At 44.2% G+C, this 57,671-nt stretch carries 52 protein-coding genes and 1 pseudogene (2 of these 53 only partly in view); 12 read left to right on the top strand and 41 right to left on the bottom strand.

Annotation, left to right across the window (positions count from 1 at the left end; translation table 11 throughout):
- The 9 genes from murD to KJ365_RS06370 all read right to left on the bottom strand — a co-directional run.
- On the bottom strand, positions 1–330 hold the beginning of the coding sequence (murD, locus tag KJ365_RS06410; protein WP_214450794.1) for a UDP-N-acetylmuramoyl-L-alanine--D-glutamate ligase. It extends 1,041 nt beyond the left edge of the window; the window shows 330 of its 1,371 coding nt (coding positions 1–330); the start codon lies at positions 328–330; the stop codon falls past the left edge of the window.
- A 5-nt stretch (positions 331–335) separates the two neighbouring features.
- Positions 336–1,418, bottom strand: coding sequence for a phospho-N-acetylmuramoyl-pentapeptide-transferase (mraY, locus tag KJ365_RS06405; protein ID WP_214450793.1), 1,083 nt, complete (start codon positions 1,416–1,418; stop codon positions 336–338).
- On the bottom strand, positions 1,412–2,827 hold the full coding sequence (locus tag KJ365_RS06400; RefSeq protein WP_214450792.1) for a UDP-N-acetylmuramoyl-tripeptide--D-alanyl-D-alanine ligase: 1,416 nt from the start codon (positions 2,825–2,827) through the stop codon (positions 1,412–1,414). The genes mraY and KJ365_RS06400 overlap by 7 nt, the downstream gene beginning before the upstream one ends.
- Positions 2,824–4,362: a UDP-N-acetylmuramoyl-L-alanyl-D-glutamate--2,6-diaminopimelate ligase gene (locus tag KJ365_RS06395; RefSeq protein WP_214450791.1), complete on the bottom strand. Its 1,539-nt coding sequence runs from the start codon at positions 4,360–4,362 to the stop codon at positions 2,824–2,826. The genes KJ365_RS06400 and KJ365_RS06395 overlap by 4 nt, the downstream gene beginning before the upstream one ends.
- A complete protein-coding gene (locus tag KJ365_RS06390; RefSeq protein ID WP_214450790.1) occupies positions 4,349–6,151 on the bottom strand; it encodes a penicillin-binding transpeptidase domain-containing protein in 1,803 nt (600 codons plus the stop codon). The genes KJ365_RS06395 and KJ365_RS06390 overlap by 14 nt, the downstream gene beginning before the upstream one ends.
- The gene (gene ftsL / locus KJ365_RS06385) at positions 6,148–6,474 is read right to left on the bottom strand and encodes a cell division protein FtsL (protein ID WP_214450789.1); all 327 of its coding nucleotides are present in this window, start codon (positions 6,472–6,474) and stop codon (positions 6,148–6,150) included. The genes KJ365_RS06390 and ftsL overlap by 4 nt, the downstream gene beginning before the upstream one ends.
- Positions 6,471–7,409 carry a 16S rRNA (cytosine(1402)-N(4))-methyltransferase RsmH gene (gene rsmH / locus KJ365_RS06380; RefSeq protein ID WP_214450788.1) on the bottom strand — a complete coding sequence of 313 codons (939 nt, stop codon included), beginning with the start codon at positions 7,407–7,409 and terminating at the stop codon, positions 6,471–6,473. The genes ftsL and rsmH overlap by 4 nt, the downstream gene beginning before the upstream one ends.
- Complete coding sequence (mraZ, locus tag KJ365_RS06375) at positions 7,406–7,864, bottom strand: division/cell wall cluster transcriptional repressor MraZ (protein ID WP_214450787.1); 459 nt, start codon at positions 7,862–7,864, stop codon at positions 7,406–7,408. The genes rsmH and mraZ overlap by 4 nt, the downstream gene beginning before the upstream one ends.
- Positions 7,865–8,118: 254 nt before the next feature.
- Positions 8,119–8,904, bottom strand: coding sequence for a SapC family protein (locus tag KJ365_RS06370; protein WP_214450786.1), 786 nt, complete (start codon positions 8,902–8,904; stop codon positions 8,119–8,121).
- A gap of 343 nt (positions 8,905–9,247) precedes the next feature.
- Here KJ365_RS06370 and KJ365_RS06365 point away from each other — a divergent pair, with 343 nt between their 5' ends.
- A complete protein-coding gene (locus KJ365_RS06365) occupies positions 9,248–10,456 on the top strand; it encodes a dipeptidase (protein ID WP_250884055.1) in 1,209 nt (402 codons plus the stop codon).
- 5 nt (positions 10,457–10,461) lie between these two features.
- Here the strand turns inward: KJ365_RS06365 and KJ365_RS06360 are convergent, their stop codons facing one another.
- Positions 10,462–11,574, bottom strand: a complete 1,113-nt coding sequence (locus tag KJ365_RS06360; RefSeq protein ID WP_214450785.1) for an alpha/beta hydrolase — start codon at positions 11,572–11,574, stop codon at positions 10,462–10,464.
- Positions 11,575–11,605: 31 nt separating this feature from the next.
- A pseudogene (locus KJ365_RS06355) lies at positions 11,606–12,349 on the bottom strand (glutathione peroxidase).
- A gap of 169 nt (positions 12,350–12,518) precedes the next feature.
- Here KJ365_RS06355 and KJ365_RS06350 point away from each other — a divergent pair.
- Positions 12,519–13,214, top strand: a complete 696-nt coding sequence (locus KJ365_RS06350; protein ID WP_214450784.1) for an AAA family ATPase — start codon at positions 12,519–12,521, stop codon at positions 13,212–13,214.
- The gene (locus KJ365_RS06345; protein WP_214450783.1) at positions 13,174–13,479 is read left to right on the top strand and encodes a ribbon-helix-helix domain-containing protein; all 306 of its coding nucleotides are present in this window, start codon (positions 13,174–13,176) and stop codon (positions 13,477–13,479) included. The genes KJ365_RS06350 and KJ365_RS06345 overlap by 41 nt, the downstream gene beginning before the upstream one ends.
- 16 nt (positions 13,480–13,495) lie before the next feature.
- Here the strand turns inward: KJ365_RS06345 and prsR are convergent, their stop codons facing one another.
- The 12 genes from prsR to KJ365_RS06285 all read right to left on the bottom strand — a co-directional run bounded on the left by prsR (position 13,496) and on the right by KJ365_RS06285 (position 27,621).
- Positions 13,496–14,851 carry a PEP-CTERM-box response regulator transcription factor gene (gene prsR / locus KJ365_RS06340; RefSeq protein ID WP_214450782.1) on the bottom strand — a complete coding sequence of 452 codons (1,356 nt, stop codon included), beginning with the start codon at positions 14,849–14,851 and terminating at the stop codon, positions 13,496–13,498.
- A gap of 5 nt (positions 14,852–14,856) precedes the next feature.
- The gene (prsK, locus tag KJ365_RS06335; RefSeq protein WP_214450781.1) at positions 14,857–16,893 is read right to left on the bottom strand and encodes an XrtA/PEP-CTERM system histidine kinase PrsK; all 2,037 of its coding nucleotides are present in this window, start codon (positions 16,891–16,893) and stop codon (positions 14,857–14,859) included.
- A 6-nt stretch (positions 16,894–16,899) separates the two neighbouring features.
- Positions 16,900–18,024, bottom strand: coding sequence for a beta-ketoacyl-ACP synthase III (locus tag KJ365_RS06330; protein WP_214450780.1), 1,125 nt, complete (start codon positions 18,022–18,024; stop codon positions 16,900–16,902).
- Between the two features lie 88 nt (positions 18,025–18,112).
- Positions 18,113–19,024 carry a hydrogen peroxide-inducible genes activator gene (locus KJ365_RS06325; RefSeq protein ID WP_214450779.1) on the bottom strand — a complete coding sequence of 304 codons (912 nt, stop codon included), beginning with the start codon at positions 19,022–19,024 and terminating at the stop codon, positions 18,113–18,115.
- A 201-nt stretch (positions 19,025–19,225) separates the two neighbouring features.
- Entirely contained in the window at positions 19,226–19,654 is a 429-nt protein-coding gene (locus tag KJ365_RS06320; protein WP_214450778.1) for a group I truncated hemoglobin, read from the bottom strand.
- Positions 19,651–20,493: a DUF3034 family protein gene (locus KJ365_RS06315; protein WP_214450777.1), complete on the bottom strand. Its 843-nt coding sequence runs from the start codon at positions 20,491–20,493 to the stop codon at positions 19,651–19,653. Before KJ365_RS06315 ends, KJ365_RS06320 begins: the two co-directional genes overlap by 4 nt.
- Entirely contained in the window at positions 20,490–22,823 is a 2,334-nt protein-coding gene (locus tag KJ365_RS06310) for a bifunctional diguanylate cyclase/phosphodiesterase (protein ID WP_214450776.1), read from the bottom strand. The genes KJ365_RS06315 and KJ365_RS06310 overlap by 4 nt, the downstream gene beginning before the upstream one ends.
- On the bottom strand, positions 22,823–23,479 hold the full coding sequence (locus KJ365_RS06305; protein ID WP_214450775.1) for a cupredoxin domain-containing protein: 657 nt from the start codon (positions 23,477–23,479) through the stop codon (positions 22,823–22,825). The genes KJ365_RS06310 and KJ365_RS06305 overlap by 1 nt, the downstream gene beginning before the upstream one ends.
- A 109-nt stretch (positions 23,480–23,588) precedes the next feature.
- The gene (locus tag KJ365_RS06300; protein ID WP_214450774.1) at positions 23,589–24,869 is read right to left on the bottom strand and encodes a TRAP transporter large permease; all 1,281 of its coding nucleotides are present in this window, start codon (positions 24,867–24,869) and stop codon (positions 23,589–23,591) included.
- Entirely contained in the window at positions 24,869–25,354 is a 486-nt protein-coding gene (locus KJ365_RS06295) for a TRAP transporter small permease (protein ID WP_214450773.1), read from the bottom strand. The genes KJ365_RS06300 and KJ365_RS06295 overlap by 1 nt, the downstream gene beginning before the upstream one ends.
- Positions 25,351–26,376 (bottom strand): C4-dicarboxylate TRAP transporter substrate-binding protein, encoded by a 1,026-nt coding sequence (locus KJ365_RS06290; protein WP_214450772.1) that lies wholly within the window; start codon positions 26,374–26,376, stop codon positions 25,351–25,353. Before KJ365_RS06290 ends, KJ365_RS06295 begins: the two co-directional genes overlap by 4 nt.
- A gap of 84 nt (positions 26,377–26,460) precedes the next feature.
- Entirely contained in the window at positions 26,461–27,621 is a 1,161-nt protein-coding gene (locus KJ365_RS06285) for a tetratricopeptide repeat protein (protein WP_214450771.1), read from the bottom strand.
- 366 nt (positions 27,622–27,987) lie between these two features.
- On the opposite strand from KJ365_RS06285, the gene KJ365_RS06280 reads away from it, so the two are divergent.
- Positions 27,988–28,173 (top strand): YgaP family membrane protein, encoded by a 186-nt coding sequence (locus tag KJ365_RS06280; protein ID WP_214450770.1) that lies wholly within the window; start codon positions 27,988–27,990, stop codon positions 28,171–28,173.
- A gap of 114 nt (positions 28,174–28,287) precedes the next feature.
- On the opposite strand, the gene arsB is transcribed toward KJ365_RS06280, so the two are convergent.
- From arsB to KJ365_RS06255, 5 genes are all read right to left on the bottom strand, one after another.
- The gene (gene arsB, locus KJ365_RS06275) at positions 28,288–29,304 is read right to left on the bottom strand and encodes an ACR3 family arsenite efflux transporter (RefSeq protein WP_214450769.1); all 1,017 of its coding nucleotides are present in this window, start codon (positions 29,302–29,304) and stop codon (positions 28,288–28,290) included.
- 9 nt (positions 29,305–29,313) lie between these two features.
- Positions 29,314–30,033, bottom strand: a complete 720-nt coding sequence (arsH, locus tag KJ365_RS06270; protein WP_214450768.1) for an arsenical resistance protein ArsH — start codon at positions 30,031–30,033, stop codon at positions 29,314–29,316.
- Complete coding sequence (locus tag KJ365_RS06265) at positions 30,033–30,503, bottom strand: arsenate reductase ArsC (protein ID WP_214450767.1); 471 nt, start codon at positions 30,501–30,503, stop codon at positions 30,033–30,035. The genes arsH and KJ365_RS06265 overlap by 1 nt, the downstream gene beginning before the upstream one ends.
- Positions 30,504–30,517: 14 nt before the next feature.
- On the bottom strand, positions 30,518–30,853 hold the full coding sequence (locus KJ365_RS06260; RefSeq protein WP_214450766.1) for a metalloregulator ArsR/SmtB family transcription factor: 336 nt from the start codon (positions 30,851–30,853) through the stop codon (positions 30,518–30,520).
- A 225-nt stretch (positions 30,854–31,078) separates the two neighbouring features.
- Positions 31,079–34,063 carry a TonB-dependent receptor plug domain-containing protein gene (locus KJ365_RS06255; protein WP_214450765.1) on the bottom strand — a complete coding sequence of 995 codons (2,985 nt, stop codon included), beginning with the start codon at positions 34,061–34,063 and terminating at the stop codon, positions 31,079–31,081.
- Between the two features lie 447 nt (positions 34,064–34,510).
- On the opposite strand from KJ365_RS06255, the gene KJ365_RS06250 reads away from it, so the two are divergent.
- Complete coding sequence (locus KJ365_RS06250; RefSeq protein ID WP_214450764.1) at positions 34,511–35,671, top strand: tetratricopeptide repeat protein; 1,161 nt, start codon at positions 34,511–34,513, stop codon at positions 35,669–35,671.
- 75 nt (positions 35,672–35,746) lie between these two features.
- Here KJ365_RS06250 and KJ365_RS06245 read toward each other — a convergent pair whose 3' ends face one another.
- A complete protein-coding gene (locus tag KJ365_RS06245; RefSeq protein ID WP_214450763.1) occupies positions 35,747–36,322 on the bottom strand; it encodes a hypothetical protein in 576 nt (191 codons plus the stop codon).
- Positions 36,323–36,788: 466 nt separating this feature from the next.
- Positions 36,789–37,349 carry a Slp family lipoprotein gene (locus tag KJ365_RS06240; protein WP_214450762.1) on the bottom strand — a complete coding sequence of 187 codons (561 nt, stop codon included), beginning with the start codon at positions 37,347–37,349 and terminating at the stop codon, positions 36,789–36,791.
- Between the two features lie 195 nt (positions 37,350–37,544).
- Between KJ365_RS06240 and KJ365_RS06235 the strand changes: the two genes are divergently transcribed.
- Positions 37,545–38,435: a hypothetical protein gene (locus KJ365_RS06235; protein WP_214450761.1), complete on the top strand. Its 891-nt coding sequence runs from the start codon at positions 37,545–37,547 to the stop codon at positions 38,433–38,435.
- On the opposite strand, the gene KJ365_RS06230 is transcribed toward KJ365_RS06235, so the two are convergent.
- From KJ365_RS06230 to KJ365_RS06205, 6 genes are all read right to left on the bottom strand, one after another.
- Positions 38,424–38,966 carry a hypothetical protein gene (locus KJ365_RS06230; RefSeq protein WP_214450760.1) on the bottom strand — a complete coding sequence of 181 codons (543 nt, stop codon included), beginning with the start codon at positions 38,964–38,966 and terminating at the stop codon, positions 38,424–38,426. The two genes, KJ365_RS06235 and KJ365_RS06230, sit on opposite strands and share 12 nt — an antisense overlap.
- Before the next feature lie 90 nt (positions 38,967–39,056).
- Complete coding sequence (locus KJ365_RS06225; RefSeq protein ID WP_214450759.1) at positions 39,057–40,358, bottom strand: inorganic phosphate transporter; 1,302 nt, start codon at positions 40,356–40,358, stop codon at positions 39,057–39,059.
- A gap of 146 nt (positions 40,359–40,504) precedes the next feature.
- A complete protein-coding gene (gene phoU / locus KJ365_RS06220; protein WP_214451306.1) occupies positions 40,505–41,218 on the bottom strand; it encodes a phosphate signaling complex protein PhoU in 714 nt (237 codons plus the stop codon).
- Between the two features lie 16 nt (positions 41,219–41,234).
- Positions 41,235–42,041 carry a phosphate ABC transporter ATP-binding protein PstB gene (gene pstB, locus KJ365_RS06215; RefSeq protein WP_214450758.1) on the bottom strand — a complete coding sequence of 269 codons (807 nt, stop codon included), beginning with the start codon at positions 42,039–42,041 and terminating at the stop codon, positions 41,235–41,237.
- 30 nt (positions 42,042–42,071) lie between these two features.
- Positions 42,072–43,610 (bottom strand): phosphate ABC transporter permease PstA, encoded by a 1,539-nt coding sequence (gene pstA, locus KJ365_RS06210; RefSeq protein WP_214450757.1) that lies wholly within the window; start codon positions 43,608–43,610, stop codon positions 42,072–42,074.
- Entirely contained in the window at positions 43,603–45,753 is a 2,151-nt protein-coding gene (locus KJ365_RS06205; protein WP_214450756.1) for an ABC transporter permease subunit, read from the bottom strand. Before KJ365_RS06205 ends, pstA begins: the two co-directional genes overlap by 8 nt.
- A gap of 65 nt (positions 45,754–45,818) precedes the next feature.
- Between KJ365_RS06205 and KJ365_RS06200 the strand changes: the two genes are divergently transcribed.
- The 5 genes from KJ365_RS06200 to KJ365_RS16900 all read left to right on the top strand — a co-directional run bounded on the left by KJ365_RS06200 (position 45,819) and on the right by KJ365_RS16900 (position 51,711).
- A complete protein-coding gene (locus KJ365_RS06200) occupies positions 45,819–46,346 on the top strand; it encodes a glycine cleavage system transcriptional repressor (RefSeq protein ID WP_250884054.1) in 528 nt (175 codons plus the stop codon).
- Positions 46,347–48,416, top strand: coding sequence for a polyphosphate kinase 1 (gene ppk1, locus KJ365_RS06195; protein ID WP_214450755.1), 2,070 nt, complete (start codon positions 46,347–46,349; stop codon positions 48,414–48,416).
- Positions 48,417–49,943, top strand: a complete 1,527-nt coding sequence (locus KJ365_RS06190) for a Ppx/GppA phosphatase family protein (protein WP_214450754.1) — start codon at positions 48,417–48,419, stop codon at positions 49,941–49,943.
- A 33-nt stretch (positions 49,944–49,976) separates the two neighbouring features.
- Complete coding sequence (locus tag KJ365_RS06185) at positions 49,977–50,414, top strand: nucleoside deaminase (protein WP_214450753.1); 438 nt, start codon at positions 49,977–49,979, stop codon at positions 50,412–50,414.
- Between the two features lie 199 nt (positions 50,415–50,613).
- Positions 50,614–51,711, top strand: coding sequence for a methyl-accepting chemotaxis protein (locus KJ365_RS16900; RefSeq protein ID WP_284731254.1), 1,098 nt, complete (start codon positions 50,614–50,616; stop codon positions 51,709–51,711).
- Positions 51,712–51,997: 286 nt separating this feature from the next.
- Here KJ365_RS16900 and KJ365_RS06175 read toward each other — a convergent pair whose 3' ends face one another.
- The 3 genes from KJ365_RS06175 to KJ365_RS06165 form a co-directional block, all read right to left on the bottom strand.
- Positions 51,998–52,261 (bottom strand): hypothetical protein, encoded by a 264-nt coding sequence (locus tag KJ365_RS06175; RefSeq protein ID WP_214450751.1) that lies wholly within the window; start codon positions 52,259–52,261, stop codon positions 51,998–52,000.
- 295 nt (positions 52,262–52,556) lie between these two features.
- Entirely contained in the window at positions 52,557–53,729 is a 1,173-nt protein-coding gene (locus tag KJ365_RS06170; RefSeq protein WP_214450750.1) for a pyridoxal phosphate-dependent aminotransferase, read from the bottom strand.
- A 20-nt stretch (positions 53,730–53,749) separates the two neighbouring features.
- A complete protein-coding gene (locus KJ365_RS06165; protein WP_214450749.1) occupies positions 53,750–54,574 on the bottom strand; it encodes a sulfite exporter TauE/SafE family protein in 825 nt (274 codons plus the stop codon).
- 555 nt (positions 54,575–55,129) lie between these two features.
- Here KJ365_RS06165 and KJ365_RS06160 point away from each other — a divergent pair.
- Positions 55,130–56,080 carry a LysR family transcriptional regulator gene (locus tag KJ365_RS06160; RefSeq protein WP_214450748.1) on the top strand — a complete coding sequence of 317 codons (951 nt, stop codon included), beginning with the start codon at positions 55,130–55,132 and terminating at the stop codon, positions 56,078–56,080.
- Between the two features lie 138 nt (positions 56,081–56,218).
- On the opposite strand, the gene KJ365_RS16895 is transcribed toward KJ365_RS06160, so the two are convergent.
- Both KJ365_RS16895 and KJ365_RS06150 read right to left on the bottom strand, forming a co-directional pair.
- Entirely contained in the window at positions 56,219–56,740 is a 522-nt protein-coding gene (locus KJ365_RS16895; RefSeq protein WP_214450747.1) for a prepilin-type N-terminal cleavage/methylation domain-containing protein, read from the bottom strand.
- Between the two features lie 154 nt (positions 56,741–56,894).
- On the bottom strand, positions 56,895–57,671 hold the 3' portion of the coding sequence (locus KJ365_RS06150; RefSeq protein WP_214450746.1) for a fructose bisphosphate aldolase. It continues 123 nt past the right edge of the window; the window shows 777 of its 900 coding nt (coding positions 124–900); its start codon lies beyond the right edge, outside the window; the stop codon is at positions 56,895–56,897.

Here is a 57,671-nt window from a genome sequence, read left to right as displayed (position 1 = left end):
CAGGTCAAGGTCGCTAATTAGTTTTACCTGCCCAATCAGCGGGGCAATTGCTTCATGTGAAGGATTGACGCCTGGGCTTAAAATCACTAGTTCAAATTCATCAAAAACACTGCTGTTTTCTAAGCGAGACAGGTTAAACGATGATGTATCTTCATAAGCAATTTGGGCCAACACGTCTTTACGCTCTATCGCGGCTCGGTCAAAGCCGGTTACCCTTGCGCCATTGTCGAGTAAAAACTTTAAGCAAGCTCGCCCAGTTACGCCCAAACCAATCACCGCAACAGGCATGTTGCGGTATTGTTGATAGCGGGGAGAGGTTGCGCGACTCATTACGTTTATCTCAATTTAAGGGTTGCTAAGCCCACCAACACGAGTATCAAAGAGATGATCCAAAATCTCACGATAACGCGAGGCTCAGGCCAGCCTTTTAATTCATAGTGATGATGGATGGGCGCCATGCGGAATATACGTTTGCCTCGCATTTTGAAACTGCCCACCTGTAAAATGACCGATAGTGTTTCGGCAACGAAAATGCCCCCCATAATAATCAGGACAATCTCTTGTCGCACTAATACGGCTAGCACTCCTAAGGTGGCGCCTAATGCGAGCGAGCCAACATCACCCATAAACACTTGTGCGGGGTAGGTGTTAAACCACAAAAAGCCTAATCCAGCACCGACAATCGCGGTACACACAATCACCAGTTCGCCAGTAAGCGGGATAAAAGGAATATTGAGGTAGTCTGAAAAGTTTGCGTTACCCGTCACATACGCGAAAATCGCAAATGCACCGGCAACCAATATGGTCGGTACAATGGCCAGTCCATCTAGGCCATCGGTAAGGTTAACCGCGTTGCTAGTGCCAACAATCGCAAAATATGCCAAGACAATATAGAAGATGCCTAACTGCGGCAGCACGTCTTTAAAAAATGGCACAATCAAAGAGGTTTCTTGAGGCAACGTAGCGGTGCTGTATAAGTAAAACGCTACAACGATGGCAATGGCCGATTGCCAAAAGTACTTCCAGCGAGCAATCAAACCTTTAGGGTCCTTTCGGACGACTTTTCGATAGTCATCTACAAAACCCAAAATACCAAAGGTGACCACGACAAATAGCGTAACCTGTACATAGCGATTTGCTAAATCTGCCCACAATAAGCAACTTGTTAGAATTGCCGCTAGGATCAGAACCCCGCCCATGGTGGGAGTACCTGATTTTGATAGGTGGGTCTGCGGGCCGTCGTTTCTAACGGTCTGACCGATTTGCATGCGCTGTAACCACGCTATCATTCTCGGTCCGATGAGGATCGCAATCAACAAAGCCGTCAAGGTGCTTAAAATCGCACGAAGTGTCAAATATGAAAAAACGTTAAATGCACTTTCATATTGCTCAAGCCATTGCGCTAACCAAATTAACATTGTCCTGACTCCTGCGTGCTTTGGTGTGAATAATGATGTTCAATTGCTGCAACGACGCGTTCCATTTTTGCGCTACGCGAACCTTTTACTAACACGGTAACAGGCACCCTATTCGCTTGTACTGCGGCATCAATCAAACTGGATACCTGGTTCATTGCATCTTCTACATCAACACAGTGTTTGCCCGTTTCAGCCATTACCGCACTTGCCGCCTCGCTGAATTGGCCGAGAGTTAACATCGCATCAACGCCTTTTTCCTTGGCGTATTGGCCTATTTGTTGATGATAATCTAAGGTCTGATCGCCTAACTCGCCCATATCACCAAACACAAAGATTCTTGGCCCGCTAAAGTTAACCAACAAATCAATCGCCGCTTTAACTGAAGCGACATTGGCATTGTAGGTATCATCAATCACCTGCAAGTTTCGATTGATAGATTTTTGATTCAGTCGCCCTGCAACATTGCGCATTGCAAAAAGGCCTTTTTGCACATCTTCTTGGCTGGCACCAACCTGCATAGATAAAGCGGCTGCAAGCACCGCATTGCCGATGTTATGTTCACCTGGCACACGTAATCGAATAGCTACTTTTGATTCTGGCGTGACCAACTCAAATTCGCCGCAACCTTCTGCGTTTAGACTTTTGTTGATAGCGTGATAGTCGCCCGTTTCGGCAACCGGAGCATAACTAAAAACCTTGTGCGAGCCCGTTTTGCCCTGCCAAAATTCATAAAACTGACTGTCGGCATTTAAAATAGCCACGCCAGCATCGTCTAATCCTTTAAAAATTTCACTTTTTGCACGCGCCACGCCAAACAAGCTACCAAATCCCTGCAGATGAGACGGTGCGGCATTGACGATGGTGGCTACATCTGGCTTGGCCAACATAGTGGTATAATCAATCTCGCCCTGATGATTAGCCCCCATTTCTATCACCGCATATTCATGGCTTTCGTTCAAGGCCAGCAGGGTAAGCGGCACGCCAATATCGTTGTTAAAATTGCCTTGGGTCGCCAGCACTTTCCCTTTTTGGGACAGTATCGACGCCACCATTTCTTTGACCGTGGTTTTACCACTACTACCGGTAATGCCGATAGTTTTAGGATTGACTTTGTCTCGCACTGCACCACCGAGCATTCCTAATGCCTGACGTGTGTCTTTCACTTTTATGGTGGGCAATGGACAATCAACCAACTGACTCACAATTACAGCACTTGCACCTTTTTCTAGTGCTTTGAGAATGTACTCATGACCGTTGAAGTTTTCGCCCGTCAGGGCAATAAAAAGGTCGCCAGGTTTGAGGGTGCGCGTATCGGTGCTCACTGAGTTTATCGTCATGTCTTGTACACTTTGCGTACTTAACGTGCCGTTCACCGCGTTTGCCACCCACGCTAATGAGACCTTGATCATATGGCCTCCTGCATGCATAAATGCTGTGCATAATCACGCTCGCTGTATGCGATGCGCTGTTGTTTTATTTCAAGATAATCTTCATGCCCTTTGCCCGCTAGCAAAATCAGATCATCGGCTTTAGAGGTTTTATACGCCCAATTAATGGCCTGCTTACGGTCAAATTCAACATGGACAGAAGCGTCTTTTGACAATCCGGTTTTGATATCGGCAATGATGGATTCAGGCGCTTCGTCTCGACTGTTGTCTTGCGTAAGCACGATCATGTCGCTAAAGCTCTCTGCTGCAGCGCCCATCAGTGCGCGCTTGCTTTTGTCGCGATTTCCGCCACAACCAAATACGCAGTATAAATTGCCAACGGTATGAATTCGCGCGGCCTGCAGGGCCTGGGCTAAGGCATCTGGCGTATGAGCATAATCCACTATTAAACTGCCTTTTTGTGAGCGAGATACGAATAGCTCCATGCGTCCGGCAACGCCTTTTAACTTTGGCGTAACACTCATCAATTTAGCAAACGCTACGCCCCGCATGAGTTGTGCAGTCAACGCAGCTAAATAATTTGCGACATTAAATCTTCCTAATAAAGGAAGTTGTACAGTGCTTTGTCCCCATGAGCAGTGAAGCTCAAAGAGCATACCTTTCGCGGTCGCTTGAATACTAGATGCATAAGCAAAATGCTTAGCACTTTCAGGTATCGTAGCTTGATTAAGTGAGTAAAACGCCACTTGAGCGTGCTCACTTGCATTGCTAGACCAATGCTTGGATTCTGGGTCGTCGGCATTAAGCACCACATATTTGACTTCATGAAGGTGCAATAATCCCCGCTTCGCCTCACCATAGCGACTCATATCACCATGATAATCCAAATGGTCTTGACTCAGATTAGTGAAAATAGCGCAGTCTATTGGCATACCGGCTAAGCGCTGCTGCTCAATACCGTGAGAGGATGCTTCTAAACAGTAATCCTGAATGTTTTGCTCGCCTAACAAACGCAAAATTTTAAACTGGCTGATAATATCTGGCGTTGTGTTAATGCTTTGCTGAGTCACGTGCAATTCAATACTGTCATTACTGGCAACCGCTTGTGTTAACCCTAATGTGCCAAGACTTGCACTTTTAGGTGCATGGGCAAGGGCTAACTGCGAATACAGGTAGGCGACAGATGTTTTTCCGTTTGTACCGGTAACCGCAGCGATATGTTTGGGAGAACTTTGGCCAACGTATAAAGACGTTAATAGCTGTGGCAATCGGTCTTTTAGCGCTGGCTCTTCAATCACCGCCGCATTGACCCGTGCAACTTCTTTGCGTTCACACAAAACAAGTTTACATCCGCGCGAAATAGCATCGCCTACATAGTCATTACCATCGGCCTCACTGCCTTTTAGGGCAACAAACATGGTTGATGCATTGGCCGCGCGACTGTCTAGCGTAATATCAGAAATACCCCGCACACTTGCCAAGTTGCATTGCATGCCAGCGCCCTTAAGGGCATTAAAGAGCTGCTCATCAGTAAAGCGAACATTAGCGAGCTGCATGCAACCCACCTTCCGCATCTAGCGGCACCACGTCAGCAGCATTGATTGCATCAGGAGCGATGTTTAGCATTTGCAACGAACCTGAAACAATCGCAGAAAAAGTAGGAGCGGCAGTATCCCCTGCGTAGTATTTGTCGCCGCCAGGCTCATTAATTAGCACCACGACGGCAATTTGAGGATTGGAAACCGGCGCGATGCCTGCAAAAATATTCACATACTCTTCACCGTATCCGCCTGCGACTGCTTTACGGCTTGTACCGGTTTTACCCGCAACACGATAGCCCGGCACTGCCGCCTTAACACCAGAGCCGCCCTCTTGCGTGACCGTTTCCATCATCTCTAACACCGCGTATGCGTTTTCTTCAGCCAGCACGCGCTCAGGTTGCTCAAAGCTTTCCATTCCTTTAATGATGGTTAAAGGCATTTTTACACCACCGTTACCAATAGTGGCGTACATTCTTGCTAGCTGCGCGGTGGTCACTGATATGCCGTATCCAAAGGATAATGTTGATAACTCAAAATTCGACCAGCGCTGACGCTCATGAAATATCCCGCTCGATTCACCTATCATGTTGCTGCCGGTATCAGACATCAGCCCCATGTTGTAATAAATATCCATTAAAAACTCTCTGCGGACCGACAGTGCGAGTTTTGACGTGCCCATATTGGATGAACGCTGAATAATTTCAGTCAGGGAGATTTCGCCAAAATTTCGGGGATCTTCAATGCGACTTCCGCCCATGCGCATCCAGCCTGGAGAAGTATCAATTAAGCTATCGGCTTCAACTGAGCCAAATTCTAATGCCGCAAGCACCGCTAGAGGTTTCACCGCAGAGCCTGGTTCAAATGCGTCAGTCACCGCACGGTTACGAACGCGGAAACTTTTAACCGTTTCACGATTGTTTGGGTTGTATGAGGGCGTATTGGCCATGGCTAATACTTCGCCGGAATGAACGTCTACAACAATCACCGAAGCAGAAGTCGCTTTGTAAAGTAAAGTTGCTTCTTTTATCTCTTTAAATGCCAACGCTTGAATGCGTTGGTCAATCGTCAACACCAAATCTTCCGCTTGTTTTCCTTGCTCTTGTTCGATGATCTCAATTTGGCGGCCTTGGGCGTCGCGACGGATTTTTCGTTTATCTGGCGTAGATGTTAACCAGTCGTTGTAGAGGCGTTCAATACCTTCTAGACCATTGTCATCAACGTCGGTAAAGCCAACAATATGCGCCGAAACCTCACCAGACGGATAGTAGCGCTTAGACTCTTCACGCAAATATACACCGGGAATGTTGAGTTTCTTCACGAAGGTTGCCATGGCAGGTGTAATCTGCCGCTGCAGGTAAACAAAGCGCTGAGCGGGATTATCAACGCGGTCAATTAGCCTGTTCACGTCGGTATCTAACACTTCCGCAAGGGCTCTCCAGCGCGGCATATCTGATAGCGCCGATTTATCATTGATGACTTTTGGATCAGCATAGATGGCTTGGGCTGGCACAGAAACCGCTAGCTGTTGCCCATGTCTATCGGTGATCAGGCCTCGATAGCTGGCATTGTCACGTACTCGAATCGTGCGGTTATCGCCCTGTTCAATCAAAAGGTCGGGCTTAATCACCTGAATATACGCGGCTCTTAAGGCCAAACAGGCAAACACCAACACCACGCCGCTCATTACCACCCAAAAACGCCATTGCACCATACCCGGCATAGCTTTGGTTTTTGCACTAGCAGACTTACGTCTGTTTTGTTTAGGCGTTTTACGCGGCTTTTGTAATGTCGCTGCAAGGGTCATTGTGGATTCACCCTTACTAATTTCTCATCTGCTTGTGTTGGACGGCGCATGTTAAGTTTATCTGCTACTAAGCGCTCGATACGATTGTGCTCCGTAAGTGCAGTTTGTTCGATAATTAAGTGGCGCCACTCAATATCTAAAGCGTCTTTTTCTTGAATAAGCTGCTCGTGCGTAATCAGCAATTGTCGATTATTGTGGCTACTTAACACAACCGCCAGCGCGCTACCTAGCACACTTAAATACAGAACGATTATAAACAAATGACGACCTAAATCGGTCGCTATTATTATCAACAAGTTAAAGTTCGCTGTTGGCTTTGTCATAACTTTTGCGCCACCCTCAACACCGAGCTCCGTGAGCGTTTGTTTGCACTTATCTCTTTATCACTAGGTTTAATTGCCCTGCCTATAGGTTCGAGTACTTTTCCTTTATCCAGTTCACTCTGCAACACAGGTAACTTGCTAGGGTAGACCTTCCCGCTGCTTTGCTGTTTAATAAAACGCTTTACCATTCTGTCTTCAAGAGAATGAAAACTGATAACCGCCAACCGGCCGCCTGGCTTTAAGACCTCGGTAGCCCCTTGAAGTCCCTCTTCAAGCTGATCGAGCTCACCGTTAATAAAAATTCTAACTCCTTGAAAGCTGCGAGTAGCAGGGTGCTTGTACTTGTCCTTTACCGGAACCGCTTGGTCGATTAATTTGGCGAACTCTGCCGTAGTCGCCAGTGGTTTGTCTTCACGATATTCAACGACAGCATGCGCAATACGCTTGCCAAACTTCTCTTCACCGTAGCGTTTTAGTACAAAAGTAATGTCGTCAAGGGATGCGGTATTCAGCCACTGCGCAGCACTTTGACCACTGGTGGTATCCATGCGCATGTCAAGCGGGCCGTCTTGCTGAAAGCTAAAACCACGCTCGGCTTCGTCAATCTGGGGAGACGAAACACCGATATCCATGAGTATTCCGTCGATATGCCCTTCTAAGCCTAATCGTTTCATCAGCGATGCAAGCTCAGCAAACGGACGGTGATGAATACTAAAGCGTTTATCAGCAAGCAGCGACTGGGCCGCTTCAATGGCAGCAGTGTCTCTGTCTAAGGCGATGAGTCGCCCTTGATTACCTAGGCACTGAAGAATTGCGCGACTGTGACCGCCTCGACCAAACGTCGCGTCCACATAAATACCGTTAGGTTTGATATCTAATGCATCAATACTTTCTTTGAGGAGAACCGAAGTGTGAGGAGATAAAAACGCATTCATAAAGAAAATTCCTGAAGACGCTCAGTGAGTTCAAACTCACCCTGTTTTTCAATAGCGATATCTTCAGAAATTTGTTGATTCCAAGCTTGGTCACTCCAAATTTCGAATTTGTTTAATTGGCCCACTAGCATGATCTGCTTGTCGAGTGCAGCGTGCTGACGCAGAGTTGGGGCTAGTAAAATTCGACCGCTCTTATCCATTTCACCTTCGCTGGCATAACCTAGAAGCAGACGAAGTAAACGACGTTCGTGTGGGTTGGTAGAAGAGAGTTTGCGGAGTTTAAGTTCAATTTCTTCCCATTCGGGAAGTGGGTAAAGCAGCAAGCAGTTTTGTGAAATATCAATGGTGCAGACCAGTTGTCCCTGGCAATCAAGCATGAGCGCATCTCGATACTTCGTCGGTATCGTTAGTCTGCCTTTACTGTCAAGATTGATTGCGTTAGCGCCGCGGAACATATTCCCCTAGCCTATTTTTCTTGTTAGTAGCTTATTGTTTTTTTTATTAGCTGGTTACACCTGATAAAAACCCTTTTTCGCCACTTTTACCCACTTTTTGACAGTTTAGGTAGCTTATACCCCACCTGTCAAGCTTTTATACAAATAAAAGCCATGTTTTTAAGCCAGTAAATTCAAGGCCTGTACGCTTATACAGGCATAAAAAAAGCTGCACCGAAAGCATCCGGTGCAGCTTTATATTTTAATTCAATCAGTTAGGCAGAAGGTTGTGCTTCTGCTTGTTGTCCTGATGCTTGCTGTGCTGATGCTTGTGAAATCTGCATAGACTGAATCGGGTTCTTCGTTTTGTTAGATAGTTCAACCAAACGATTCAGTTGTCCTAGAGACAGCATCATAGAGTAAATAGCGCCAAGGTAGCCAGCTTTGTGTAGCGCAAGCACTTTGTCGTCGTCTAAGTCTAGTAGCTTCTTCTCATTGATAGACAGCATACCCGTCACGTTACGCGAAGCACCGTCTTTATAGTTCACACGCAACTCAATATCTTCTAATAACTCAAGCTCTTGAAGCTGCTTGATGAAACGCTGGTTTTGCACTTCGCTATTAGCAAGCTCAACAAGGAACTGCTGACGACGTTGTAAAAACTCGGTGGGTTCACCTTTATCGTTAAATAATGCTTCACCCTCACCCTCTTTGACAAAATGCTCGCTTTCGTCATCAATGAATACACCTAGTTTTTCGCCATCTGGACGAATATCGAAAGGGTAACGCTGAATATTTAATGGCACGTGCGGTGCTTGCCATTTGTTATCAGAAAAATATAAGTTAACACCTTGCTCAAGTCCTAACATTGCCACGCTGTGAATGTTCTTAGTGTTAGGGTCTTGGATGAATACTAAAGGCATAGAGCCTGCAAGTTGTGCGAACTCTCTGATAGTAGCTGCCGCCAAATGCGTATTTGCTGCATAAGAAAAATCGCTACCCATAGCGAATTTTAAATCACGGTGCTTTTCGTTATTTAACGGAACGTAGTTTATTGCCATTGATTACTTCTCTTTTTATATTTGTATTGAGTTGCCATGCTCATCGGATGACGGATTTAATGAGCGCAAAGCGCTATATGGTTGACTTATGTCTCTAGCATACCATTGTAAAAAAACGCGCTTATTATGTCGGAATTTGCACACATTGTCACCCGTTTACCTCCCATTTCGGGGTGATACAGCGCTTTATTTTTATGCGTTAACGCAGACAATTTCTTAACACTGTCGTATAGTGATAAATTACAGATACTTAGCAGACGAATGTATACGATACGGCTCACAACATCTCATATCCTATACCACCATCGTAACGATTCACTGCGCTTAATAAAAAGGAAACACTATGTCTTTTAAGCACCCAAAGATGATTGCACTTATCATCCTCTCAGTCATCGCATCTCATGCTAGCGCAGAGCAAAACGCTGAACCTTATGAGCAAGCGGCAAAACGCATTGTAAAAGAGAATATTATCGTAGACGGTCATATCGATGTGCCATATCGCGTCGAAAGCAACTGGGTCGATGTCACCGTTGCCACACAAGGGGGTGACTTTGACTACCCTCGTGCGGTTGAGGGCGGTCTGGATGCACCCTTTATGTCAATATACATTCCTGCAAGTTTTGATAACTCCGACGCATCCACCAAACTCGCGCATCGTTTAATTGACTCCGTGGAAGCGATTGTGGGGCGTGCCCCGGATAAATTTGCGCTTGCTTATAGCGTGGAAGATGTTGAAAGAAATTTCCAAAATGGGCTTATTTCGTTACCCATGGGGATGGAAAATGGCTCTCCCGTGCAAGGTAGTTTAGATACTCTAAGAATATTTTACGAGCGCGGCATTCGCTACATTACCTTAGCGCATTCTCAATCTAATCATATTAGCGACTCATCTTACGATCTGCGCCGACAATGGAACGGCTTAAGCCCCTTCGGTAAAGAAATGGTCGCTGAAATGAACAAACTTGGAATTATCGTAGATATTTCTCATGTATCAGATGCGGCGTTTTACCAAACCGTTGCGTTAAGCCAAGCGCCAGTGATTGCGTCTCACTCATCATTGAGACGTTTTACCCCAGGTTTTGAGCGCAATATGAGTGACGATATGATCAAAAAGCTGGCTGAAAACGAAGGCGTGATCATGATTAACTTCGGTTCAGGTTTTGTTAGCCCTGTGGCCAGAACTTGGCGCGACCGTCTTGGTGAGCAACGCCAAGCATTGATAGACGCTCACGGGAGCGATAGTGAGCAAGTGCGTAACTTCAATGCCAAATATATTGAGCAAAACCCCTACCCCTTTGCCGACCTTGACTTAGTACTAGACCATATCGATTATGTAAGAGACTTAGTCGGCATCGACTATATTGGAATAGGCTCAGACTATGACGGCGTTGGGGATTCATTGCCTACTGGCTTAAAAGACGTTTCTACCTTTCCAAATCTAGTGCAAGGTTTGCTACAAAGAGGTTATTCAGAAGCAGACGTGAAGAAAATTCTAAATGAAAACGTGTTGCGAGTATGGCGTAAAGTTGAGGAGGTGGCGGCTAAAAGCTAGCCGCTCTAGTTAAGCGACGATGCCCCTGTCAGTTGTTTGGGGCTATCACTCACTTTGGTATGCTCATTTATGAAGTGAACCAGAACTTGCATCATGCTGCGATGCAAAGGATTAGGCTCCGGTGTTTTACACTTTTCTTTTGGGTTCACTCGCGACTTATCAAACTCCATGCTAATCAACTGTGCAGCGCTCAAGGTGATGTCGCCATGACACACCTCAAAGCTCTCATCAATCTTAAATTCTGTATGGTCGCCAGGCACTTTTGACAAAAGGTCTGCCACACCTTCATACAGGGTTGTTTTATCAGACATCGAGTGTGCCGCAAATATGGGTTTTGAGACTTCGTTATCCACCAGGCGTTCTCTCACATCTTCTATCACCTTAATCAACTGTAGAGCTGAATAGCTAGCGACTGAGGGATATTTATATGGATTTGGACCATCGGTTTCATACTCTCCGTCTAACCAAGCCGCCACAGTTTCAATACCCCAAATATTGGCCATCGACTCTGCGGTAGAAGAAAGCTGAAAAGCACCTGAAAACAGCAGCAATCCTTGCACCTTCTCTGGGTTTAACAGCATATATCGGGTGGCAAACGTGCCGCCAGTGGAAAATCCACCCACAAAAACCTGTTCATGGCTTTGATGCGCTAAGGCCATTACAGACTCTACATGCTGATACCAGCGCGCTTGCAGGGTTGGGTCTTGCATATCGGCGTCGGCTTCTCGTTTTCCATGACCCGGTGTGAGGGGCACAATAACGATATAACCTTGACGATACAGTTCATCAGCGATAGACCTCAGATAAAACGGTGAGTCACTCAAACCATGAAACAATACTACCGTCGCTTTTGGCGACTGCGGCACATAAATATAAGGTGCGTTGCCCTCATTCCTTAATGTTTGAGAGCAGACCTTTACTTCGTGTTCTAGCTGTGTTTGACACGGCACAACGCTACCGAGTTCATTCTGGTAGATATTCGCAAACGGGGCTCGAAGGTCAGTTGCGGACATTGATTGAGCATGCACCACACTTGTAATGCATAGCGCCAAACCAACACCAAAAGCACCTATCCATCTATTTATATGATGTAACTTCAAGCGCATACTTTTATTCATGTAACTACCCCGTTTTTTTCAAGCCAATAGTTTACTTGAAAAATGCCTCTAAATCTTCACTGCCACCAATATGCTGACCACCAATAAACACTTGCGGCACACTATCACGTCCACAGACTGCTTTAAGTGACGCTAAACTGGCATCTCTACCTAACACAATTTCTTCGTAATTGATGCCTTTGTCAGTGAGCAATGCTTTTGCTTTAGTACAAAACGGGCACCCAGGCTTAGTAAATAAAGACACGTCTTGCGGCGCAGCAGCGTCAGGGTCGAGGTAGGCAAGCATAGTATCGGCATCAGAGACTTCAAATGGGTCACCAGGTACATTAGGTTCAATAAACATTTTCTCAATCACACCGTTGTTCACTAACATCGAATAGCGCCACGAACGTTTGCCAAAGCCGAGGTCTTTTTTGTCGACTAACATGCCCATGGCTCCGGTGAATTCGCCATTACCGTCAGGTACAACAGTGATATTGTCAGCTTCCTGATCTGCTAGCCATGCGTTCATAACAAAAGTGTCGTTAACCGATACACAACAAATTTGGTCTACACCCTTTTGCTTAAACACACCTGCCAATTGGTTAAATCAGGGAAGATGGGTGGATGAGCAAGTGGGCGTAAATGCACCTGGTAATGAAAATACAATTACCTTTTTGTTTTCAAATATCTCTTTGCTGGTGAGTGTCTGCCACTGTTCACCCACTCTGACTGGCCAAGATACGTCTGGAATGCGTTTTCCTTCCATACTTTCTAACGATGTTGCTTCACTCATAATGAATCCTTGTTTGATTTGGTTATACGTACATATTAATAGGTATGAACAGATAAGCTAGTCAGGTTTAGATTTTTTGTTATCTTTCACTTGGAATAAAAATTTAACCAAAAGTCACAGCTTTGCTCAGCTTTACCATGTTGTAGCAAACTAGATCTGAGGAGTACTTATGATCATTTTAGTTGGCGGAGAAAAGGGAGGAAGCGGAAAAAGCTGCCTCGCACAAAATCTAGCCGTGCATTTAGTTACTGAGCAAAAAGCATCTTTGCTGATGGTCGACTGCGATCCGCAGCGCACCACGTCAGATTGGATACAAGAGCGCAACAGTCAACCTCAACTCGCAAGCATAAATTGCGTACAGCTTTATGGCAAGATACGTAACGAACTGCTTAGCTTTGAGCAACACTATGACTATGTGATTATCGATTGTGGTGGACAAGACAATCTAGCCTTGCGTTCATCGCTGTCGGTTGCAGACTTGGCTTTACTGCCGTTGCGCCCGAAAAGACGAGACTTGAAAACCGTCGTACACATGGAAGATCTGCTTAGCACTTGCCGCATGGTCAACCCCAAAATGCATGCGACATTTGTTATCACACAATGCCCCTCCCTACCCAACCAGGCTTATCGCATACTTGAAGCAAAAGAAGTGTGCAATTCGTTTGGGATCCACACCCTTGATCACGTGACCTATGCGCGCAACATCTATGATGATAGCGAAGAAGATGGGTTGTCGGTAATTGAGCGAGATCCGACTGGGAAAGCTGCTAATGAATTACGTGGCGTATTTAACGAACTAATCATATCAGCGGGAGCAAAAGCTAATGAGCCTACGAGATCTCAAAAAGTCTACGCAGTCAAATAATACAAGTGATGCACCCGTTGATTTAGAGAGCTTTATTGACGGTGCGCAAACATACGCATTTGGCCTTGATAGTAAGCGCGAGCCTCGCGCGAACAAGGATAGCAAAACAAAGAATGCGACCTTTTCTTTGACGCCAGAGAGTCTAGATGAGTTGATGTCAATTAGTAAACGTACCGGAATTTGTAAATCGAGGTTGTTACGATTGCTAGTGCATGACCAATTCTATAGCGACGACCAGTGGTTGTATGGTCAAGCAATCAAATAGTCATAAAAGTCAGGCACTATGCCTGACTTTTTAGATCATCAAGACGATATTTATCAATTAATGAATACAAGGTTGGACGGGTAACGCCCAGTAACTCAGCCGCTTTTGAAATATTTTGTTCGGCTTGGTGATACGCTTGGCGAATAGCCTTACTTTCTGCAATTTCTCTCACTTCGCGCAAGTTAAATATCCGCTCGCTCGCTTCATTTACGCTCGTTAAGCTCAAGTCATCCACTTGAATCAGTTGACCTTCAGCCAATACCACCGCCGACTTCAATTTGTTTTGTAGCTCACGGATATTGCCCGGCCACCGATGTGCGAGCATCGCCTGTATGGCATCTTCACTAAAGCCTTTTACTTTAGCTGAATACTCTTCTCGATATTGATTTAAGAAGGTTTTCGCCAATAACACAACATCATCATCTCGCTCCCTAAGCGGCGGGATCAAAATACTGATTTCACCTATACGATAGTACAAGTCTTCCCTAAAACTTTCTTGTTCTACCATATCTTGCAAATCTCTGTGAGTGGCACAAATAACGCGCACATCTACCGGGATTTCGCTTCTTCCGCCTACTCTTTCAATTACCCGCTCTTGTAAAAAGCGCAGCATTTTTGCTTGCAGTCCAAGTGGCATGTCGCCAATTTCATCTAAAAATAACGTGCCGCCTTGAGCGGTTTCTATTTTGCCCAGAGTGGTTTTATTTGCGCCTGTAAAAGCTCCTTTTTCATATCCAAACAATTCACTTTCAAGCAAATTCTCAGGGATCGAGGCGCAGTTAATTGCAACAAAAGGCTTTTTACTTCTGTTGCTATGTTCATGAATACTGCGTGCAAACACTTCCTTACCGGTACCACTTTCGCCTAACAGCAAGGCACTAATGTCGGTTTGCGCAATCTTCTCGGCCTTACGGCTCGCACCTTGGATGGAAGCACTATTACCGATGATTTTTCCCATCGCCGTATTGGTCCTCGACAAAAGAATGTTTTCTTTCTCGAGGTTAGCTAAATTCATTGCCCGTTGAATAATCAAATTGATGGTATCGGTATCAATGGGTTTTTGATAATAATCGTAAGCACCTAAGGCAATTGCTTTAAGCGCATTCTCTTTATCGTCATTGCCGGTGACAACAATCACTTTTGTGCTTGGCGCTAAGGTGAGTATTTCTTTAAGGGCAAGCAAACCTTCCGAGGCATTCGCTGGGTCTGGGGGAAGTCCAAGATCTAGGGTAACAACATTAGGCTCATGGCGTCTAAGCTGACTGATTGCAGACTCGCGATCGTCCGCAAATACAATTTCAGCGCCGGTAAGGGCCCATTTTAGCTGTTTTTGGATGCCTAAATCATCATCAACGACAAGTATCTTTTCCATGTAATTCACTCTTCTCTTGCCAAAGGTAGTCGCACTATAAACTCCGTTCCTTGGGATTCTACACTGTTTACTTCAATGTTACCGCCCGACTCTTGTACAAACTGCCTAGCATCATATGCTCCTATACCCATCCCTGCGTTCCCCTTTGTTGTATCAAACGGTTTAAATAAACGATGCTTGATAAATGCTTCGCTCATACCTACGCCATCATCAGATATGCTGATTGAAATATAATGCCCATCTTCAGTCATAGACACCGTGACCATTCCATCATCTGCGGTCGCTTGTTGCGCATTGTGAATAAGATGATACATGACATTGCTGAATTTTTCGGCATCTATTTTTACTTCAATCGCCCCATTCGCTGAAAGGGTTGGAAGAGGGCGATTTGCGCGGCACTTATTATGAATTAACTCATCAACAAGCGCTACAAGATCCACCCTTACATTGCTTTGTTTTGCTTCTACCTTTTTGTTGGTGAGTTGCTTGAGCATTTTATCCATACGCTGCTGCGTGTGGTGCAGCGTTTCAAAAGTATCGTCGATAAATTCTGGGTTATCTCTGTGTTGTTCGGCGTTTGATAAAATCAGATTAATTTGTGCCAACACATTTTTTAGGTCGTGCACGACAAAGGCCGACATTCTGTTGAAGGCCGCAAACTGGGCATTTTCTGCCAATGCATTAGAACTCTCTGCGTTGAAAATGAAATTCGCTATTTGGTCGGTTAATGCATTTATGTAATCTCGAAGTTCCCAATTCAAGCTTTTAGTATCGGGCGCCAATGCGCGCATAAAAACCAAACCCCAGAGCTGGTCATTTTGATATATCGGTACTGCCAATTGATAAACAAATCCTGCCATAAAATCATTGCGATTTTTCAAAGTATCATATAAATCAGGCTTTACCTGAAGCTCGTTGAAGTCAATCACCCAATGTTTTTGCTCACAAAAATCGACAATCGAAGGCAATGACGCGATGAATTCATCTTCTTTTATTTTGGCATCACCAGAAGAGCGAGCCACAATACTAAGCGCATTCCCATTGCTCTTTACAAGGCACCCTTGAGAATAGCCGACACCTTCTAGATAAGCGCTTAGCGCGGTTTGATAGACTTCTTCAAGGCTGTCACCACTTTGTGATAAACGTTTAGTGAGCTTTACCCACTCTACCCTGTAGTCGTACTGGTTAGCGTAAAAGTGCTTGGTAATGAAAATCTTCAGTGAGTTACGAAACTGATGAGACATGAAAAGACTCATCAATAACACTAACGAAACAGCTACAAGCACCAATTGAACCGGCAGTCCCCAACTTCCTCCAAAGAACTGCACAATATAGCCAAACATCGCCATGACTAGCAGATAAACACCTGCCACCATGAGAAGAGTAGAATGAAGCACCACTTCACGACTAACAAAAATATCAATACCCCAATGTTTGATGCGGCGAATTGCCAACACTAACAGGGGCAACAATGCTACATACACATATCCACGCGCAGCAAAGAAAGCCCAATTTAGCTGATCAACCATGGTGGCATTTGCATAGGTAACAAAATCAAACAGGCTTAACGCCCCTAGGTACAAAATAAGGGGTTTAAATGCCCACTTTTGATCATCGGCTTGTCGATAAACCACCTCAAGCATAACAAGTGCTTGAAGGGCTAATACCGTATGCAGACTAAACTGCCACGTACTGGGTATTACGTCTAGCACCGCCGTGATAAAGGTCAGTGTTGGCAACACCATAATAGCAAGTGTAATTGGCCGGGTGACAAAGGTGAGAAAGCCATCAAAATGGTTGCGCAGGCATGCGGCGATAAATAGCATCCATACCCATTGCCGAATGCTGTCATAAATCAGCAAGTTTTCTTGGCCTAATTCTAATTTAAGGTAACCAAGATGAGTAAGTGCCCATAAGATAATGGTTAGCGTTGCAAAAGAAAGTAAGTTTTTAGCCATGCCGGCATTGCGTACTGCAAACAGCATAAGCAGCAACAACGTATACGAAGCTGCAACTAGGCCATAGCCGACATTAAACAACAAGTGAGATTACCTTTTCTGCACGAGTAAACTGCCAATGGAATAACCTGCGCCAAATGAACATAACAGCCCATAATCACCACTTTGCAGGTCTTCGTGATGCAAAGCAAAGGCAATCACCGAACCGGCTGACGCCGTATTAGCATAAGTATCTAACACTATAGGCGCTTCTTCTCTGCTCGCTTCTCTTCCTAACAGTTTCTTGCTGATAAGCGTATTCATATTGATATTCGCTTGGTGCAACCACCAGCGCTTCAAATCTGTGGGCTTGAGCTCATGAGATGCAAGGTGCTCGGTAATATGCTCAGCAGCCATTGGGCACACTTCTTTGAACACTTTGCGACCTTCTTGATGAAATAATTTATCGGCAGCATAGGGGTCTTTGTCGGTCGCGTGGGTCATGTAGCCAAAATTGGAACGGATATTGTTAGAGAACTTGGTGACTGCCTTGGTGCTTAAGAGGTTAAAGACATGCTCAGCTTTTGCTGTATCGCTTCGCTCAATAATCGTAGCAGTTGCAACATCGCCAAAGATAAAATGGCTGTCGCGGTCTTTATAATTGACTTGTGGGGAGACCAATTCTGGATTAATCACTAACACCGCTTTAGCAGTGCCCGCCGCTACCATCTCATAAGCGCGATGCATGCCAAAGGTAGCCGCAGAGCATGCTACCAGCATATCAAAACCAAAACCGTCTATGCCTAATGCTTCTTGCACTTCAATGGCTATGGCCGGGTAAGAGCGCTGAGTATAGGCACAAGAAACAATGACCGCATCTATATCTTGAGCGCTTTTATTTGCCGATTTAAGCGCTAGTTTAGCGGCTTCAACGGCGATTTCAGCCTGCTGCGACAGCTCATCATCAGCGCGTTCCTCAATAATAGGACGCATACGTTCAACGTCTAAGACTCCATCTTTACAATAGATGTAACGGCTTTTTATGCCTGACGCTTTTTCTACAAACTCCGCACTAGAATGAGGCTTGGCCTCGACTGTACCCTCACTGATTTCATCTTTGTGTTGTGCATTAAAGTGATCGGCATATGCGTTGTACGCGCCAATGAGCTCTTCATTTGTAATAGTGTTGGGCGGGGTCCATAAACCGACGCCGCTTAATACCACCTGATTTTGCATGTTGTGTCCTAAGTGCTGTATTGAGCATATGCTCCAATACTAAGGTGAGAATGATGATACTTCAATAACTTATCAGGCGCTTGATGTATTAAAGCGCCTTGTTTGGTATTGGCAGCAGTGGTGCGATGAGTTGAGCCACTTTTCTAAAAAGCTGCATCCGTGTTGTTCCGACTCGCCATACCAAACCGATTTCGCGATATGCATTGTGCTCAGCGGGCATTGCAGTTACCTCGGTGCCCTCCAAAATACCTTTGTGCAAGGCCATTTCTGGTATAAACGTAAAGCCCATTTTGCTATTTACCAAAGATACTAAAGTATGCAGTGAGCTTGCGGTGAGTGAACTTACTTGCGCCTTGTGTGCGAGCCCACAGGCGCTCACAGCATGCTCAGTCAAACAATGTTCTTTTTGCAGCAAGAAAATACTGTCGTTTGGCAAGCTGTCGATATCAAACTGCGCGGCTAGCTCTGTCACCCGCGTTTGGTGCGCGACTAAGTGAAAAGGATCCTGCCCTAAATTTAATTGTTTGCACCCCGGTGTTTTCATAGGCAGCGCAAGCAACAACAGGTCGAGTTCACCCTCTGACAAACGGGCCAGTAAGTTATCGGTGGTGTCTTCAGCGAGTTGTAATTGCAAGCGCGGCAATCCACTTCCCACGGTACGAATAATAGATTCAAACATAAACGGCGCAATGGTTGGGATAACGCCCAACTTGAGCACGCCAGATTGCCAATCACCAGAAGATTCTGCAAAGCTATTCCAATCTTGGGCGTTGCTCAGCAACTGTTTAGATCTCTCTACTAAGGCCTCGCCAAAGTCAGTAAATACAAAGGCTTTATGCTCACGCTCGAGCAACTGTTGGCCAATGTTGTCCTCCAATGTTTGAATGGCAGTGCTTAATGTAGACTGGCTGACATTACACTTCTCAGCTGCGCGCGCAAAGTGCTGCTCTTTATGGAGCACTGTTAAATAGTGTAAATGCTTTAAGTTTGGGAAACGCAAAAGTAAAAGTACTCCTTAGTTGTGTGCATAAATCCTAGCATAAATATGTATAAAGTCAGTAGGTTAAATGTCAATATAACCCGTTCATATGAAAACGGTCGCACCGGATTTTATTAGTGCTTGAGTACATAGCCTGTAGGACATAGCCCACAAAGTTTGGTGCGTACAGGATTTGGATGATCATGATGGGACAAAGCGCTACTACTGGTAAATAATGTCGCTACGCGTGGGTACCATTTTTGCTAATACCTTGTTTTGCAAACGGTGTTTAACGCCTGCCTTCGTCATCGCATTGATAAACAAATCCACCCCTAGATTAAAATCATGTTCCGTAATGTTCATGCCACCATGAACTTGTTTCATTGTATCGCCTGTATACTCACATGGACCATCAGTAAGCATGCAAAGGTGCTCTATTAGCTTCGTTCGAAACCGCACAACATCGCTGTGCACAAAATAAGGGAAAATTTCTTTGCTATATTCAATCTCGGTTATAAAGTTATCCACAATGTCCGCTACCGTATCTGCGCCACCGATTTGCTGATAAAGCGACTCAGCCTTCCTATCAGTCGTAGATGCGCAAGATGTCATGCACAACATGAGCATTATGAGTAGACATCTTTGAATCATTGCAAACTCCCGCTTAACGATAAGTAGATACCCTGCTGTTGCGGCCCACCGGCGATGCTTCCTAAATCGGCCCAAGCTACGGTGACATTAAAATTTTTGTTAGGGATATAGGCAACAAATACATCGCGCCAATGCTCCTCACCCAAGCCAAGACTATCTGGCTTTTGTCGAAATTCAGCGCCGATAGCCAGATGCCGGCTCAGCAGCACACCAAACGATCCTTCAAACATGATTTTATACGATTCATTGTTCAGTCCGCCAAACCCCAATAGCCCGAGTTGATTTGCTTTAGTAGCTCTTGCGGTGATGTTGTGTACGATGTTATACCCTGCTAATGCGCCCAAATGAATTTTAGTCGCCGCGATATAAAAATCATTACCGCGCTCGGCGTTTTGCGCGCCAAGCAGATCTGCCACATCGCCATCTTTGAGCCGTTTATGCATCCACCCTGCACTCACTTGCCCAAAGCGACTGTATACTGCATCACCGTACACACGATATTTCACACCAACGATTTGCTGCTCAATTTGAGTGTTCAGGGCGGGAACGTCAAACAGATGTTGCGCCACAGATACTTCCAACTTGTCATATATAGATACAGAGGCACCTAAGACATTTAACCTAAAATCGTTCACCTCAACACGTGTGGCCATTGCATTTACGGATATTTCATCACGACTATCGTAACCACTAAGTGTTGCCCAAGGCACTATGCCACCGCCACCGGCTCCTTCTAGCTGCATCAGTCCAGCAGTGCCTATTAGCTTGCCATCTGCAGCATTCGAGTCACAAGCCCACGCTAATGATAGATATAACAGTATCAAGGCGAAGCGAATCATTCTTGCACCTCCTTGAATTGACTTGAATGTTGAGCCAAGAACTCGAATAATTGCGCTAGCGGTTGCGGGCGACATACATGATACCCTTGCACTAGGTCGCAACCGTACTGTGTGAGCAATGCTAATGATTGCTCATCTTCAATGCCTTCTGCGATAGTCTTGAGATCAAAGCTCTTAGCAAGAGCGATAATACTCTGAACGATTTTTTGATCGGCGCTACTTTTGGCTAGATTAAGTACAAAGCTTTTGTCAATTTTAAGATCTGATACAGGCAACAGTTGCAGATATGCTAGCGATGAATACCCAGTACCAAAATCATCAATTGCAACCTCAAAACCAGCCTCTCTAAATTCACTGAGCCGTTGCGCAGCTGCTTGTGCGTCGCCGACAAGATCGCTTTCAGTTAATTCAAAAGATAGTGCGTTAATAGGTAATGCCCTTGACCTTAACTCGGCGAGAATCCAAGGCAATAGTTCAGGTACCATAATATCTTTTGCAGATAAGTTAATTGCCGCACAAATATGGTATCCACTTTCATGCATGCACCTTACATCATCCATGACCTGTTGAATAACCCACTTCGTAATTTCAAAGATCAAATTGGCTTGTTCGGCAATTTCAATGAATTCATCAGGGGGCACAAAACCGAGGGTTTTACTGTTCCATCTTATTAAGCCTTCGACTTTGTTCACTTGCTTGTTTACCAGCGAAAGCTTTGGTTGATAGACCATAGTGAGTTCTGACTCACTGTCACGAAGCGCAATTTTCAGGTGCTGGATAATACTCAAGCGCCGCAGGTACTTATCTTCATGCGAATGATGAAATGGCAGTATGTCTTGCCCAGATTTGCTGGCTTCGTCAAAGACAATATTCAAGCGACGAAACACACTGATCGTATCGGTTGCATCACAAGGACAATCTAATGTCACGATCGCTAGCTTGATAGAAATAGTGAGAGCATTAACAACGATACTTTTTTCTAAGTCATTGTGAATATGCACTAAGTCTTGTTCAGCTCTTGGCTCATCGGGTAACCACAAGAATTCACTACTGGAAATGCGCGCGCACAAGCCACCTAAAGCCGCTAAACGCTTAGCAAACTCTTGTAAGCAGCTATCTATATTTTGATGTCCATACGTGTCATTTAATGCCCTAAACGCTTTAATATTAATGCCGACAATCTGCAATGCGGCGCCGGCTTTAAGCTTCTGCGCTAAGGCACCACCAATGTAAGCACGGTTGTATAACTGCGTAACCGCATCATGCTCAGCCTGAAAGGTGATTTGTTTTTCCCGATGTTGAATATTGGTCTGCATTGTAGAAAAGGATGAAGTAAGCTGCTCAACTTCACTTATCACATGTTGCTCTGTACTCAACTCATCATATGCACCATTGGCTATTCGTTGTGAGACTTTGGCGAGTTTACCGAGTGGCCGAGTAAGCTTTTTAGACAACATAACGCTGAGCAAAAACGCCAAAATCAGAGAGCCAACTGCAATACCAAAAATGTTTCTTTGCAACTGATTAAACGACGAGAAGATGACCTCTATGTTGGCGCTTAAAACTACATCAACCGGAGAGTTTAGTGATTGTGTAAGGGGAAATGTGCGCGATACAAAAGCTTCTTTCGATGAATAAAATGCCAACCATGACATACTCGATTCAAGCTTATCAATCGCATACTCAACGTGACTCTCTGGCAACGTAGATAGCCTTTTTTCCTTTCTTTGAGTATCCGTGTAAACAACCGTTGTATTAAGTTGAGTGATCTCATCGAAGTTTTCTAGTAAATATTCATCGACCTTAAAGCCTACTACAGCAACTGCGATAGGGGTTGGTGCATCAACCGTCAGTATGATCGCCTGGTAGAGTTCGTTGTCAATCACTGTCCAAAGAGTGCTGCCTCCAAGTTGGGTGACTTCTGCTAGTTGTTGTTTCGTCATCAATGCAGTCGACCCATCTGATGGCATAGCTACGTTTGCCGCGATAAGTTCACCCTCAAGGCTCACCAATGCCATCAAGTCGGCATTTATGCGCGCTCCGTGATTGTCCAATACGCTGCCAATAGTCGCTTTATCATTAGTTGCTACCGCTTGTTTGAAACCAAAATCGTCAGTCAAGACCTGCGCAGAGCTTATCAACTGAGATTCTCTGTTATTAAAAACTTGGCGAAGCACTCCCTGACCTATGTCTAAAGCCTCAACAATCTGCTTTTGCCCTGCACTTGTGGTTGTAAACCACACATTTACTAAGGTTGCAAAAGACGAGAACGCCAATACCCCTAAGACTAGCTTAAGAACATGGACGCGAAGAGGCTTTGCACTTTTCATCACATCGCTGGCCCTGCAGGTTGATTTGTAAAACGGCTTCTAAAGCGATTTTTCTGCTCTAATACAGGGAGGGGTTTTAAATCAATAACAACCGTAATGTATTCTGACGTGGAGTCAATGTTAATCGGGTAGGCTAAGAGCTGTCCTTTTGCATGTTGCAGTCGCGGATGCCATACCATGATGGTGTTTTGCTGCTCCCCATTAAGTGTTGCAAGCCCCGATGAATTTGTTTTCGTTGCACTCCCAGATGCATCAACGTAGATAAATCCAAGCATTTGGTCGTGAATGTTACAACCAAGCTCAACAATACCAGGCGTTTGCATTTGTACTGGCTCAGAAGACGTTCCCTTAAAAAGCTTTAACTCAAACACTTTGGGTTCGCTAAAGCTGTAGACGTGATGTCGCGTGTCGTCACTGTTTGGGAAACTGACTTTTTGGTCTTTAGACACGATTAACACATGCGGCTGAAACTGCATATTGACTTGGTCCATGACCGCCACAGGCATGTTATGTGGCGTTATTGCAGTATCTGGCTGGCTGGGGAAAGAGACAACGGCATCAACAACCGCCACGCCATGCTGATCGACGACTCTCACAGAGGTAGAAGCGTGTGCATGAGACGATAATAAAAGAAGTGCAACGAAAAAAAAACGCATACCCACCCAGATAAACTTGTAATAGGCTTGGTATCGACTGCAAAGTGCTTTCACTTTAACCGAATTAAGTTCTTCATACGGCTATTTATAGGGCCTTATAGCTAGGGCATTAAAACAGGCTTGGCAAAAACAAAACAATGGCCGGCACGTAAGTAATCACTATCAGTACAAGTAACAACGCAACAATAAAGGGCCAGATTTCTCGCATAAATTCAACCACTGGTACCTTGGTCACCGAGCATGTGGTAAACATCATGGTGCCAAACGGCGGGGTAATGCCACCAATCATAATATTGACGATAATAATCATACCAAAATGCACAGGGTCAATCCCAAGTGCCATGACCACAGGCACCAGTAGCGGTGCAATAATAATCAATGCTGCACCACCTTCTAGAATCATACCGGTGAGTAACAAAAATATGTTGATAATCCCTAACATCAGATACTTGTTAGATGTGAAGTCTAATAGCATCGCGGTCAGGTCTTGAGGAATTCGCTCCCACGTTAGGTAATAGCCAAATACCGAGGCAGAAACAACAATCAATACCACCGTTGCGGTTCCGTAGATAGTATCGAGCAATATGGATTTAATGTGAGATAGCTTTAACTCTTTGTAAACAAACACACCTATCAACACTGACGCTAACACCGCCATTGCGCCTGCTTCTGTTGGAGTGAAAAGGCCAAAACGTAAGCCTAAAATAATGCCGAACGGCAGAGACAAAGACCAAATAGAGTCAACTAGCTGTCGTCCAATTTCTCTTGCACTAGCGCGCTTATCTCTTGAAGGCTTGTACTGACGTTTGACTGAAATAAGCGTGACGGTAATCATTAACGCGCCTGCCATTAAAATCCCTGGCACATAACCTGCGACAAATAAATCAGCCACCGATACTTGAGCGATAAGGGCATATATAATCATGACAATCCCAGGCGGAATGACTGGAGAAATAGCAGAAGATGCGGCAGTGATTGCAGCGGAAAACGACTTACTGTAGCCCTGCTTGACCATTTGTGGCACTAAAATTTTACTTTGCATCGCCGCGTCTGCATTCGCAGAGCCTGAAATACCGCCCATGAATGTACTCAGCAGCACGTTCACCTGGGCAAGACCACCTACAAAATGTCCGGTGAGCACCTCAGCCATTTGCATCAGCCGCTTACTGATACCTGAGTAATTCATCACTGAGCCGGCCATGACAAAAAAGGGGATTGCAAGCAAAGGGAAAGAGGCGGCGGAGCTGATAAACTTTTGCAGTACCAAATCGGGAGGCATTCCCGCATCGAAAAATGTGAAATAAAAAATCGCAGAGCCGAGCAAGGCATAGGCAATTGGAATACCTAAAAAATAAAGCACAAAGAGCAAGAGAACCGGTAGATAAATCATCAGCTGTGCACCTCTTTACGATACTGCATAAGGTTTTGATAAAGAAACTTGAGGGTATAAAAGGTAATCAAACCAAACCCAACCACTAAAGCCATGTTCATCGATGCCGAACTGATACCTAATACGGCGGTAGGTTTTGCCCAAGCTATCTTGGTAAAGATAATGGACATATAAAATATATACCCATTAATGAGCAACAGAATTACTAGGGTGATCAGGCGTATTGCTTTTTCAATATTAGGCGGTGCTTTTGTCACCAAAAAATCAATTCCCATATCCATTTTGTGCTTATAAGCGGCGCTCGCACCTACAAATACCGACCAAACAAAGCAAATTGTGGCCACCTCTTCGGCCCATGAAATGGAGTAGGCAAATAAGTAACGTAAAAATACATTGATGATAACCAAGGTGACCATGGTCACTATCAAAGCACTGCAAATGATTTCTTCAAAGTGTGTTAACAAGTACCGCAAGCGACTCTTCACGACTCCACCTCGGCGCGAATGATCTGCAATTGCTCTTGAATTTGTTCATACATTTCAATGGTCACGCCTGGCAGCCCTCCATCGTACAGGCGGATGGTCCGCGCTTCGAATGCACCTCTGTCAATATCGTTAAACTGCACGCCTTGCGCCTCTAAGTCTTTAATTACCTGAGCATGGTTTTGTTTTAAGCGTTCAATCATTTGCTGCGCTTCATACGCAAATTCTTGTTCGATAATACTTTGATACTTAGGCGGTATTATTGCCCATACTTCCGTGGATATGTATACGCCGCATGTGCCTAAAAAATGATTGGTAAACGCGACGTTTTTTTTGCCTGTTTCATATACTTTTGCACCAAGATTTGTAAACTCTGAGCCTTCAAGCCCATCCACAACGCCCTGTTGCAAGGCGCTGAATGTTTCGCCCCACGGTAAGGGTGTTGCACTTGCTCCCATGGCGTTAAGCGTTTCAATGAAAAGCTTGCTGCCTGGCGTTCTAAGCTTAACGCCTTCTAAGTCTTCAGGGCTGACAATGACTTTGTCGGTGATGAGATTTCTAAAACCAAAGATGTATTCTAACGATAAAACTTTAATGCCTTTTTCTTCAAGTTGCTTAACCCAGCCCTGTACCATCGGCGTTCGCACCAAGGCCATGTACTCGTCATAATTGTTGTACAACATTGGTCCGACCAATGCGGTGAATTCGGGCATATAGTCGCCGATGTAGGAAGGATCTTCTACAGAAATGAAATGCGCTCCCCGCACCACCATTTCCACGCCATCTTTATAGGCAGCAATTTGTGCGCCTGGGTACGTCAACACTCGCACTGCGCCATCGGTTTTATTCTCGATGCGCTTGGCCACTAACTCAATGGATTTTGCTAACTCTTCGTTAACGTTAAAGACATGGCTTAGTCTTAGTGTAATGGTGAAATTATCAGGATCATCGGCTTTTTGACAGCCGCTTAAAGCGACAATACAACAAAGCGTGAATAATGCTATCGCGCGATAAATTTTAGGCATATACAACGGCTACATCGACATGGATAGTAATAAGAATAGAGCACATCACGCGATGATGCAAAAGCTTGCCGGTCCCCCCCAGGGTCACTCAGAATCTGCGGGGAACAAAACCTTGAATGCCTGAGATTGTACAAATTGTTCGAAACCCTCTGCCTCTTTAAGATCTTGGGCAGAGATTTGCCAATCAAACCTTTGAATAATGGTTTGTAATACTTGCGCCAAGGCTTGATAGTCTGCTTGTGCATTGTGGTAATCCACAAGGCTCCAGTAGCTTTCCATGTAGTTTGGTTCAGCTATGATAGCGGCCTTATAATCCTGATAAGCCGCATCATAATTATTCACCAATGAGTAATATACGCCGCGCAAATCAAGTAAATGTGCGTCTGGGCCGGTGAGTTCCATAGCCATCGTTAGGCTATTGATCACCGAATTATAATCACCGTTTAGCGCATGCAAATCCATGAGCATAAAAGATAGGTCTGGGTTATCTCCGTGAGTTTCATTAAGACTCGTCAGCGCCGATGCGTAAATATCATCGCCTAAATGCGTTGCCGTAAGAACCGCCATTTCTTGCACTTGCTGAACGTTGCGTAAATCATCTGGTAAACTCAAAAAAACCTTATATGCCGTTGCATAGTCTCCCTTAATATACGCGTCTATTAGCGGTTGATAGCTCTCTAGGGCGGACTTTTGTGAGTTGAGTGTGCGCGTTAACTGTTTGAGTAAGCCCTCGGTATTTCCCAACATAAGCGAGGTCATTTGTCCGACTGTATTACTTAGCCACGTGCCTCTAGAGATTTGAAAAATGTCTGCAATTTTGGCGTCGTCGTTTACCTTCAAAAAGTAGTATTCCATGCTACCGTCATTTGCAATCATGCGAACTACAGATGAATATTCCACTTCTTTGAAGGGCATGATGCGCACGAGCTGAACATCAGCTTGCTCGGTATTTAAACTGACGAACATATTGGACACAATATCGAGCTTTTGTTTTTCGTTTTTATATACGTTGATGTATTCACGTGTCAGCTTGCGATCAAACCCGCCATTGTTCGCCACTCTTGTAGGGAAGTCCGTTGAGTCAAACAAATCGGTAAGCGCTTGAAGGTCTTTATTTTGAATGGCTGTAACATACTGTAAGCCCGCGGCTTCTGCATTTTCAAAGTTGCTCGCTTGCACATTTGCAAAGGTAAATAGAAAACAAACTAAGATAAATAACGAACGAGATAATGTAGAGATAAACATGTCAGCGCCCTTTGCTAATACAAGACTGAAATTATCACAAAAGCTATGCCTCAACAATGAACATGTTGCTCCCTCACTATGGTCAATACAGGCGATGGTGAATGCATGGCAATGGCCCTCTACTCGCAAACATATAGGTAGATAGGTGAGTCGGTTGTTTGAACATAGTATGAATGTTCACGCATTGCACAGTATGGTAACGTAGATGTAAGTCATCCGCGTGATGATGCACTTTTATGCTGCGGTCCGAAAGAGAGATTATTTGACGCTAATCATTAATAAACAACATGGTCAGCATCCGGCGAATACTTAAAAAAAGCGCAGCTTAAATAACGACGAATCAACAGAATAATAAAAGGAAATATCATGTTTGCAGCAAACCTTCATTCGTTTGACCGAATTGCGAGACTAGTACTAGGGTTGGCATTAGTCAGTTTGGTATTTATTGGTCCACAAACACCTTGGGGCTATGTGGGAGTTATTCTTATTGCCACGGCATTAATTAACTTCTGTCCTATTTATAAAATTATTGGTGTGAGTACGCGCAAATAGTCATGGCGCTTCGCAATGCATGGGTGCCATGCATTGCGCAAGGTAGACACTTTTTAAATTCCCTCGCTCTGATTTACCCTAGAAGCGTCATTTCCAACCAATGTTGGTGAGGGCTTATGCAAACCAATGCCGGGTGCGATTAGCAAACCATACTAAAGAGAGCATAACCGGCACTTCAACCAATACCCCCACCACCGTCGCTAAGGCCGCGCCAGAATGCAGGCCGAAAAGAGAAATAGCCACAGCCACTGCAAGTTCAAAAAAGTTAGATGTACCAATCATGCAGGCTGGTGCAGCCACATTGTGTGGCAGTTTCATGCGCTTTGCCATGTAATAAGCAAGTGCAAAAATACCATAGGTTTGAATAAGTAAAGGAATAGCAATGAGCACTATTGCCTCAGGTTTAGATAAAATGGTGTCGGCTTGAAACCCAAACAACAAGGTAACTGTTGCCAACAAACCCAATACTGACCAAGGCTTCATCTTGGCAAGGAATCTATCTATTTTTGAGTGGTCTGCCCCACGATCTAACTTTTTACGGGTAAGTGCACCAGCGACTAAAGGTACTAGCACGTATAAAACGACAGATAACAATAGCGTGTCCCACGGCACAGTAATATCAGTAACACCAAGCAACAAACCTGCGATGGGTGCAAAAGCAAAAATCATAATAATGTCATTAATCGACACTTGCACTAGCGTGTAGTTTGCATCGCCTTTTGTCATCTGGCTCCAAACAAATACCATTGCTGTACAAGGTGCTACACCCAGTAGAATCATCCCTGCGATGTATTCAGTCGCCGTTTGTGGGTCAACCCAGTCTGCAAATAGTACTTTAAAAAACAACCAACCAAGAAATGCCATCGTGAAAGGTTTAATCAACCAATTAACCACTAACGTAAGCACTAAACCCTTCGGCTTTTTACCCACATCTTTGATTGATGAAAAATCAATTTGCACCATCATCGGATAAATCATTAACCAAATAAGCACCGCCACCACGATGTTGACGTGCGCAAATTCAAGGGTAGAAATGACGGTAAACATATCGGGTATTATCGAACCTGCAATAATACCTACCACAATGGCAAGCCCTACCCACACCGATAAATATCTTTCAAACAAGCCCATAACAGCTCCTTAAAGTGACTTTTGATTTACGCGCTGACTCACTTGCTCTGCGGTCTCAACGCGCTCGGAGTAACGGTCTACAAAATATTCTTTGTTATCTCGAAGCAGTAATGTGAATTTCATTAACTCTTCCATCACATCAACTATGCGGTTGTAATAAGGAGAGGGCTTCATGCGACCATCTTCACTAAATTCTAAAAATGCTTTTGCGACGGATGATTGATTGGGTATGGTGACCATTCGCATCCATCGCCCTAAAATACGCATCTGATTGACCGCGTTAAACGATTGAGAGCCGCCGCAAACCTGCATAACCGCCAAGGTTTTTCCTTGCGTGGGACGCACACCGCCCAGACTCAAAGGCACCCAGTCTATCTGGCTTTTAAAAATACCCGTCATAGAACCATGGCGTTCTGGCGAACACCATACCTGCCCTTCAGACCATATCATCAGTTCACGCAACTCTTTTACTTTTGGATGCGTTTCGTCTTCAGTGTCCGGTTGAGGCAAGCCTTCTGGGTTGTAAATACGCGTTTGAGCGCCAAAAGCATTGAGCAATCGCGCACTTTCTTCTATCACTAAACGACTGAACGAGCGCTCTCTCAGTGAACCATATAGAAGTAAGATTTTAGGCGCATGTTTAGCGCCTCCAAGCCTCATATTATGAGTACTTGGAACGCTTACGCTCTCTTCATCTATATTGGGTAGGTTGTGTTCTGTGATTGGCATTACTGGGCTCCCGCTTTAGCAAGTGCCATCTTAAGAGCAGGTGTATTTAAGTTCTGTTTCGCTATGCTCTCGAGCTTTTGGACGCGCTCAGCAATCTCTTTAATACACGCTAGGAATGCTTGTCGAATGTGAGTTTCGTCACCTTCTATCTTTGATGGGTCGCTTAAACCCCAATGCACTTTCAAGCTATTTCCAAAATATAGCGGGCAGGCTTCACCCGCTGCCGAATCGCAAACGGTTACCACTAGATCTGGCTGGAAACTTTCAAAATCATCCCATGATTGGCTTATTAAGCCTTCGGTGGAATAACCAGATTCGGCAAGGTACTTCAACGATAAAGGATGCACCACGCCAGCAGGCTGACTGCCAGCACTTTTGGCCGTAATTGAACTGTTGGCTAATTGATTTGTGATTGCTTCAGACAAGATGCTTCTACATCTATTATGAGTGCAGATATATAATATTTTCATATTGGTGCTCTTAATTAACAGCAGTTGAGAGTGGATGATTGTGATGCCATTAACTTATTTAATGCATCACTAAAATATAAAGAATTGTTTTCAGCAGCTTCGACAATCACATTTCGCGCCCAGGGTGGGAGCTCAGGATGAAGTCTGTAAAATACCCATTTACCACGTCTTTCATCCAGCAAAATGCCACATTTACGAAGCTGGGCAAGGTGTCGAGAGGTCTTTGGCTGATCTAGCTCGAGCGCTTCCATCAGGTCGCAAACACAAGCTTCACCCGTCTTTGCAATCAACAAAAGTGATTTCAATCGAGTGTCATCGGCTAGGCATTTAAAAAAAGTACAAGGGTTCATTTTTCACATTCGATTTTTTACATATGTGAAATATCGCATATGTAATGCTGGATGTAAACACCCAACCATACCCGCAAGACAATGTGACGATAAACCAAACTTTAGGTAATAATTGCAAAGACAAAACTTTACGAGGTGATATTTTCTGGAAAAGGAATTCAGTATAGAAAAAAAATGCCCTACTGATATCAGTAGGGCATTAATTTAGCTAACTATGAAGCAGACTTAGAATCTAAATCTAACACCCACTTTATACATAGTGCCGAGCACATCGTAGTTACTTGGGAACGTGTTACCACCGTTAGAAGAAGTATCGCCTACTTCCCCACCCACTACTGGCGGCTCTTCGTCAGTAAGATTATCAATACCTGCAGATACAGTAAGATAATCAGTTACAGCATAGCTTGCAAACACATCAATGTAGTTATAAGCATCAATAGATCTGAAAGGTTCAAATACACTTGGTTGTTCGCTTGGCAACAACTCAACCGAACCGATATGACGCAAGAATAACGACACGCTTAAATCTTGGTAGTTCCATGTTACACGCTGATTCAAACGGAAATCTGAAATTGGGTCACAGCTAGTACCGTAAAAACCACTACAGTCCAATACTGGCGTTGCAGCTGAGCTTTGAGACTCTTGAGTGAGGTACTTGTTAATGTTACCTTGAACCGAAATATCACCCATTTCGCCCAAGGAGAATACTGCGTTGTAACCAATTTCAATACCTTCGGCTTGCAAGTAATCTAAGTTAGTTGTGAATGTATCGATACCCGCCAAGTCACCTGTTAAGTCACCACCTTGACGTTTAATTTTCGCACACTCTGCAGCATCCCCTAGCACATAACAGCCGTCTAATACTTCTTGAGGGCTGAATGAACCGATAACATCAGTAATTTCAATATCGTAGTAATCAACAGATATGGTCAAGCTTTCTGCAAAATCAACTCTTGGTGAATATACAAAACCAGCCGTAAATGTATCAGCTTCTTCTGGGTTAGGCGGAGTATTTGGATCACTACCAGAGAAGGTGTTGACCTGACCAGAGATTATATCTGGAACATTACCTACCAAGCCTGCTGTCATACCAGTAGAGATACATAATGCTGCGAGTTCTGCTGAAATGTTAGAGTTTGCAACTGAGCAAGGATCGATCGTTGCATCACCTAATCCGCGGACTACCGGTGAGCTTAGCTCGCCAACGTTAGGTGCGCGGTTCGCTTTTTGTGCCATCACACGAACCAGAAGCTCCTCAACGGGTCTCCAGTTAACCCCTAGCTTCCATGAATCAGTGCTACCAAAACTTGAGTAATCTGACGTTCTGTAACCAAACTCAAGATTCAAGCTATCAATAAAATCCATATCTTCTACAAGTGGTAATAAACCTTCCACAAAGAATTCATCCACTGAGTAACCGCCGCTGATTGGCAACACGTTGCCACCTGCACCACCCAAGCAACTTGCTGGAGCCAGTTTCAAACACTCATCAGGGTTAATGAAAGACGTTTCCTCACGTTTCTCAAAACCGGCACTGAATGCAAATGGGCTGCTAGCAGTGGGCATAACGAACTCTTCAACCGTACCCGATACGAATGCAGTCATAATTTCTTGCTCGTAGGAGTCTTGTTGGAAGGCCGTTGCACCCGCGTAAGCCGCCATCTCTGGTGTGATGGTGCCGAAGCCACCAAATAAATCGATAGGTACACACGCCGAATCACCATTAGCACAGTTAATTCCATCACGTGTATCGAGTGCGTTTTGAACGTTAGTGAGGTTAGTGTAGCCCGCGTCAACGTTCAGACGGTTAGATTCACCATATTGATAAGACAATTCGTAATCTAAGTTATCTGTGATTGCTCCTCTTACACCCAAATTCATCTGCCATAAATCAGCATCGATACTAGTTGACCGAGGGCCTAACTCAAGCGTACGACGTCTCAAACGAACACCTAATGTATCCTCAGTGTCTACAACGCCGTTAGCGTTAGTGTCAATCCAACGACCGCCGTTTTCTGAATCTAGTAATACCCCTGCAATGCGTTGTTCATTAGCAGTGTCGATAACCGTATTTAATGCAGATGCACCAATTAATGGGTTATACAGTGGCAAGTTAAAGCTAGCACCAAATGTACCTGAAGGTGCGATTTGTTGCCTAACGGTAGTATTGGTAAAGTTAAATGATGAGAACACTTCAGCATGTTCGTTAATTTCATAATTTGCTTTAGCTGTAACTGAATACTTTTCCGAAGGCGTTTGATAATAGTTGAAAGGGTTAAAGTTAAAGCGGCTACATTCAGTGCCTAAAGTACCGTCATTTCTAAATTGGAATGAACCTGCAGAACCTGCACCCAAAATTTCAAAGCGGGTAGGAATAGAAGTTGTGGAACCACTACCCTGAACAAAATCTACTGCTCCAGGTGCTTGGCAGTCTGTTGGGGGTAACACTGCTGGCTCACCAGCTAAGAACTCGTTAAAACCTGCACCGCTGCCAGAGTCAATCCCAATTAGACCAAGAGGACGGTCTCCGAGTAAAACCGGTTTACGATCTAAATACCCAAAAGAAATAACCGCGTTACCTTTACCATCGGCAAAGTTGCTACCTACGGTCAGGTTAAGGTTGAATCTATCACCGTCTGACTCGTTCGTTTGTTGGTAGTTAGACTCTATTTCGACGCCTTCAAAATCGTCTTTTAATATAACGTTTACCGCACCGGCAATAGCGTCTGAACCATAAACCGCTGATGCACCACCGGTAACGATGTCAATACGCTTGATAAGTGCAGAGGGTATAGCAGCAGTATCTACCTGTCCATTCACGTTGAAAGGTGTCATACGTTTGCCATCTAGTAGCACCAAACTACGCTGCGCACCCAAACCACGCAGTGAAATCGTCGCTGCACCGGCCGTACCGTTATTAACGTTACCACCGTCTGCTGGGACAATACCTGGCTGCAAACGCATTATTCTTTCAAATTCTGGTTCTTGTAAAAATTCTATTGCAGCCTCATCAATCGTTGTAATGGGTGATGAAGATGCCAGTTCTGCTGCCGTAATACGACTACCCGTAATCGATATTTTCTCTACGGCCGCCTCATCGTCAGCTGAGGCACTTTGTGCGAATGAAACATTGGTTGTAGCGGCTGATACAGCAACACCACAAACCAACGCTAAACGAATTGACTTCGCTAGTTTTGTGTTTATTAACATTATGTTCTCCCTAGAACGTTTTGGTGATCGTTTTTTGTGTGTTCTATTTCCCTATTTAAGTATAAGTAAATATACACACTTATCTTTATTCATTTCTGATGATAATCCTTCCTAACATAAGGTGCAAGATATGGATACAAAAGTTTACTTTGTTGTCTATTCTTGTACACATTACGCTATTTAAAGTGAAGGAGTCGTAATGTAGCTAAACTAGTAAAAATGCACCCTGGTACATCTAAATTTCATATAAATAAAGCATTTAAGGGAAAGCAGATATGACGAAACTTAATTATCGGCTTAAATTTAAGTAAATCTGTGATAGCGTGTACTTATAAGTTTACGGGTATTCATGAGCCTACCTGTCCACATTTATTGGAAATATGTGCTCTTCCGACACATGTTTACGAGTGTTTAAGATGGTAAAAAAATTTAAAGGCGGAGTTTTTAATGCTGAGATTGTTTGACGTATTCATCACTGCTTTTGCTGTGCTTTGCCTGAGCGCTTGCCAGAATATTCATCAATCGCCCGTTATTATTGACATCAATACATTACTGCTTGAAGAGCCATTTTCTGGCTACAAAGAGGTTGTGATCGAAACACCTTCACAAATTTTTGCTCTGAATGCGGCTGCCGAAACCTTTGTAACTAAACAATTAATGCCTATTGATGATCAGAGTGAACGTATGCAGGCGCTAGTGCAATACATCTTTGACCGAACTGACTTTAATCTGCTATACAAGACGCACGCCAACACCGTTGCAAGTGAGACCTTTGAAAACAGGGCCGCTAATTGTCTATCGCTTACCATTATGACCTATGCGCTAGCATCGTCGGCAGAACTGTCAGTGAACTTTCAGGAAGTTGTTATCCCTGAGTACTGGACACGTCAAGATGGATATAGTGTTCTGAATGGTCATATCAATTTAAAGTTTTATCAAAAAAATAAACTAGGCAAATTTACCGTCGCAAGTCCAAGCATCGAAGTTGATTTTGACCCCTTGTCACCAAAAGAGCACTTTCCAGCTCGCAAAATCGACAAGGCACGAGTTATTGCTATGTTTTATAACAACAAAGCCGCTGAAGCATTGGTTGACAAGAATTATGTGCGAGCGTTTGCCTATTTAAATGCTTCACTACGAACCGACGATAGGTTTGTATCTAGTTTAAATAACCTTGGGATTTTATATCGAATTATCGGAAATTTTGTGCAAGCTGAAACTACCTATAAAACAGCAATCCGCATTAATCGAGACTACCTGCAACTGCAGGAGAACCTCGCATATCTCTATGCGTCTCAGGGGCGTTTTGCTGAACATCGCAAATTGCTAGAAAAGGTTGAGGAAAAAAGAAAACTGAATCCATACTATCATTTCAACTTAGGGCAACAAGCCAATGATAAAAGGAAGTTTCAACAAGCTATTAAGCATTTTCGGGAAGCCGTTGCGCTGGATGATGACAAGCATGAGTTTTACTTCGGCCTAGCCACCGCGTACGCCGAAATGGGCGACTTTACGAACACTAGGCGTTTTCTTCAAAAAGCCGAACGTACAGTTAAATTTGATGACTGGAAAAGTCGTTATCAGGGAAAACTCGCTTTACTTGACTAATATGGCTAGGCCACTGAATTAGTGCCCACCTAGTGTTGTTTAGTGTATTGCACATTATAAATGTTGACACTAATATTAACGAATCCGCCTTACCTGCGTTTTTCTATTTATGCCCTCTTTTGATAAAAAGTAAGACGTGAATGCACCCTTTGAGATAATGACCGTATCACCTAGTTTTACGCGAAGTCCTGTATTGGAAGATTCTCGCCATGTTTGGCCATTACTAAAGGTAAAGGTGCGAATCTTGTTACGATTTTCCGATATATTGGTAACGGTAAACGCTACCTCGTCGGGCGTTGACGTTGACTGACCTTTGAGTTGTTCCGCACCAAATAAGTCTTCTGGACTAGGTACGCTGTTAATGGCACTTTTTACGCTCTCTTCAGGCACAGACTTTATATTGCTTACTACTTCAGCATTTAGCGGAATGGAGATTGCTGCTAGCGCTTCGTCAGCCGATTTAATAACGCCACTATTGCCTGAATTGGCGGAAGGATGCTGCGTATCTTGTTCAAATACTTTATTTGTGACTACATCTATATTATCAGGTGCTATTGGGTGAACGCTCACCACGTTTTGCCTTGGTTTGGGTACTACTTTTTTAGCCGCAGAAGATAAAAAAATTCCATCATAACAAGCTAGGCGTTGCATGGGATCGCTTATTAGCGAGCAGGCTTCCGGAGTGTCAGCGTGCGTGTTAGCTGTTACAAGGGAAGAAAAAATAAGGACAAATTTTGTTACGAGCAGTTTTTGCATTACGCCTCACAGCTTTTTGAATCAAAGTTCATGATTATCAACTTAAAAATAGATTATCACTTTCCTACATGAATGTTAAAGAAGCTTTTTGAACACTATAACGATAGACATATAGTTTTCATTTCTTATGAAAATAACATCCAGACCTATCATCCAGCACTTACTTCAAAGATGCATTCAAACAGCACTCAAAATTACAACATGCACGCATTTTATTGAATTAAACAACGTCTGTGTAGCAAATATTTTGTAGGTTTGTTTTGTGGCTTATTGCAATACCAAAACGAACGTTACATGAATTTTAAGACTGCCTTTGCGCCAACAAACGTTTTTGAAACGAGTGATAAGCAAACCGTCTAACTCATTTCTGATTTTTTTGGCCAGCCCGCGAACGCGGCCCATACCAAGGGTCCCAGATCGCTTCACGACTTGATATATCCGGCATCACTTCCATAAAGACCATGTAATCTTCGTTGTACTCAGGGGCGCTCCATACGTGCAAACGCTGCGCATTGATGGTTGGATAAGTATATACACGCCCATCAATGAGCCCAGCTCGCGCTTCACCAACTTCACCTACAATGGTGATTAATCGGTCATGCTCAAATATGGAAGTATCTTCATTGGTCGCGATGATGGCTTTAAATCGACCTTTTCCGTATTCGCTGATAACTGGGCGCCCACTTTTACTCTGGTCAAGATACAGCACATCGAGAATCGCTACACCGTCTTGTCTTTGAATATCGACAATCATCCCGCCCCATCGGGCTTCAGCGCCTACATGACTCGGGTCAATGGGTTTGCTGATAAGCTCCTCGAACGAGACCAAGGCATCGGGGTTATGCACTTGTATTTCGTCTGGGACAATCGTACATCCACAAAGCCCTAACAAAGCAATGGCTAAAATGCTCCACACTTTCATTTATCTACTCCACAATACGCCAACAGTATTAGCGTCTGAACTTCTAAATAGTGTTATCGCAATTTGTTTGTGTGTCAATCATTACCCACTGATCACACAGCTTTGCATGTAAAGGTTTAGCTTGGTATTTTTATAGACACCAATAAACAAAGCGATTACATTCAAACAAGTTGGTGGGTGCCTTTAGGAGAGATTATGCGCTCTTTTACTTCGTTTCGTTTTTGCATTTTTTTATTATGCTTGGTGTCAGCACAGGCCATAGCTAACAACACAGTGGAGTCATCGCTCCCTAAAGGAAAACACCAGTTCACCTTTTCACAATGGGCGGTTACTCCACTTGAAGTTTGGGCTTACACACCCTCTGAATATAACAACAACAGTAAAGTCTTGTTCGTGATGCACGGAACAAACCGTGATGCAGATAGGTATAGAGACGAGTGGACTGCCCTTGCCGAGCAACACAACTTATTGCTCATTGCCGCTCAATTTACCAAAGAGAACTTTCCTCGCTCCCTCGCTTATAATCTTGGAAATGTCTTTGCCACAACAGAATTCAAACAAGTAAACCCCAAAGAAAAATGGGCTTTCTCAGCCATCGAGCCACTGTTTGACTATGTAAAAACCAAGTATTCTAATCAATCCACTGACTATTTGCTGTACGGGCATTCTGCTGGCTCGCAGTTTGTGCATCGTTTTATCTTTTTTGTGCCTCAGGCGCGGGTATCAAAAATTGTGACCGCTAATGCCGGGTGGTATACACGTCCCGATTTTACGATTGATTTTCCATATGGCCTCAACAATACACCGGTTACTGAAAATGATTTACTGGCAGCCTTGCAAAAACCTGTAGTGGTTTTGTTAGGAGAAGCAGATAACGATCCTGAGCATCCTAGCTTGAGGCGAGCGGCGCCGGCAATGGCGCAGGGGCCGCATCGTCTGGCCCGAGGTTACTATTTTTACGCGCAGGCAAAACAACTGGCAGAAAAACACAACATACCATTTAACTGGCAACTAACCACCGTGCCTGAAGTGGGGCATCAGAACGGATTGATGGCACACGCGGCCATTGTGAGTTTACTCAATTAAATTAAATGAAGCCTTTAGCGGCACCGTCACGCCTCTTAGGGTATCGGTAAAATCAACATACACGGTCCATTTGCCGAACGGGTCGCCTTCTTCACCTATGTATTTAACCACCATCTGGCTAAGGAATATTGTTTTAGGGTCAACCGTAATGATGCCATTTGCACAGGGAATATTGCTTTGGTCTAACGACATCGTTCCGTCTGGCCGTTCAACCCGGATATCACACACAATTTCAAAATAGGCTTCATCATTAAGCTTAGGGTTGGCAAAAAACGGGAGGATAGTTAAGTCATCGCCAATTCTGACTTCGTCTGCTGAGCTGAAGTATGGAACGTGCTCCGCGGGCGTATTCCATTTTGCTTCCCAGTCTTTGTCGGGAGTGACTAGTAGCCAAGCACCAAACCCACCAATGCTTTTTTGACTGTCAGTACTCGGTGCGGGTGAGCCATCTTCCAATAGCCAGCTGAAATCATCGTCGGCCAGAGCTAACGTGGAAAAAAGCATTAATATGGAGCATAGAGTGATTTTCATAACATTCCTTGTTTGCAAAGTGGTCAATCTAAATTAGGTTGGTGAGTTTTATAACATAACCATATACGAAAAGGCATCCTGCCCTGCGCATTACAGCGTGTTGACGCCAAAGATAAAGGTCAGCGCAAAGAAGAAAATAATCGAAAAGCCAGCACCTGCCGGAAGGGTCACGACCCAAGACACCACGATGCTACGAATGATTTTTGCATTAAGCGCAGCAACGCCCTGCACAATCCCCACACCCAAAACAGCGCCTACGAGCGTTTGCGTGGTGGATATAGGTAAGCCTGTGCCAGACGCAACTAAGACCGTTGTGGCTGCCGCAAGCTCAGCAGCAAAGCCTTTACTAGGCGTAAGGTGCGTAATGCCAGAGCCGATGGTTTTCATTACTCTGTGACCGAATATAGCCAAGCCCAAGACAATGCCAAAGCCGCCTAACGGAAGTATCCACCAAGCCAGAGGAGAGTTATCTAAAATTAAACCGTCGTTAGACACTACACTCACTACAGCAGCAAGTGGGCCGATTGCATTAGCAACATCGTTTGAACCATGCGCAAATGCCATACAGCATGCGGTAAGCACCATCAAAACAGCGAACACACGCTCTACTTTGACTTGTTGCTGCTCTGCGGTAAGTTGGTCGTGCTCCGACTTATAAACATCGTTCTTTTTGTTCACTTTACGGATAACGATTGCGCCAATGAAAGCGACTGCAAGACCAATGCTTACGGCCAGTAGGTAGCCTTGAGCGGTCGGCAAGCCAAGACCAACGTGTTGCAATCCCTTCTTAATGGTGACCAAAGACATGATAAAACCAGCTAGGCCCATATAAATAGGTACGTATCTCACCGCGTAAACAAGAGGGTGGTCGCGATCAAATATAAGGCGTTTTGCGCTCAAGAAAATACCAATAGCAATCATTGCAGAAATAGCAGGTGTTACCACCCAGCTCGCAACAATACCTCCAATTTTGGACCATTCTACCGCTTCGGTACTCACGCCAACCGCGGTAAACCCAACAATTGCGCCAACGATGGAATGCGTCGTCGAAACAGGCCAACCATAATAAGAGGCGATTAACAGCCAAGTACCTGCCGCAAGTAATGAAGCTATCATGCCTAGCACGAGTAATTCAGGAACGCCTTGGAAGTATCCGGCATCAATAATGCCTTTGCGGATGGTGCTGGTCACTTCACCGCCGGCTAAGTATGCGCCAGCGAATTCAAATACCATAGCAATGAGGATGGCTTGTTTGAGCGTAATAGCTTTTGCGCCTACCGACGTGCCCATAGCGTTGGCGACGTCATTGGCACCGATTCCCCATGCCATAAAAAAACCGAAGCTAGCTGCCAATATAACCAATATTAGGCTATAGCTTTGAAAAATATCCATCAGGGAGGTTGCCTATCTCGAAGAATTCGTCAGTCAGACTATGACGCGCAAAAATATAAACGCTATTGGAAGGTTGCGCAACCAGATACATCGAATAATCCGACTATAATCTCAGTAAAAAGAGTAAGTAACTCTATTTTAAGTATTTATTTCAGTAACTTTTTTACCGTTTTCTTCATCGAAGAGCTATTCATGTCTCTGCCATAGGTTAAATAAATAACATATTCACAAATGTTTTTGCAGCGGTCGCCAATACGCTCAAAGGCGCGTATTGCCCAAAGCACATCCATCCACTGATTAATATCCCCCGGATTCAGTTGGATTTCAGCTGCCGTTTGCTCGAGCACCTTTTTGTACACCCGGTCGATATCTTTATCTTGCTGATGAGCTAAAATTGCTGCTTTATCGTCTTGCCGAGCAAAAGCATCAAAGGTCGCCCGCATCATCGCTACGTTGCGGTTGCCAATATCCAACATGCCGCCAAACACTAACTCTGAATCAGGGATCTTATTTAAAGTAACTAAGCGCGCGACTCTGGCAATTTCATCACCAATGCGCTCTAAGTCAGTGGCAGTTTTAGACACTGTCATAATCAAACGTAAATCACCAGCAGTTGGGTTGCGCTTGGCGATAATGCGCATACACTCTTGCTCAACTTGTGTTTCCATGACATCGACTTTGCTGTCGTTAAGCGACACGCGCTCAGCAAGTGACGGCGCCTTTTCCTGCAAAGCGACTAATGTGTTGACCAATTGCTGCTCAATCACCCCGCCCATGGTCAAAACCGAATGCTTAAGATTTTCAAGCTCTTGGTTAAACTTGGCTGAAATATGAGTATTAAGTTGAAGTTGCCTACGCATCGCCATTATTCGCTCTTTAGCCGTAACGGCCGGTAATATAATCTTCGGTTTGTTGTTTTGCTGGCATGGTAAAAAGCGAGTCACTGTCAGAAAACTCAATTAACTCACCGTTGTGCATAAACGCCGCATAGTCAGAAACACGCGCTGCTTGTTGCATATTGTGTGTCACCACCACCAAGGTACACTGTTTTTTAAGCTCATTAATGAGCTCTTCAATATACAAAGTTGTCAATGGATCGAGCGCAGAAGTGGGCTCATCCAGCAGTAAAATTTCTGGCTCTAAGGCTAGTGCCCTGGCAATCATTAAGCGTTGCTGCTGTCCGCCAGACAGAATCATAGCGGAGTCAAATAAACGGTCTCTCACCTCTTCCCAAAGCGCGGCGTTTTTCAATGCTCGCTCAACGCTATCATCTAGCTTACGGCGGTTCGTTTCGCCCTGAATGCGCAACCCAAAGCACACATTTTCGTAAATACTCATAGGAAAGGGGTTGGGACGCTGAAACACCATGCCAATTTGAGTACGCAAGCGCGAGATGCGCTCTTTGCGATTATAAATATCCCGGTCGTTAATCCATACTTCACCAGAACACTGATGGTTGCGGTTGAGCTCGTTCATGCGATTAAAACTGTTGAGCAGCGTAGTTTTACCGCAACCGCTTTGCCCAATTAACGCCGTAATTTTGTTTTTAGGGATGCGGATGTTGATGTTATTTAAAACGAGCTTACCATTGAGATGCACACACAGATCGCGCACATCAATGCCCGTTTGCGCCTTTGAAATCTCATCAACCGAGAGTATTTCTCGTTCAAATAGTTTTAACATGCTGCTTTCATGCCTGTGTCGGTTCCTTGCTTACACTCGTTCATATTTATCTCGTAAACGATGGCGAAACATAATCGCGGAAATATTCAGTAAAAATACGATGATTAGTAATAACATACAAGTCGCAAACATTAAGGATGAGGACTGAGTTTCGGTTTGATTATGAAATGCACCGTCATAAATAAATACCCCTAAATGCATAAACTGCCTTTCTAAATGCACAAACGGAAACTCACCATCAATGGGAAGGTTAGGTGCAAACTTCACCGCACCTACCAAAATTAAAGGTGCCACCTCTCCTGCTGCGCGCGCAATCGCCAAAATCACCCCTGTGAGCATACCTGGGCTTGCCATCGGCACGACGACACGCATAATTGTTTCGAACTTGGTTGCACCTAGGGCATAACTGCCCGCTCGCAGACCAGTTGGCACACGCTTAAGCCCCTCCTCCGCCGACACAATCACCACGGGCAATGTTAACAAACCCATAGTCAAACTTGCCCACAGTAGTCCAGGCGTACCAAAAGTCGGTGAAGGTAAGGTATTTGAGTAAAGTAGCTCATCGATGGAGCCCCCCAAGGTATAGACAAAAAAGCCCAAACCAAACACCCCATAAACGACTGACGGTACCGCAGCCATATTACTGATGCCAATTCGGATAAGGCCGGTTAAACGGTTGTCTGGTGCATATTCATGTAAGTATATTGCCGACACGATTCCAAAGGGCGCTACCGCAACTGCCATCAAAATCACCATAAGAATGGTGCCAAAAATAGCCGGGAAGACACCTCCGGTTGTTGAGGCTTGCTTAGGCTTATCGGATACAAACTGCCATATTTTTGAGAATGTAAAGCCAATCTTATCTGTCAGCGTGAGTTGATTAGGCTGATAAAGATAATCTAAATCATTCAATGCGATACTGATCAAATCGCCATCGGCTTGTTTAAATTGCATGCGATACTTTTGAATTTGGCGATCTAACTCAAATACGTGGGCTTGCCAACGATTGAAGTTAAGCATAAGCGCGTCTCTTGCTGGCGCGTCTGTGGCTACGCCACTCCTATCTAACTGCGCAATGCGCTCGTGAAGGTCTTTTAAACGCCCCTCCTGTGCTTCTTGAAGGCTAATTTGTAACAACGCAACGGTATCTCGCAGATTATCGAGCTCACTTAAAGGAAGGGCAGGCTCGTCCATCGACGATAGGGCATAAAACTGACCAAAATGTACACGCCCAGAATCCAGTACGACTTGATACACCTCTTCTGCTAACTGCACACTTACCTCTGGGGTATTTTCAGGCTCAGCCAAAAACTGTCCTAGGTAGCGACTGTCAAACTGTGCTTTGACATTTTCAAGACTAAGCGCACTGGTTTGATAAAAGACTTCTTCACGGGCATCTGCAAAGGTGATAGACACTTTGTATGCGGATTTAGGTACAAAATATTGGCTACCTTGGAAGGCGATAAAAATAACCATGGACACCAAAAATATCAGCATGATGGACGCACATAGCAAACTCGCTGTCTCTGATAAGGCTTGCCGATAGTTAAGTTGAAACTGCCTAAGCATGCTGATCACCCGCTTGCAGGCGGCGTTTAAGCACCGCAGCGATAGTATTGATAACAAAGGTGAATGCAAACAAAATAGCCGCGGTTAAAAACAAGATATGATAATGCGCAGTGCCTATGCTCGACTCTTGTAGCTCTATGGCTAAATTAGACGTTAAAGCGCGCAAACCAGAAAGCAGATCCCAGTCAGCAATAGGCGTATTGCCGGTTACCATCAGTACTATCATCGTCTCACCGAACGCGCGCCCTAAACCCAACATAATAGCTGAAATAATGCTAGGTAGCGCAACCACCAGCACGACTCTAGTAAGTGTTTGTAACTCAGTGGCTCCTAATGCAAAAGATGCTTGTTTAACCCCCTCGGGCACTTCAAACAAGGCATCATCGACCAGTGAGTAGATGGTGGGTGCCACAGCAATGCCTAACGCCAATGCGACGACGATTGTTGTTTTAGTAATAGTGATTTGCGCTAACCAATTGCCTAACCAAGAATCTGCACTTTGCATCGCAAAGGTTTGCAGCAACATACTGCCTTGGAAAATGCCCACCACCAGCAGCAGCACCGTGACAGATACAATGAATAAATAATATCGGCGCACAGTATGATAGATGGCTGTTTGAGTAAATACTCCATGCACAACCGCTAGCGTGATCACTATTAACGGTGTACAAACTAAGAGGATGAGTAAAGCAAGCAATGAGCGTTCGGCAAAAGGTGCCAGCCACACTGCGGCTACAAAGCCTATGATTACAGAAGGAATAGCTTCAACCATTTCAATACTTGGCTTAACCCAATTGCGGACTTTACTAGAGGAAAAATAAGCAGTGTATATCGCGGCACCTAACGCAAGCGGAATAGCGACAAACAGCGCTAAGATACTTGCTTTGAGGCTTCCGATAATGAGCGGAACAAGAGAGAATTTAGGTTCAGCAAATACTGCCGACTGACTGGTTTGCCAGATATATTCCGCTTGCGTATAGCCTGTGTATTGCACCGGTGAAAACAAGCTACTCCACGTTGTGACGCCTACGGTATTAGCAACGTTATAAACGTGTAGTTTGTCCTTGCTTACTAAGTACAGAGTATTGTTATACCAATGCAGCGCTTGAGACGAAATGCCGATATTACGCGTAGTAACAACCTCATTTGTCGCACTGTTAAAGATATATAAGCGATCACCTGCATCTGCAGCGATACCAATCAATGTTTGGCGATCAAACTGCACGGATATTAAGGGGTCTTCTTTTAACCCAACCAATAATCCTGCGTTTACATAGGCAAACTTACCGTCAATATTTGCATTTCGCCAGACTAAGGTTTGCCCTTTATTTGTGCTTACATATACCGTCCGCTGATTGGGCGATAACAGCACCTGTTCAACATTGGTCTCTTCGCTGGTGAAAATTTGTACAACACTTCCCTGTTGATTGATTAGCTGAGCTTGTCCATCTCGCTCAATAATGACGCGATCAAACCTTACCACAGGCACAAACATAGAAGTTTGCTCAACGCGCAACGTTTGCACGTTCGATAAAGTATTTAATTGTGTCCAAATGGATAAGTAATGGGAGTTATCAATGACCGAATACAGCACTACTTTGTTGCGATATTTATCTAACTTCCAATGTAAGTTTTCGCGCCCATGTGTTTCGAGTAAATCTTTGTAATTTGGGATCACAAATGAAGAGACCAAACGCCGCTTGATATCACTCCCCGTCTGAAACAAACCAAATAGCTCCACCAGACCATCACTGCGAATCAATCCATAGTGCGAATCATGGCTGCCATTATTTGGCATTTCGACGATGACCGAGGAGCACGGGTGCGCGAATGTGGCAAGCGGCTCCAATGCAGCCTCGCCGATATTATGCACAACAACCTCACATTGCCCTTTTGATAAAAGCGTAGTTTGGTCCCCCAACTCTTGAATCGACAGTAAGTTGTCGGTTGACTCCATGGCCAGTGTTTGATCAAAGGAAATAGTAGGTTTGTTTAAAAGCGGATAGGCATTGCTAAGAATGTGCATGATCAACAACAAAAACATCACTAGCACCATCAAACCAAAAACAGTCACAACACGTCTAGCAATTGCATCAGTGATAAATCGCTTTTTGTCTGATTGTGCAGATGGATTTGGTTGCATAGGGACTGTTTTGGTTTATGATTCATAAGGATGCAATATTGTTGGCTATAATGATAGTCGAATCAATGAAAAAGGTACCGAATATGCAAGCAATGGTCTTAACCGTCGTGGGCAAAGATAAACCCGGTTTGATTGAACAAATAGCAAAAGCAGTGAAGCAGGCAGATGGAAATTGGCTAAAAAGTAGCTTCTGTCATTTATCTGGGCATTTCGCGGGCTTTGTTGAGGTGATGCTTCCCCTTGCCAACCATAACCAGCTCATACAGGCTTGTCATACGCTTTCAAGTTTGCAAATTACGCTGGTGCCTGCAGCGATAGACGATATAAACAACACCCGCGAATTTGCGCTTATCGTCACTGGCAACGACCGACAAGGTATTGTAAACGACATCAGTCATTGTCTTGCCAATTTGCAGGTGTCTATCAAAGAGTTGAACACACATTGCCAAAGCGCGCCTAATTGGGGCAGTCCATTATTTACTGCAAAAATGCAATTAGCATGTGCGCCAGATTTGCAACTTGACGATATTCAAGATGCGCTAGAACAAATTACCGACGACTTGGTCGTAGAATTGATAAAGGACGAAGATTAAGTGCCGAACAAAGAGTTATACTTTCCAAAAGAGCTTAGCTGGCTTTCATTTAATGAACGCGTGCTGCAGGAGGCTGCCGATAAAAATACGCCGTTGATTGAGCGTATTCGGTTTTTGGGTATTTACAGTAACAATCTAGATGAGTTTTATCGCGTTCGTGTAGCGGATGTAAAACGACTGATCACTATTTCTCAAAACGATGGTGACATGGAAACGGCAGATGAACTCATACAGCTCTTACAAAAGATTCAGCAGCGCGTGAAAGGCTTGTCATCTCAGTTTGATGAAATTCATAAGCAGGTCACTAAAGAACTTAAGCGTTACAACATACACATTCTTGATCACGCCCTACTCAATGAAAAACAAGCAGAGTGGGTAAAAACCTATTTTCGAAATCATGTGTTGCTGCATGTGGCTCCCATATTGCTCGACAATAAAGTAGAACTTATCCAACGCCTTAACGATAGCTCGGTTTACTTAGACGTTGCCCTGTATCGCCCCGGCAGAAACACCAAATATGCGGTGGTAGAAATCCCTACCAAGCAGACCAGTCGATTTGTGGTGTTACCTAGCCATGGAAGTAAAACGGTAAAACAAATCATACTTCTTGATGACGTTATTAAACTTTGCATTGATGAGATATTTAAAGGTTTTGTGCGCTTTGAATCGTCAGCCGCATATTCGTTTAAAATCACACGTGACGCTGAGTATTCTATCAACGACGAAATTGACGAAAGCTACGTTGAAAAGATGTCAGAAAGCATGAAGCAAAGGTTAATCGCAGAGCCTGTGCGCATTATTCATGACAATGGCATGCCTGACGAGATGATCAACGACTTACGCAAGCGATTAAAAATATCTAATATCGATACGATTCAATCTGCAGGTCACTATCGAAACTTCAAAGACTTTATTGGCTTTCCAAATGTGGGCAGAGCCTATCTGGAAAATAAAAAGCTGCCAAGACTTCGCAGCAAGGCTTTTGTGGAGCACAACACTGTTTTTGAAGCTATTGCCAAAAAAGACATCCTACTTTATTACCCTTATCATGACTTTTTGCACTTTACCGAGTTTGTGCGACAAGCGGCGTTTGATCCTCAGGTGAAACATATACGCCTAAACATTTATCGCGTGGCATCGCAGTCTCGAATTATCAGTTCACTAGTGGATGCGGTAGACAATGGTAAAAAAGTCACAGTGGTGGTTGAGCTTCGCGCCCGCTTTGACGAAGAGAACAATATCGCTTGGTCAAAACGCATGACCGACGCCGGCATCAAGGTAGTATTGGGCAACCCAAGCGTAAAAATACACAGCAAGTTATGCATTGTAACGAGAGAAGAGCGCGGTAAACTTAAGCATTACGCGCATTTTGGAACGGGAAACTTCAACGAAAAAACTGCGAAAATATACACCGATCTCTCACTTTTCACCTGTGACGATGAGCTATCAGCTGAGGCCATTCAGGTGTTTGATATGATTCAAAACCCCTACAAAAAAGTGCGTTTTAATCAACTTCAAGTCTCCCCTATTAATGCACGAAGCAAAATTCAGTCATTGATACGCCAAGAGATACAGCGCAGTACCGAAGGTCACTTTGCTCAGATTACTTTCAAAATTAATAACCTAGTGGACTCCGAACTCATTGATGATTTGTATCGCGCATCTCAATCCGGCGTGAAGATACGCGGCATAATACGCGGTATGTGCTCATTAATACCCGGAGTACCTGGGCAAAGTGAAAATATTGAAATCATTAGCATTGTGGACCGCTTTTTAGAGCACCCGCGCATCATGGTATTTGAAAATGGCGGTGACAGAAAAATATTCATCTCATCGGCTGATTGGATGACGCGCAATATGGACTATCGAATTGAGGTAGGTTGCCCGGTTAACGACCCCGACGCTAGGCAGATGATATTGGACTTGTTAGATCTTCAGTTTACTGACACACTCAAAGCGCGAGTGATCGACCAAACCCAATCCAATAACTACGTGAAACGCGGTAACCGGAAGAAGTTACGATCGCAGATACAAATCCATCAGTACTTGTCTGATCGAGAGGCCAACTAATTGCAAAATCTTTATCAGATTTTTGACAACACCGAACAGCGCACTACCGAAACCATAGCAGCCTTAGATATCGGCTCAAACAGCTTCCATCTCGTCATTGCTAGAGTAGTAGCTGACGCTGTGCAGGTTGTAAACCGAGTGAAATACAAGGTGCGCTTAGCTGAAGGCCTAGACAATAAGTCTATTTTAAGCGAAGAAGCGATGCAAAGAGGGCTAGATGTACTAGAAGGTATGATAGAGCCCTTGGCCGGACTACCCTTGGACTCTGTGCGTATTGTCGCCACTCACACCTTGCGTAGAGCAAAAAACGCCCATGAGTTTTTAAGGCGCGCACGCAAAATATTCCCTTTCCCAATTGAAGTCATTTCTGGCGCTGAAGAAGCACGTTTGATTTATGTGGGTGTGGCAAGTAACGCTAATACCGAAGGCAGCCGTCTTATCATCGATATTGGTGGCGGCTCAACTGAGTTTGCGGTGGGTAAAAGCAGTGCCCCACAATTATGTAAAAGCGTGCAAATGGGGTGCGTTAGCTACCAAAAACGATTTTTTAGCGATGGAAAGATAACCCGTAATGCGGTTGAAAAAGCTATTACCGCGGCACAACAAGATTTAGAACTTGCTAGCGCAAATTTACGCGAGTGCCACTGGGAGCATGCAATCGGAAGCTCTGGTACTGCAAAAGCCTTAGCCCTAGTGGCGCACCCTAATGAAAATGGCGAAGCAATGCCATTTAATCAACACGACTTGCAACTTTTACTCGCACGGTGCATCGAAAAAGGTCATGCAGAGGCTTTAGACTTTGAGGGGTTAACAGAAGACAGAAAACCCGTATTTGTGCCGGGTTTATGCATTATGCTGGCAATTTTTCAGTCTTTAAAATTAACTCAGGTAGGCATTTCGCAAGCCGCTCTGCGTGAAGGCGTGCTAGCAGAGCTACAAGGCAAGCAAACCTCTCAAAGTGTAAGAGTCAGAACCGCGCAAAGTCTCGCCACCAGATATGATGTAGACACCCAATACGCGCACAGAGTGCTCAAAACCTGCATGACAATTTACAATACGGTTAAAACGGATTGGGACATCAGCGAGGCAAAATATCGCTTTATGTTAGGTTGGTCGGCCTTGTTGCATGAAGTGGGCTTGCAGGTAAATTCTAGAGGCATTCAAAAACACAGCAGTTACATCCTTTCTAATTCAGACTTACCTGGCTTTAACCAAGACCAGCAGCGCGTGATGAGTGTGCTGGTGCGTTTTCATAGAAAGCGTATTCAGCCAGCGCTTTTTCCAAAAAGTATTGAACATAGCGAACAAGGCATCATGCGCTTGTTAGTGATTTTAAGACTGGGAATATTGCTGAATATCAACCGCCACGCATCGACTGACCTAGGTGCGTCATACATGGCTAAAGATAATGAATTAAATATCACGTTCGACAGCGATGTTCTGCAAAACAACACCTTGCTCAATGCCGATCTTGAGAAAGAAAGTACTTACCTAAACGCACTAGACATTCAGCTCAATGCGCGTTAACAAGACACTACATTACGCAAAGAAGAGGTAAATATGGACAAATTCATGCAAGCGGCTATTGAAGAGGCGCAAAAAGGCCTTGCAGAAGGCGGCATTCCTATTGGTTCGGTGATTGTGCATAACAATAAGATTATCGGCCGAGGTCATAATCGCAGAGTACAATCGGGTAGCCCCATACTCCATGGCGAGATGGACGCTTTTGAAAACGCTGGCAGACAAAGCGCCGCGACCTATCGTGAGTGCACCATTTATACCACCTTATCGCCATGCTCAATGTGCAGCGGCGCCATCATGCTATACGAAATTCCTAGAGTAGTGGTGGGAGAAAACCAAACTTTTATGGGTGAAGAAGCGCGCTTAAAAGAAAAGGGAATTGACGTAGAAGTACTCAACGACGCAACATGCATTAAGATGATGACAGACTTTATTCGGAATAACCCATCCCTATGGAATGAGGACATCGGGGTTTAGCCTTTGTAGTTTTACCAGCACTCCGTACTCCTTGTGGTCAGCCTCTGACATAGGCAAACGTCAAAACGAGCATTTCTACTTATTTTCCCCAGGTAGATAATTGTCATAAAGCGCTAAACTAATGTAAAAATAGTACAGATTTCCTGTCAGTGTCCGATTACATAGTATTAATGTTCTTTGGTATCACAAAAGGATGACCATGTTTGGTAGTCGTCAAAAAATTATAGAGTTAGAAAACACAATAAATAAGCTACTTCGCGAGCAAAGCGCAAACGAAGAAAAAATTGACCAAATGGAAAAAGCCCTACATAAGTCATATTTGGATGCGGAATCTCTTGCTGCAAAGGTCGATGTAGAGCGTAGGGTTATAAAGTCATTTTTTAGCTCAATAGATATGCTAGACGCTATCAGACACGACGTTGCTGGTTCTGCACAAGATATTTACAACGAAAAACAAAGACTATCAGGCTCATTACAAGACTTTACAAATATTAGTGAAATATTAAATGGGATTGTCTCGGTACTTGTTGATCTAACGAGTAAGTCAGGGGATATCACCTCGTCAATCGACCAGTTATCCACGTCAGCTCAAGAAATCGAATCCTTTGTGACTCAAATACAAGGTTTATCTGCGCAAACGAATTTACTTGCATTAAATGCCGCCATTGAAGCAGCTAGAGCAGGAGAACAGGGACGCGGTTTTGCAGTTGTAGCAGACGAAGTGAGGACATTAGCTGGGCATTCTGCAAGCGCTTCAGATAAAATCTCTCAGCTTACCTCTGAAACCTCAGAGCAGACCGCTAGAGCCTCAAACTTTATCAAACAAAATAACGATGAAACTGCAAAAGTTGCAGAGTCGGCAAAAGATATTAACAAATCAATTAACGGTATTTCTAATATGGCATCTGACATGTCAGAAGTAATTTCGTTGTCTAGCTTAAGCACCTTCATTCAAACAGTGAAACTTGATCACTTGGTGTGGAAAATAGAGGTGTATAAAGCTGTGCAAGGCGATTCAGATAAAGCTGAAAATGATTTTGCAGATCATACACAGTGTCGCTTGGGTAAATGGTTTTATCAAGGCGACGGAAAATCGATGTACTCTAACTTTCATGACTATCAGAAGCTAGAAAAACCGCATCGGGAAGTTCATGAAGCCGGAAAGCTCGCTCTGCAGGCAAGAGACAAGGGGGATGACACGCAAATGATTGAAATGCTGAATCTTATGGAAAAAGCGAGCGTGGAGGTATTTGAACATCTAAACGGCATTGAGCGCAAAGTAAAAAGCTCAAGCTAATTAATCAACATGACTTACCGCTAGGTGCGGCTTTTACATGGAGTATTCTATAGCGTTAAGTTACCTTATACCGACCCTGCGCCTATTGTGGATTTGGGAGTTTCGGGTAAGCTCAATACGTGGGATGACGAGCCTAGTAAAAACCTTGAAAAGATATCATTAATAAATGACAGGTATCGAACTGATAAACGCAAGACTAGCATGTGGTTTTATTGGCACTCTTGAAATTCCTATTTAGCTCCGGCCCATGATCAATGTATTGCAAGTTAATTGATACGCTTAACCTTCAAACTAATTGAGAAACTTCCATAGTAAAGCCAATCAGTGCAAGCACTAAACCAACACCACCTACAGAGTTGCCGCGCCCAATAACAACTCCGATTTTTACTAACAACTTACTTATACTCAACACCAGCAGCGTTAACACAGTAACCACCGTGAAAAACACATTTGAGATTAGCAGCATTGACTGATCCCAAACCGACAGGCCGACTACAGCAATAACCCAAATGAGAATATAACTACCTATCCATGCCTTTGGGTTTCTCATGAATTTAGGCTTAGTTTCTTCAAAAAAAAACTTTTAGGCCCTCTGATACCCTAGGAAAATAAAGTTCTACAGCTATTAAGACTAAGCCAATAAGTTCAATGACAACCGCTAACCACTGTATATAGTTACTATAATCGATAATGTTGCCTTTAGATTTTCGTTTTATTTACATCTGCCACAATACCATTTTTATTTTGAAAAAATATAATAAACGCAAACAAAATCTATAAAAAGCGCTCTACAAAAGCCCCACTACGAAGGAGGGAGCTAACAGAGGCGAAACGTTAAGTAGCGGTTACACCACTGACTGATACATCGCCTCTAGCGCAATGGGCATGGCGTTAACATATTTTTGTACGTCTTCTATGCGCCCCATACTGACCCGAGACCAGTTAGTATAGTCTTGATAAATACCTCTGATCATGACATTTTGCTCTGCCATTTTTTGACGAAACACCTCTGCGTTTCCGTTTCCTAAGTTCACAAACACAAAACTCGTGGTTGACGGTAAAGCCGTTAAACCATTTGCTTTAACGGCATCAAACACCATGGAGCGACCCTCGATAATTTTCTCTTTAGAATAAGTTAAAAAAGCCTCATCATTGAAAGACGCTATGGCCGCCGCCAAACCCGCTTGATTCATCGAATAGCCACCCATACCAAACCGACTGATTGCGTCAATGTTTTCTGGGGTTGATAGCAAATATCCTACTCTTAAACCAGCCAACCCATAAATTTTTGAAAAGGTTCTCGCAACAACAACGTTATGCCCTTTGTTAATCAGGTGGATCATCGAATGCTTTTCGGGTGAGTCGGTGAGTTCGTTATAGGCCTCGTCAACCAACACCAAACACTTTTTAGATGCCTTAATACAAAACGCTTCGAGCGCTTTGGGATCTACCGTTGTACCCGTTGGATTATTTGGGTTAGTGACCTGCACCATCGCCACATCGTCCGTTATCGCACTGTAAAAAGCGTCTAAATCAATGCTTAAGTCGGCTGTTTTAGGGAGCCTTAAGATCCCGTCTTTCCCTTGATGCTCTGGCGCTCGTGCTGTTGTATCCCAAAATAGGTCAGGACCCAAAATTCGTCCCTTGGTAGACGCCATTAACGCGGTTGAAGACAAGACACCGCTTGAGCCTGCGCTGAGAGTCACATTTTCCGGCGCCAGTGAGTACTTCTCAGCAATCATATCAATTAAGACCGTTCCTGCCGCGTCTGCATAGTAAGCGCCGCCCGTTTTACTGGCCTGCATAATCGCTTCAAGGGCACCAGCGCTTGGCCCATATGGATTTTCGTTGGCATTGAGCTTCGCTATCCCAGGAGCAGGCCCATAGTTCAATTTAATAGGAGAAACGCTGGCGGTACTTGCCAGGCTAAATGGTGCAATACTCGCTAACGCACCGGCCGCTGTGCCTGTAAATGCTCTGGTTAAAAAAGAACGTCTGTTCAAGTTAGTGCTAGACATTTTATGCCCTCTGTTTTGAGTTAAATCGTTTTTAAATACATGCCCGCCGATACTGAGAGAAGATAGACGCCGAAAAGCCTTTTTAACAACGTTTCGCTTGTCATGTGAGCTAGCTTTGCTCCAAGTGGCGCAGTAAACATTGCGCCTAGAGATATGGCGGCAAGTGCAGGAAGATTAATAAAACCAACGGTGCCGTAAGGCATTACTGAATCCCCATGGCTCATCATCAAAAAACCGAGAGCGCCTGGCAAACCAATAATAAATCCAACGCCAGCGGCAGTAGCAACCGCTTGGTGGGCTGAACGATTGCAGGTCACCATGGTAATAACGGTAATAGTGCCTCCCCCAATGCCTAATAAAGCAGAGAAGCCACCTAAAAATGAAGCCAAAGCCACCTTAAAAGGCCCCTTTGGCATACTCAGAGATTCTGTTTTGTGAGAAAACGAAAAGCAGCGGGGACACAAAAAATAACAAGCAAACGCCAGTACACCCGTTGCAAATACTACCATTAAGCTTTCGGCGCTCACTACTGATGCAATAACTAGCCCTCCAAGCACGCCTAACACCAGCCAAGTGGACCACGATTTTAATACATCAAAGTCTACTGCGTTCTTTTTGTTGTGTGCTTGCACAGAGCGAGCGCTAGATACCACAATTGACGCTAACGAAGTGCCAATCGCAACTTTCATTAAGTCTTCGGTTGCGGGTGTAAAAAAGGGTAGAACGGCCAGCAATGCAGGTACAACGACAAAACCACCACCGATGCCAAACAAACCCGCCATTATCCCCGCAATTGCGCCCGCGCAACACAAAGTAATGACAAACATGATGATGTCAGCACTCATTTAGCCATCCGCAATTGTTTGAGGTGAACCTGTTGAAATTTGCATTGCGCTGCAATCAAAGGCGTTGATATCGGCGAAAACAAAGCTTAATTGTCCCTATATTATATTTATTGTCATCACGTGAGCCCGAGAGGTTTGATGTAAATACAGCCAACACTTTCAGCGAAGCGCACCATTTGTGATTTATTTTGATGTAGGTGCGCTTTTATGATGCATTTTGCGTGCATCACATTCGTTGCACGCTTAAAGTACCTTATGGGAGCTTGCTTATCTGACACAAGAATAAAAAATATAGAGCGGCGCAATAAAAAATATCTATACCGGCTAAAAGGTAGGTTTTTACTGCCTTTTAGTCACTAAAATGTTTTTTAGCAACGATAGTTTTAGATGTAAGTTTAACAAATAAATTACAGTGGAATATCGGTATAGGCCTTACTGGTATGTAACTTGCTCCTACATGAAAAGTACGAGGTGTAAGGTTATATAATTCAGTATCGTTCGCAAGATGAGATATGTAGGTCTTGCATCATTTTGCTGACGAGGAGGCTATCTAAGTTGAACACGAAGCAATTGCACTATTTTATCGTGACGGCGGAGAAAAAAAGTATCGCGGGCGCCGCGAAAGCGCTCGATATTGCTGCACCTGCAATTAGCCATCAACTAGGTAGTTTGGAGCATGAGTTAAAAGCCACACTTTTTATTCGTGACTACAAAGGCGTCAGCCTAACGCCCTCTGGCCATCGATTTTTTGCTCATGCACAGCAGTTAATGCAAAAAATTGAGTTTGCCAAACGTGACTTGCTTGATTATAGCGATACTTTAAATGGCGTTATTTCAATTGGCATGAACGAAGGAATTGGCAATGTGCTTTCTATGCCTCTAATTGATGCAATTTCCCAAGCGCTACCGGGCATCACCTTAGATCTAAGGACAGCACCCACCTATCGTCTCAACAAATGGTTACATAAAGGCAAAATTGATATAGCTTTGACATATAAGCAGCTAGATATAAATCGTGACGTAAATGTCGAGACGCTTATGAAAGAATCTTTATTTTTAGTCATGAGTAAAGAAAACGCGAGCACTATACAAACTGATTTACTCAACCGTAAGAGCATCGAGTTTTGGCGTTTAGTTAACTACGATCTGATCACTCTTAATTCCCGCGATAGCTCATTCGAACTGCTCAATGAGGTAGCTAGCAAAGCCGGCATTTCACTCAACTTTTCTCTCCCCTACTCTGGTCAGCTAGCCACTAATATGCGCTACGTTGCACAAGGACGGGGCCTAATTGTGCTGCCCTCTTCCGCCTTCTACCACCTTGAACAACGAGGGATAGTCCATAGTTTAGAAATTACAGAGCCCGACATTAAACGCGATGTTCTCGCAATGAGCGCAAGTTCCTCGTCTAAAAAATCTCACATTGAGAAGGTCATCACACTCATAAAAACCCAAGTTGGTGAAGCGCACAGCAATGGCATGTGGAGAGGTACCCTGCCCTCTTAGCTAAATAAACCTAATGAAGTCGGAAATATCGAGTTTAAGCGCCAAGCTTCAAGGATAAATGAAAGTGGTTATCATGAGGTGAGCTTGCTAACACATGCGTAAGTTTTACTTATCAACGTATCTAACATTTCATCTTAATTAACAATCCACCGTCACCTCAGTTACGGTGCAATTAGGTGAACCAAAGGAATCATAAATCACATAGCAACCTTGGTTGGTAGGTACACCAGAGCTTGGTACATCGTAGCCTATAAGCGTGTACTGATTATTTACGCGCGTACTAATATCATCAGACAAAGACAGGTTCATAAATTCTAAAAAGTTGAGGCGATCACCAATCTCTGCTTGGCTTTCAGGGCAAAGGTTACGAAAGTCCACTTCACTGATGCCAAAGCCAAAATCCACAGCAAACGCGACTTGCGCTGAGCCACCAGGGTTAGTGGCAACAGGACGAAGCCCTGAAACTCTCGCTTTGTTTTGTACCAGCGTAATCGTCGATTTCATTTGTGACGCAATGTCGGTAATTTTTGCGATGCGGGCATCGGTGGTTACGTCTAGCAAACGCGGCAATGCAACGAGCGCTAATACGCCAAGCACAACAATCACTAGTACTAGTTCGACAAACGTGAAACCTTGTTTACGCTTAATTTGCAACGTCATTACTTCATGCCTAATTAACGATAGGTGCAATTATGATAGCAAAGCGCAGTAAGCGCAATTATGAGTGCTTTTAAACCAATGGGCGTTGTAAGGGAAGTGGCGCGCCGCAGTCTAGGTGAGACCGCCAACGCGCATTTATCTACTGCTAGGTGATTTAAGTCGCTGATGCGTTATAAATGTCTTGGATGGTTGCATCTAAGGTTGCGTTAAAATCATCGTCAGACTGCTGCGCGCTGAGTCCTTCGGTTAAAGCACGCGAGAAGCTTGCAATCATGCCTACGTTATCAGTTAAACGTTTATTTGCTTCATCTCTTGCATATCCGCCCGATAACGCCACTACTTTGAGTACATTCGCATGCTCAATACACGCCTGATAAAAGTTCGATTGCTCAGGCAGGGTTAATTTAAGCATCACTTTTTGCGAGGGGTCTAATTTGTCGAGCTCTGCCAGTAACGCAGCTTTTAAGAGCGCCTCTGCCTGAGCTTTCTCGGGGCTGTTAATGTCAACTTCTGGCTCAATAATGGGCACTAAACCGGCTGCCAAAATTTGCTTACCTACCTCAAACTGTTGAGAAACAACGGCATCAACGCCCGCTTTGTTAGCAAGTTTGATGACCGAGCGCATTTTAGTGCCAAAAACATCTTGCGCATTCGCTTTTGCAAGCAAGGCATCTAAATCGGGCATAGGCTTCATCACTTGTGCGCCGTTTTCTTCGTCAGCCAAACCCTTGTCGACTTTTAAAAATGGCACAACATTTTTATTTTCCCACAAAAAACGGGCACTCGATTTACCTTCAATGTCTCTATCAAGGGTGTTTTCAAACAAAATAGCGCCTAGAACACGTTTCCCGTCAAATGCTGGACTAGTAATAATGCGAGTACGCATCGCGTGCACACATGCAAACATTTCTTCATCCGATGAATATGCCGT

It is taken from the genome of Glaciecola sp. XM2, from assembly GCF_018595715.1.
Classification (GTDB): Bacteria; Pseudomonadota; Gammaproteobacteria; order Enterobacterales; family Alteromonadaceae; genus Glaciecola.
The sequence above is the reverse complement of the archived record's forward strand: the minus strand, read 5'-3'. Positions and strand labels throughout refer to the sequence as shown.

What these genes read in the sequence shown, in the direction of transcription:
- mraY (WP_214450793.1), bottom strand. Translation starts at nt 1,418, where the DNA reads ATGTTAATTTGGTTAGCGCAATGGCTTGAGCAATATGAAAGTGCATTT.
- KJ365_RS06400 (WP_214450792.1), bottom strand. Translation starts at nt 2,827, where the DNA reads ATGATCAAGGTCTCATTAGCGTGGGTGGCAAACGCGGTGAACGGCACG.
- KJ365_RS06395 (WP_214450791.1), bottom strand. Translation starts at nt 4,362, where the DNA reads ATGCAGCTCGCTAATGTTCGCTTTACTGATGAGCAGCTCTTTAATGCC.
- KJ365_RS06390 (WP_214450790.1), bottom strand. Translation starts at nt 6,151, where the DNA reads ATGACCCTTGCAGCGACATTACAAAAGCCGCGTAAAACGCCTAAACAA.
- ftsL (WP_214450789.1), bottom strand. Translation starts at nt 6,474, where the DNA reads ATGACAAAGCCAACAGCGAACTTTAACTTGTTGATAATAATAGCGACC.
- rsmH (WP_214450788.1), bottom strand. Translation starts at nt 7,409, where the DNA reads ATGAATGCGTTTTTATCTCCTCACACTTCGGTTCTCCTCAAAGAAAGT.
- mraZ (WP_214450787.1), bottom strand. Translation starts at nt 7,864, where the DNA reads ATGTTCCGCGGCGCTAACGCAATCAATCTTGACAGTAAAGGCAGACTA.
- KJ365_RS06370 (WP_214450786.1), bottom strand. Translation starts at nt 8,904, where the DNA reads ATGGCAATAAACTACGTTCCGTTAAATAACGAAAAGCACCGTGATTTA.
- KJ365_RS06365 (WP_250884055.1), top strand. Translation starts at nt 9,248, where the DNA reads ATGTCTTTTAAGCACCCAAAGATGATTGCACTTATCATCCTCTCAGTC.
- KJ365_RS06360 (WP_214450785.1), bottom strand. Translation starts at nt 11,574, where the DNA reads ATGAATAAAAGTATGCGCTTGAAGTTACATCATATAAATAGATGGATA.
- KJ365_RS06350 (WP_214450784.1), top strand. Translation starts at nt 12,519, where the DNA reads ATGATCATTTTAGTTGGCGGAGAAAAGGGAGGAAGCGGAAAAAGCTGC.
- KJ365_RS06345 (WP_214450783.1), top strand. Translation starts at nt 13,174, where the DNA reads ATGAGCCTACGAGATCTCAAAAAGTCTACGCAGTCAAATAATACAAGT.
- prsR (WP_214450782.1), bottom strand. Translation starts at nt 14,851, where the DNA reads ATGGAAAAGATACTTGTCGTTGATGATGATTTAGGCATCCAAAAACAG.
- KJ365_RS06330 (WP_214450780.1), bottom strand. Translation starts at nt 18,024, where the DNA reads ATGCAAAATCAGGTGGTATTAAGCGGCGTCGGTTTATGGACCCCGCCC.
- KJ365_RS06320 (WP_214450778.1), bottom strand. Translation starts at nt 19,654, where the DNA reads ATGATTCAAAGATGTCTACTCATAATGCTCATGTTGTGCATGACATCT.
- KJ365_RS06315 (WP_214450777.1), bottom strand. Translation starts at nt 20,493, where the DNA reads ATGATTCGCTTCGCCTTGATACTGTTATATCTATCATTAGCGTGGGCT.
- KJ365_RS06310 (WP_214450776.1), bottom strand. Translation starts at nt 22,823, where the DNA reads ATGAAAAGTGCAAAGCCTCTTCGCGTCCATGTTCTTAAGCTAGTCTTA.
- KJ365_RS06305 (WP_214450775.1), bottom strand. Translation starts at nt 23,479, where the DNA reads ATGCGTTTTTTTTTCGTTGCACTTCTTTTATTATCGTCTCATGCACAC.
- KJ365_RS06300 (WP_214450774.1), bottom strand. Translation starts at nt 24,869, where the DNA reads ATGATTTATCTACCGGTTCTCTTGCTCTTTGTGCTTTATTTTTTAGGT.
- KJ365_RS06290 (WP_214450772.1), bottom strand. Translation starts at nt 26,376, where the DNA reads ATGCCTAAAATTTATCGCGCGATAGCATTATTCACGCTTTGTTGTATT.
- KJ365_RS06285 (WP_214450771.1), bottom strand. Translation starts at nt 27,621, where the DNA reads ATGTTTATCTCTACATTATCTCGTTCGTTATTTATCTTAGTTTGTTTT.
- KJ365_RS06280 (WP_214450770.1), top strand. Translation starts at nt 27,988, where the DNA reads ATGTTTGCAGCAAACCTTCATTCGTTTGACCGAATTGCGAGACTAGTA.
- arsB (WP_214450769.1), bottom strand. Translation starts at nt 29,304, where the DNA reads ATGGGCTTGTTTGAAAGATATTTATCGGTGTGGGTAGGGCTTGCCATT.
- arsH (WP_214450768.1), bottom strand. Translation starts at nt 30,033, where the DNA reads ATGCCAATCACAGAACACAACCTACCCAATATAGATGAAGAGAGCGTA.
- KJ365_RS06265 (WP_214450767.1), bottom strand. Translation starts at nt 30,503, where the DNA reads ATGAAAATATTATATATCTGCACTCATAATAGATGTAGAAGCATCTTG.
- KJ365_RS06260 (WP_214450766.1), bottom strand. Translation starts at nt 30,853, where the DNA reads ATGAACCCTTGTACTTTTTTTAAATGCCTAGCCGATGACACTCGATTG.
- KJ365_RS06255 (WP_214450765.1), bottom strand. Translation starts at nt 34,063, where the DNA reads ATGTTAATAAACACAAAACTAGCGAAGTCAATTCGTTTAGCGTTGGTT.
- KJ365_RS06250 (WP_214450764.1), top strand. Translation starts at nt 34,511, where the DNA reads ATGCTGAGATTGTTTGACGTATTCATCACTGCTTTTGCTGTGCTTTGC.
- KJ365_RS06245 (WP_214450763.1), bottom strand. Translation starts at nt 36,322, where the DNA reads ATGCAACGCCTAGCTTGTTATGATGGAATTTTTTTATCTTCTGCGGCT.
- KJ365_RS06240 (WP_214450762.1), bottom strand. Translation starts at nt 37,349, where the DNA reads ATGAAAGTGTGGAGCATTTTAGCCATTGCTTTGTTAGGGCTTTGTGGA.
- KJ365_RS06235 (WP_214450761.1), top strand. Translation starts at nt 37,545, where the DNA reads ATGCGCTCTTTTACTTCGTTTCGTTTTTGCATTTTTTTATTATGCTTG.
- KJ365_RS06230 (WP_214450760.1), bottom strand. Translation starts at nt 38,966, where the DNA reads ATGAAAATCACTCTATGCTCCATATTAATGCTTTTTTCCACGTTAGCT.
- KJ365_RS06225 (WP_214450759.1), bottom strand. Translation starts at nt 40,358, where the DNA reads ATGGATATTTTTCAAAGCTATAGCCTAATATTGGTTATATTGGCAGCT.
- phoU (WP_214451306.1), bottom strand. Translation starts at nt 41,218, where the DNA reads ATGCGTAGGCAACTTCAACTTAATACTCATATTTCAGCCAAGTTTAAC.
- pstB (WP_214450758.1), bottom strand. Translation starts at nt 42,041, where the DNA reads ATGTTAAAACTATTTGAACGAGAAATACTCTCGGTTGATGAGATTTCA.
- pstA (WP_214450757.1), bottom strand. Translation starts at nt 43,610, where the DNA reads ATGCTTAGGCAGTTTCAACTTAACTATCGGCAAGCCTTATCAGAGACA.
- KJ365_RS06205 (WP_214450756.1), bottom strand. Translation starts at nt 45,753, where the DNA reads ATGCAACCAAATCCATCTGCACAATCAGACAAAAAGCGATTTATCACT.
- KJ365_RS06200 (WP_250884054.1), top strand. Translation starts at nt 45,819, where the DNA reads ATGAAAAAGGTACCGAATATGCAAGCAATGGTCTTAACCGTCGTGGGC.
- KJ365_RS06185 (WP_214450753.1), top strand. Translation starts at nt 49,977, where the DNA reads ATGGACAAATTCATGCAAGCGGCTATTGAAGAGGCGCAAAAAGGCCTT.
- KJ365_RS16900 (WP_284731254.1), top strand. Translation starts at nt 50,614, where the DNA reads ATGTTTGGTAGTCGTCAAAAAATTATAGAGTTAGAAAACACAATAAAT.
- KJ365_RS06175 (WP_214450751.1), bottom strand. Translation starts at nt 52,261, where the DNA reads ATGAGAAACCCAAAGGCATGGATAGGTAGTTATATTCTCATTTGGGTT.
- KJ365_RS06170 (WP_214450750.1), bottom strand. Translation starts at nt 53,729, where the DNA reads ATGTCTAGCACTAACTTGAACAGACGTTCTTTTTTAACCAGAGCATTT.
- KJ365_RS06165 (WP_214450749.1), bottom strand. Translation starts at nt 54,574, where the DNA reads ATGAGTGCTGACATCATCATGTTTGTCATTACTTTGTGTTGCGCGGGC.
- KJ365_RS16895 (WP_214450747.1), bottom strand. Translation starts at nt 56,740, where the DNA reads ATGACGTTGCAAATTAAGCGTAAACAAGGTTTCACGTTTGTCGAACTA.